Source organism: Promicromonospora sp. NPDC050249, assembly GCF_040656015.1.
Taxonomy (GTDB): Bacteria; Actinomycetota; Actinomycetes; order Actinomycetales; family Cellulomonadaceae; genus Promicromonospora.
Window position 1 is genome coordinate 1 of sequence record NZ_JBFAKY010000008.1, and the last position, 57,312, is coordinate 57,312.

The 57,312-nt window shown below is 71.9% G+C and carries 50 protein-coding genes and 1 tRNA gene (1 of these 51 only partly in view); 20 read left to right on the forward strand and 31 right to left on the reverse strand.

The genetic code is table 11. The annotated features are described in order from the left end of the window. A partial coding sequence (locus AB0I32_RS08170; protein ID WP_357504697.1) for a hypothetical protein occupies positions 1-191 on the forward strand: 191 nt, incomplete at its 5' end. A 23-nt stretch (positions 192-214) separates the two neighbouring features. Here the strand turns inward: AB0I32_RS08170 and AB0I32_RS08175 are convergent. From AB0I32_RS08175 to AB0I32_RS08190, 4 genes are all read right to left on the reverse strand, one after another. After that, a complete protein-coding gene (locus AB0I32_RS08175) occupies positions 215-3,517 on the reverse strand; it encodes an ATP-binding protein (protein WP_357504699.1) in 3,303 nt (1,100 codons plus the stop codon). Continuing rightward, positions 3,514-4,338 carry a DUF3027 domain-containing protein gene (locus AB0I32_RS08180; protein WP_357504701.1) on the reverse strand — a complete coding sequence of 275 codons (825 nt, stop codon included), beginning with the start codon at positions 4,336-4,338 and terminating at the stop codon, positions 3,514-3,516. The genes AB0I32_RS08175 and AB0I32_RS08180 overlap by 4 nt, the downstream gene beginning before the upstream one ends. A 23-nt stretch (positions 4,339-4,361) precedes the next feature. Then, on the reverse strand, positions 4,362-4,736 hold the full coding sequence (locus AB0I32_RS08185; protein WP_357505055.1) for a cold shock domain-containing protein: 375 nt from the start codon (positions 4,734-4,736) through the stop codon (positions 4,362-4,364). A gap of 207 nt (positions 4,737-4,943) precedes the next feature. Further along, a complete protein-coding gene (locus tag AB0I32_RS08190) occupies positions 4,944-5,684 on the reverse strand; it encodes a TetR/AcrR family transcriptional regulator (RefSeq protein ID WP_357504703.1) in 741 nt (246 codons plus the stop codon). A gap of 120 nt (positions 5,685-5,804) precedes the next feature. On the opposite strand from AB0I32_RS08190, the gene AB0I32_RS08195 reads away from it, so the two are divergent. The 5 genes from AB0I32_RS08195 to AB0I32_RS08215 all read left to right on the forward strand — a co-directional run bounded on the left by AB0I32_RS08195 (position 5,805) and on the right by AB0I32_RS08215 (position 14,510). Further along, on the forward strand, positions 5,805-6,731 hold the full coding sequence (locus AB0I32_RS08195; protein ID WP_357504705.1) for an NAD-dependent epimerase/dehydratase family protein: 927 nt from the start codon (positions 5,805-5,807) through the stop codon (positions 6,729-6,731). Positions 6,732-6,792: 61 nt separating this feature from the next. Next, positions 6,793-9,429 (forward strand): helicase-associated domain-containing protein, encoded by a 2,637-nt coding sequence (locus AB0I32_RS08200; RefSeq protein ID WP_357504706.1) that lies wholly within the window; start codon positions 6,793-6,795, stop codon positions 9,427-9,429. Between the two features lie 83 nt (positions 9,430-9,512). Further along, positions 9,513-11,210: a DNA repair helicase XPB gene (locus tag AB0I32_RS08205; protein WP_357504708.1), complete on the forward strand. Its 1,698-nt coding sequence runs from the start codon at positions 9,513-9,515 to the stop codon at positions 11,208-11,210. Positions 11,211-11,364: 154 nt separating this feature from the next. Further along, on the forward strand, positions 11,365-13,587 hold the full coding sequence (locus tag AB0I32_RS08210) for a TPM domain-containing protein (RefSeq protein ID WP_357504710.1): 2,223 nt from the start codon (positions 11,365-11,367) through the stop codon (positions 13,585-13,587). Between the two features lie 113 nt (positions 13,588-13,700). After that, positions 13,701-14,510 (forward strand): carbonic anhydrase family protein, encoded by an 810-nt coding sequence (locus tag AB0I32_RS08215; protein ID WP_357504712.1) that lies wholly within the window; start codon positions 13,701-13,703, stop codon positions 14,508-14,510. Positions 14,511-14,610: 100 nt separating this feature from the next. On the opposite strand, the gene AB0I32_RS08220 is transcribed toward AB0I32_RS08215, so the two are convergent. Continuing rightward, entirely contained in the window at positions 14,611-15,204 is a 594-nt protein-coding gene (locus tag AB0I32_RS08220) for an NYN domain-containing protein (protein ID WP_357452441.1), read from the reverse strand. A gap of 117 nt (positions 15,205-15,321) precedes the next feature. Here AB0I32_RS08220 and AB0I32_RS08225 point away from each other — a divergent pair, with 117 nt between their 5' ends. The 4 genes from AB0I32_RS08225 to AB0I32_RS08240 all read left to right on the forward strand — a co-directional run bounded on the left by AB0I32_RS08225 (position 15,322) and on the right by AB0I32_RS08240 (position 18,774). Then, positions 15,322-16,047 carry a response regulator transcription factor gene (locus tag AB0I32_RS08225; protein WP_357504714.1) on the forward strand — a complete coding sequence of 242 codons (726 nt, stop codon included), beginning with the start codon at positions 15,322-15,324 and terminating at the stop codon, positions 16,045-16,047. Then, the gene (locus tag AB0I32_RS08230; RefSeq protein WP_357504716.1) at positions 16,040-17,503 is read left to right on the forward strand and encodes a HAMP domain-containing sensor histidine kinase; all 1,464 of its coding nucleotides are present in this window, start codon (positions 16,040-16,042) and stop codon (positions 17,501-17,503) included. The genes AB0I32_RS08225 and AB0I32_RS08230 overlap by 8 nt, the downstream gene beginning before the upstream one ends. Positions 17,504-17,622: 119 nt before the next feature. After that, positions 17,623-18,327: a hypothetical protein gene (locus AB0I32_RS08235; protein ID WP_357504718.1), complete on the forward strand. Its 705-nt coding sequence runs from the start codon at positions 17,623-17,625 to the stop codon at positions 18,325-18,327. Positions 18,328-18,483: 156 nt separating this feature from the next. After that, the gene (locus AB0I32_RS08240) at positions 18,484-18,774 is read left to right on the forward strand and encodes a WXG100 family type VII secretion target (protein ID WP_357504720.1); all 291 of its coding nucleotides are present in this window, start codon (positions 18,484-18,486) and stop codon (positions 18,772-18,774) included. A 107-nt stretch (positions 18,775-18,881) separates the two neighbouring features. Here the strand turns inward: AB0I32_RS08240 and groL are convergent, their stop codons facing one another. The 6 genes from groL to AB0I32_RS08270 form a co-directional block, all read right to left on the reverse strand. Next, positions 18,882-20,510: a chaperonin GroEL gene (groL, locus tag AB0I32_RS08245; RefSeq protein WP_357504722.1), complete on the reverse strand. Its 1,629-nt coding sequence runs from the start codon at positions 20,508-20,510 to the stop codon at positions 18,882-18,884. A gap of 196 nt (positions 20,511-20,706) precedes the next feature. After that, the gene (locus tag AB0I32_RS08250; RefSeq protein ID WP_357504724.1) at positions 20,707-22,224 is read right to left on the reverse strand and encodes an NAD(P)/FAD-dependent oxidoreductase; all 1,518 of its coding nucleotides are present in this window, start codon (positions 22,222-22,224) and stop codon (positions 20,707-20,709) included. A 264-nt stretch (positions 22,225-22,488) separates the two neighbouring features. After that, positions 22,489-22,692: a cold-shock protein gene (locus AB0I32_RS08255; protein WP_108493306.1), complete on the reverse strand. Its 204-nt coding sequence runs from the start codon at positions 22,690-22,692 to the stop codon at positions 22,489-22,491. Positions 22,693-22,982: 290 nt separating this feature from the next. Next, entirely contained in the window at positions 22,983-23,621 is a 639-nt protein-coding gene (locus tag AB0I32_RS08260) for a hypothetical protein (RefSeq protein ID WP_357504726.1), read from the reverse strand. A gap of 42 nt (positions 23,622-23,663) precedes the next feature. After that, positions 23,664-23,972 carry a DUF3263 domain-containing protein gene (locus AB0I32_RS08265; RefSeq protein WP_357505057.1) on the reverse strand — a complete coding sequence of 103 codons (309 nt, stop codon included), beginning with the start codon at positions 23,970-23,972 and terminating at the stop codon, positions 23,664-23,666. Positions 23,973-24,090: 118 nt separating this feature from the next. Continuing rightward, positions 24,091-24,807 carry a uracil-DNA glycosylase gene (locus AB0I32_RS08270; RefSeq protein ID WP_357505059.1) on the reverse strand — a complete coding sequence of 239 codons (717 nt, stop codon included), beginning with the start codon at positions 24,805-24,807 and terminating at the stop codon, positions 24,091-24,093. 196 nt (positions 24,808-25,003) lie between these two features. Here AB0I32_RS08270 and AB0I32_RS08275 point away from each other — a divergent pair, with 196 nt between their 5' ends. From AB0I32_RS08275 to AB0I32_RS08285, 3 genes are all read left to right on the forward strand, one after another. Beyond that, the gene (locus AB0I32_RS08275) at positions 25,004-25,762 is read left to right on the forward strand and encodes an SGNH/GDSL hydrolase family protein (protein WP_357505061.1); all 759 of its coding nucleotides are present in this window, start codon (positions 25,004-25,006) and stop codon (positions 25,760-25,762) included. Between the two features lie 132 nt (positions 25,763-25,894). Continuing rightward, a complete protein-coding gene (locus AB0I32_RS08280) occupies positions 25,895-27,427 on the forward strand; it encodes an MFS transporter (protein WP_357504727.1) in 1,533 nt (510 codons plus the stop codon). Positions 27,428-27,455: 28 nt separating this feature from the next. Then, positions 27,456-27,992 (forward strand): TetR/AcrR family transcriptional regulator, encoded by a 537-nt coding sequence (locus AB0I32_RS08285; RefSeq protein WP_357504729.1) that lies wholly within the window; start codon positions 27,456-27,458, stop codon positions 27,990-27,992. 200 nt (positions 27,993-28,192) lie between these two features. Here AB0I32_RS08285 and AB0I32_RS08290 read toward each other — a convergent pair. The 3 genes from AB0I32_RS08290 to AB0I32_RS08300 all read right to left on the reverse strand — a co-directional run bounded on the left by AB0I32_RS08290 (position 28,193) and on the right by AB0I32_RS08300 (position 31,147). Further along, positions 28,193-28,268, reverse strand: a tRNA-Thr gene (locus AB0I32_RS08290). A gap of 121 nt (positions 28,269-28,389) precedes the next feature. Further along, positions 28,390-29,259 (reverse strand): thioredoxin domain-containing protein, encoded by an 870-nt coding sequence (locus tag AB0I32_RS08295; RefSeq protein ID WP_357504731.1) that lies wholly within the window; start codon positions 29,257-29,259, stop codon positions 28,390-28,392. 121 nt (positions 29,260-29,380) lie between these two features. After that, entirely contained in the window at positions 29,381-31,147 is a 1,767-nt protein-coding gene (locus AB0I32_RS08300) for a serine/threonine-protein kinase (protein ID WP_357504733.1), read from the reverse strand. A gap of 155 nt (positions 31,148-31,302) precedes the next feature. Between AB0I32_RS08300 and otsB the strand changes: the two genes are divergently transcribed. From otsB to AB0I32_RS08315, 3 genes are all read left to right on the forward strand, one after another. Beyond that, complete coding sequence (otsB, locus tag AB0I32_RS08305; protein ID WP_357504735.1) at positions 31,303-33,633, forward strand: trehalose-phosphatase; 2,331 nt, start codon at positions 31,303-31,305, stop codon at positions 33,631-33,633. A 163-nt stretch (positions 33,634-33,796) separates the two neighbouring features. Continuing rightward, positions 33,797-34,912, forward strand: a complete 1,116-nt coding sequence (gene ugpC / locus AB0I32_RS08310; RefSeq protein ID WP_357504736.1) for a sn-glycerol-3-phosphate ABC transporter ATP-binding protein UgpC — start codon at positions 33,797-33,799, stop codon at positions 34,910-34,912. A gap of 137 nt (positions 34,913-35,049) precedes the next feature. After that, a complete protein-coding gene (locus AB0I32_RS08315) occupies positions 35,050-36,300 on the forward strand; it encodes a DUF4032 domain-containing protein (protein ID WP_357504738.1) in 1,251 nt (416 codons plus the stop codon). 39 nt (positions 36,301-36,339) lie between these two features. Here the strand turns inward: AB0I32_RS08315 and rlmB are convergent, their stop codons facing one another. From rlmB to AB0I32_RS08335, 4 genes are all read right to left on the reverse strand, one after another. Further along, positions 36,340-37,323, reverse strand: a complete 984-nt coding sequence (gene rlmB / locus AB0I32_RS08320; RefSeq protein WP_357504740.1) for a 23S rRNA (guanosine(2251)-2'-O)-methyltransferase RlmB — start codon at positions 37,321-37,323, stop codon at positions 36,340-36,342. Between the two features lie 95 nt (positions 37,324-37,418). Next, a complete protein-coding gene (cysS, locus tag AB0I32_RS08325; protein ID WP_357504742.1) occupies positions 37,419-38,849 on the reverse strand; it encodes a cysteine--tRNA ligase in 1,431 nt (476 codons plus the stop codon). 67 nt (positions 38,850-38,916) lie between these two features. Beyond that, positions 38,917-40,173, reverse strand: coding sequence for a low temperature requirement protein A (locus tag AB0I32_RS08330; protein ID WP_357504744.1), 1,257 nt, complete (start codon positions 40,171-40,173; stop codon positions 38,917-38,919). A gap of 44 nt (positions 40,174-40,217) precedes the next feature. Then, entirely contained in the window at positions 40,218-41,432 is a 1,215-nt protein-coding gene (locus tag AB0I32_RS08335) for an amino acid deaminase/aldolase (protein ID WP_357504746.1), read from the reverse strand. 77 nt (positions 41,433-41,509) lie between these two features. On the opposite strand from AB0I32_RS08335, the gene AB0I32_RS08340 reads away from it, so the two are divergent. Then, positions 41,510-42,844, forward strand: a complete 1,335-nt coding sequence (locus AB0I32_RS08340; RefSeq protein WP_357504749.1) for a D-arabinono-1,4-lactone oxidase — start codon at positions 41,510-41,512, stop codon at positions 42,842-42,844. A gap of 23 nt (positions 42,845-42,867) precedes the next feature. Here the strand turns inward: AB0I32_RS08340 and AB0I32_RS08345 are convergent, their stop codons facing one another. The 4 genes from AB0I32_RS08345 to AB0I32_RS08360 all read right to left on the reverse strand — a co-directional run bounded on the left by AB0I32_RS08345 (position 42,868) and on the right by AB0I32_RS08360 (position 45,334). Beyond that, positions 42,868-43,494 carry a TetR family transcriptional regulator gene (locus AB0I32_RS08345; protein WP_357504751.1) on the reverse strand — a complete coding sequence of 209 codons (627 nt, stop codon included), beginning with the start codon at positions 43,492-43,494 and terminating at the stop codon, positions 42,868-42,870. Next, entirely contained in the window at positions 43,491-44,039 is a 549-nt protein-coding gene (ispF, locus tag AB0I32_RS08350; protein ID WP_357504753.1) for a 2-C-methyl-D-erythritol 2,4-cyclodiphosphate synthase, read from the reverse strand. Before ispF ends, AB0I32_RS08345 begins: the two co-directional genes overlap by 4 nt. Next, complete coding sequence (gene ispD, locus AB0I32_RS08355) at positions 44,036-44,752, reverse strand: 2-C-methyl-D-erythritol 4-phosphate cytidylyltransferase (protein WP_357504755.1); 717 nt, start codon at positions 44,750-44,752, stop codon at positions 44,036-44,038. The genes ispF and ispD overlap by 4 nt, the downstream gene beginning before the upstream one ends. Positions 44,753-44,851: 99 nt before the next feature. Continuing rightward, positions 44,852-45,334 carry a CarD family transcriptional regulator gene (locus AB0I32_RS08360; RefSeq protein WP_116677014.1) on the reverse strand — a complete coding sequence of 161 codons (483 nt, stop codon included), beginning with the start codon at positions 45,332-45,334 and terminating at the stop codon, positions 44,852-44,854. Between the two features lie 253 nt (positions 45,335-45,587). Between AB0I32_RS08360 and AB0I32_RS08365 the strand changes: the two genes are divergently transcribed. Further along, a complete protein-coding gene (locus AB0I32_RS08365) occupies positions 45,588-46,190 on the forward strand; it encodes a hypothetical protein (protein WP_357504757.1) in 603 nt (200 codons plus the stop codon). Between the two features lie 112 nt (positions 46,191-46,302). On the opposite strand, the gene pstB is transcribed toward AB0I32_RS08365, so the two are convergent. From pstB to AB0I32_RS08400, 7 genes are all read right to left on the reverse strand, one after another. Continuing rightward, complete coding sequence (pstB, locus tag AB0I32_RS08370) at positions 46,303-47,082, reverse strand: phosphate ABC transporter ATP-binding protein PstB (protein WP_357504759.1); 780 nt, start codon at positions 47,080-47,082, stop codon at positions 46,303-46,305. 45 nt (positions 47,083-47,127) lie between these two features. After that, positions 47,128-48,087: a phosphate ABC transporter permease PstA gene (pstA, locus tag AB0I32_RS08375; protein ID WP_357504761.1), complete on the reverse strand. Its 960-nt coding sequence runs from the start codon at positions 48,085-48,087 to the stop codon at positions 47,128-47,130. Further along, a complete protein-coding gene (gene pstC / locus AB0I32_RS08380) occupies positions 48,087-49,049 on the reverse strand; it encodes a phosphate ABC transporter permease subunit PstC (protein ID WP_357505063.1) in 963 nt (320 codons plus the stop codon). Before pstC ends, pstA begins: the two co-directional genes overlap by 1 nt. Before the next feature lie 169 nt (positions 49,050-49,218). After that, complete coding sequence (gene pstS / locus AB0I32_RS08385; protein ID WP_357504763.1) at positions 49,219-50,337, reverse strand: phosphate ABC transporter substrate-binding protein PstS; 1,119 nt, start codon at positions 50,335-50,337, stop codon at positions 49,219-49,221. Between the two features lie 158 nt (positions 50,338-50,495). Continuing rightward, complete coding sequence (gene pstS, locus AB0I32_RS08390) at positions 50,496-51,629, reverse strand: phosphate ABC transporter substrate-binding protein PstS (RefSeq protein WP_357504765.1); 1,134 nt, start codon at positions 51,627-51,629, stop codon at positions 50,496-50,498. A 117-nt stretch (positions 51,630-51,746) separates the two neighbouring features. After that, positions 51,747-52,445, reverse strand: coding sequence for a response regulator transcription factor (locus AB0I32_RS08395; RefSeq protein WP_165827323.1), 699 nt, complete (start codon positions 52,443-52,445; stop codon positions 51,747-51,749). Further along, positions 52,442-53,695, reverse strand: a complete 1,254-nt coding sequence (locus tag AB0I32_RS08400; protein ID WP_357504767.1) for an ATP-binding protein — start codon at positions 53,693-53,695, stop codon at positions 52,442-52,444. The genes AB0I32_RS08395 and AB0I32_RS08400 overlap by 4 nt, the downstream gene beginning before the upstream one ends. Positions 53,696-53,971: 276 nt before the next feature. Here AB0I32_RS08400 and phoU point away from each other — a divergent pair, with 276 nt between their 5' ends. Further along, positions 53,972-54,619, forward strand: coding sequence for a phosphate signaling complex protein PhoU (gene phoU / locus AB0I32_RS08405; RefSeq protein ID WP_357504769.1), 648 nt, complete (start codon positions 53,972-53,974; stop codon positions 54,617-54,619). A 112-nt stretch (positions 54,620-54,731) separates the two neighbouring features. Then, positions 54,732-55,472, forward strand: a complete 741-nt coding sequence (locus AB0I32_RS08410) for a phosphoglyceromutase (RefSeq protein ID WP_357504771.1) — start codon at positions 54,732-54,734, stop codon at positions 55,470-55,472. 35 nt (positions 55,473-55,507) lie between these two features. Here AB0I32_RS08410 and mshA read toward each other — a convergent pair whose 3' ends face one another. Together mshA and AB0I32_RS08420 are read right to left on the reverse strand one after the other, a co-directional pair. Continuing rightward, a complete protein-coding gene (mshA, locus tag AB0I32_RS08415) occupies positions 55,508-56,863 on the reverse strand; it encodes a D-inositol-3-phosphate glycosyltransferase (protein ID WP_357505065.1) in 1,356 nt (451 codons plus the stop codon). Then, a protein-coding gene (locus AB0I32_RS08420; RefSeq protein WP_357504773.1) for a beta-propeller fold lactonase family protein crosses the window boundary here: on the reverse strand, positions 56,863-57,312 show its 3' end. It continues 648 nt past the right edge of the window; 450 of the gene's 1,098 nt are visible here — the last part of the coding sequence; the start codon falls outside the window, past its right edge; its stop codon occupies positions 56,863-56,865. The genes mshA and AB0I32_RS08420 overlap by 1 nt, the downstream gene beginning before the upstream one ends.

A 57,312-nucleotide genomic window follows, 5' to 3' on the forward strand; every position in this document is an offset into this window, starting at 1 on the left:
GGGCCCTGTGGTGTTGTGGCGTGGTCCGGGGTGGTCGCCGCCCGTTTTTTTTGTTTGGGGTGGTTTTTCTTATAAATCGTAAAAAAAATGGACCGATCTCAAAGCAACCGACCGAACTCATACCAAGCGACGTGCAACCGACCGATCTCGCTGGTGACGGGCGCGACCAGCAAGAGCGCCGGCCCTCTTGAACGTCATCCCGCGCAGCCGCCGATCACTCCCAGACGCGCTCCGCGCTCAGTTCCTCCGCGCGTGCCGGGTCGCGCAGCGCGGCCTCCAGGAGAAGCGGGTCCGCGCCCGTGAGCTCGGCCAGTGCCCGGGCCAGGCCCTCGGGCGATGCGGCGTGCGCAACACCGGGCCCGTCCGCGTCAGCCGACGTCCCCGACACCCACCACGCAACACGCTTTCCCTCGACGGTCAGCACGTCGTGGCGCTGCCAGGTCGACGGCGCGTCCGGCGCGAGCGCCCGCACGCGCGGATCGAGCTCGACCGCCTCGCCGGGCTCGTCGGGGGCGACGCCGGTATCGCCCTCGAACGGGAGGTCCAGCAGCTCGGCGAGCGCCTCGGCGACGTCGGCCGGGGCGGGGACGACAGGGCCGAGCTGGGCCCATCGTGCCGAGGCGGCGACCGCGAGATCCTCGACGCGTTCCACGGTGACGCCGGCAGGCCCCAGCGCGGGCAGCCGGGCCGGGGTGATCGGACGGGCGTCGTCGGCGCGGGCGAGCGCGGCCAGGCCGGCCCAGACGGCGCGTGCGACGTCTGCGGATACGGTCCGGCGCTCGTCCACCTGCGACACCGGCAACCGCTCCAGGACAGCCGGCCAGTCGTGTCCGGGCAGGTCAGCCAGGTCGTGGAGCCCGCCGAGCGCGGCCAGGACGTCGTCGTCGAGCCCGGCGGTCGCGGGCGGAGCGGGCGGCAGCAGCGGCGTGTCACCGAGCGCGAACGGCGCACCGACTCGACGTCGCAGGAACCACGCCGTGTACGACACGGCCTGCCGGCCGGGGGCGTCCGGGGAACGCACGGGGGTCAGGAGCGCGCGGCGCAGGCCAGGGTCGGCCGACACCCGGCCGAGCGCTGCGGCGAGCGGGCCAGGTCCGGCGTCCGCCGGCTCGCGCAGCGCGTCGAGGTCCGAGACCGCCTCGACGTCCCCGATCCACGCGCCCGGACCCAGCTCGTCCGCGAGGTGCTCCAGGTACTCGTCCCAGTCGGAGAGCCACCCGGCGGGGTCGTCGGGCCCGTAGTCGGCGTCGTCACCGTCGGCGGTCACGACGTCGGCGACCCGGTACACGACGAGGTCGGCGCGGGCGCCGGCGGCGGCGAGGGCGGCCGGCCCCCAGCGTTCGACGACGTCGTCCCGCACCAGGGCGAGGTCCACGTGCTCGGCCGCCCACGTACCGGGCAGAGCCGCCTCGCGCAGCGGCACGACGTCGCCGTCCGCCACCACCGGCAGCTCGCCCAGCCAGAAGGGCAGGTCGGCCGAGCCGGTCCCGGCCGCCAGCCGGACCAGCTCGAGCACCGCCACGACCACCTCGGCGGGCGTCGGGTCGTCGAGCACGCCCGGCTCCCACACGTCCGGGTCCCGCACGTCCGGGTCCCGCACGTCCGGATCCCGCACGTCCGGCGACACGGCGTCGGACGGCGACGCACCCGCCATCGACGGCGCCGACAGGACGGCCCCGAGATGCTCGGCGTCGCCGTCGTCGAGCACGTCTTCGCCGGCGGCGAGCGCCGTCGACCGGACCGCCGGGTCCGCGAGGAGCCCGTGCGGGGTGGTGGAGACGGCGCCGGCCCGTTCGAGCAGCGGGTGCGCCACGTCCGGATGCACCACGCGGACTCCGAGCGCACGGGCGACCCGGGCGAGGTGCGGTGCGTCGAGCAGCACGGTGCCGCGGGCGCCGCGGGTCACGCGGCCGTCGGCGAGCGGGAGCGGCGCCCCGGCGACCGCCTCCAGCACCGTGGGCTCGCCGGCGTGCGGGGCGATGGCGTCGAGGGCGGCACGGATCACGCCGGGTTCGGGCGGCAGCGCCTCGACCACGTCGGCGAGGTCGACGGAGTCGGCACCCAGCGAGCGGGCGAGCGCCTGGTACCGCACCGGCACGGTGACCAGGGCCGCCGAGGTACCAGCGGCGAGGGCGGAGGCCAGGGCCGGGTCCTCGCCGAGCGGTCCGGCGAGGAAGGCCGCACCCCTCGGCGCGATGCGCAGCGCCATACCGGGCGTGCCGTCGGCGCCCGCTGCCTGGCTGCGCTCGGACGCCTCGGCAAGCACGCTCAGCCGGAGGAGCGGGGTGTCGCGCAGGGCCGCGTCGGCCGACGCGCGGACCGCGGCGTCGACGTCGCCGGCGGGCAGCCCGGTCGGCGCGAGGCCGAGGACCTCGCGCTCGGCGCCGAGCTCGCCCAGGAACGCGGCGTAGGCGCGGCCGGCCTCCGCGGCCACCCGGTCCGACGTCGGGCCGGGGAGCACACCTCGCCGTCCAGGGTCGACGGGGAACGACGCGATGAGCAGGGCCGGGAACGTGAGCCGCACGTCGGTGGGGGTCGGCGCGTGCAACGCCGCGCTCTCCGCCGCGCGTCCGCCGCTGACCGGCAGTGCCCAGAGCACCGACCAGTCAGGACGACGCGCCTCGGACGGCAGGCTGTCGTCGGGCCCGAGCACGCCGGACGCGCTGTGCACGCGCCACCGTGAACCGACGTCGCGCAGCACGCGCCGGCTCGGTGACGGCGTCGCACTGTGCGGTTCAGAACCCGGCTGACCTGCGAAGTCATCCTCGATGACCACCTCGTCGAGTGCCGGGAGTGCGAGCAGGAGGGCGTCGTCGAGCGTGGCGAGCTGAGCCCGGACGGCGGCCACGGCGTCGGCGTCGCGCAGCACGAGCTCGACCACGGTGTCCGGCTCGTCCGGCGTCGTCCCGGGTGCGGGGAACGGGAGTCGCAGCACGGGCAGCGCGTCGCCGCGGGACCGAGCCTCGCCCCTGAGCCCTGCCTCGCGGGCGACGTCGGCGGCGAGATCGGCACCCTGCGCGACCTCGAGGCCCAGCTCCGCGCGCGTACCCGCGAGCGAGAAGCGCACGCCACCGGTGCGCGACCGGACGACCACGTCGTCGGACACCGAGCGGACGGCGGCGAACCCGACGCCGAACCGCCCCACGGCACGCATCGCCTCGCCGGAACCTTCGCTCGAGCCCTCCTCGGCGTCGGCCGAGACCTTCGCGGAGGCCCTGAGAGACGCCAGCGACGCGACGCCGGCGGCGTCGAGCGGCGCACCGGTGTTGGCGGCGACGAGGCGTCGGCCCCCGCCGCCGTCCGGCTCCAGCCGGAACGTCAGCCTGCCGGGGATCCCGGCGCGGGCGGCGGCGTCGGCGGCGTTCTGCGCGAGCTCGACCACCACCCGGTCGCGGTAGTAGCCGCGGGCGTGGTCCTCCTCGGAGTTCGCGTCCTCGCGGAAGCGCGTGGGCGACGCACGCCACGCCTCGGTCACCGCGCGCCGCAGCGCACCGGTGCCGAAGGGGTCGCGGGTCACGCGGAGGGTTCGTCCTCGGCGGGGGTGGTCTCGACAGGCTCGACCTCGTGCTCGTCGATCAGCGGCGCGGACGCGGGCCAGTCGGTCGGGTGCTCCTCGACGTCGGTCTCCGAGTGCGCGCCGCAGCCGTGGTCGAGCGAGACGACCTTGCCGTCGTCGGGCGACCACTCGTTGGCGCACACCCCGAAGAGCTGCCCCATCGAGCCGGACAAAGGGATGAGGAACGCGCAGGTCATGCACTCGGCAGCCGCCGCGACGGCGCCCGGCGTGGTGGGGCCGCGCGTGCCGCGGTACCAGCGCTCGGCGGCCTCGGCCCGGCCCTGCGGGGACAGCACCCGGGTGCGGGCGAGCGCCAGCTCGTCGATCGCCACCTCGTCCACCTCGGGGTCACCCGTCGGGGTGTATCCGGGCTCGAGCCGCGGGTCGTCGGCGCGGAACGGCAGCACGTCACCCGGGCCGACGTCGCCCGGGCGCAGCCGCTCGGACCACGGCAGCCAGGCCGGGGCGAGGATGGCCTCGTCGCCGGGCAGCAGCTCGACCTCGCTGATCGTGGCGGCCCGGCCGCGCGGCACGCGCGTCACGGTCACCGTCCAGTGCCAGCCGCGGTATCCCCGCATGGTCGCGTCGAAGCGGTGGGAGACCACCCGCTCGTCCTCGAAGAAGGTGCCGAGGTGCTCCCCGACGTCCTCCGGTCGCTCGGCGACTTCCTGTGCGGCGGCGCGCGCGAGCTCCGCGGCACCGTTCAGCACGGCGTCTCGGCTCGAGCGTGCGGCGATCCGCCTGGTGAATGTTCGTATGGCGGGCGCGATGGTCGTGACCATGTTCCTCGGGACCTCGTGTGGTTTCAGGCGTCGAAGTCGTCTGCGACCTTGCGCAGCATCTTGGCGAGCAGCTCCGGGTTCTTCGGATAACGCCCCTTGCGCAGATCGTTCGCCACGCGGTCCAGCATCTGCGTGAGATCGCCGACGATCACAGCCATGTCGTCGGCGGGCTTCCGCTTCGCCTTGGCGACCGACGGCGCGGAGTCCAGCACCTTGACCGCGAGCGCCTGGGGACCGCGGCGGCCGTCGGCCACCCCGAAGTCCACCCGTGCGCCCGGCTTGGGGACGACGCCGTCGGGCAGCGCGGAGGCGTGCAGAAATACCTCGCCTCCGTCCTCGTTGGCGATGAAACCGAAGCCTTTGTCGGTGTCGAACCACTTGACCTTGCCGGTGGGCACTGCGACCTTCTTCTGTGCTTGTCGGTACTGCTCAGGGAAACTGCTCAGCAACTGCTCGGACCGGCCCTGGCTGCTGCGAGCTGAGCGCGCCACCTGGACCGGAAGCACCAGGTTACCGGGCGGAACCGTGCCGCGTCGCATGCATTGAGCACTCTTCGCCCGCGCGACCTGCCCGGGCCCGGTCCGGGAGGGTCGTTTGCGGGGGTTTCAGGCCTGGATGCCCAGGTCCGCGGCGAGGCGTAGCGCCACCTCGTCCAGCCATGCCTCGGGGTCCGCGATCGACCCCACCTGGTGCCCGAACAGCTCGAACGAGATCACCCCGAACAGCTCGGTCCATGCCATGACGGCGCGCCGGATGGTCTCAGGCAGCTCGTCGTCCGCCCGTCCGGCACTCTCGATGAGCCCGTGCTGCGCGACGAAGGCGAGCGCCGGCGCGACGGTCCCCGGGTCCGCCGCGGCGCCCGGGGCGGCGGCCGGCACCACCGGCGGGCGCGCCCCGGCCGCGTAGCCGTCCCCCACTATGCGGATGAGCACGCGTACCACCCGCGTCGCGGGGTCGACGGTGTCCCGCGGTGCGGCGTAGCCGGGCACCGGCGTGCCGTAGAGCAGCCCGAACTCCCCTGGGTGCGTGACGCACCAGGTCCGGACCGCGCGGAAGGTGGCGAGCCAGCGCGCGGTGACGTCCGAACGGTCGGCGACGGAGGCGTCCGCGGCCTCGGCGGCGGTGCCGAGCTCGTCGTACGCCTCGATGAGCAGGGCGGTGAGCAGCGCGTCGCGGCTCGGGAAGTACCGGTAGACGGCAGAGGAGACCATCTCCACGTCGCGGGCGACGGCGCGCAGCGACAGCCCGGCGGCGCCGTCGGTGGTCAGCCGCGTGCGGGCCGAGTCGAGGATCTCGCGGGTGATGGTCTCGCGGGCGAGGGCGCGTGCTGTTCGGGCCGGGCTCATGGCCCCAGGGTGCCACCGATGGATCACCGCACACAAACGCGAGCACTGCTCTTGCCAAGGCGCACCCGCTCGTGCCACGCTTGCGACATCGAACGAGAGCACCGCTCTCAGAATGGAGCAATGATCGTGACTGACCGCCACCTCATCGTCGGAGCCGGCCCCATCGGCACCCATGTCGCCGCCCTGCTGGCCGAGCGCGGCTCCCGCGTCGCCGTCGCGAGCCGTTCGGGCCGCAGTACCGGGGTCGACGGCGTCGAGCACCTCGCCCTCGACGCCTCGGACGCCGACGCGCTGTCCCGCGCCGCCGACGGCACCGACTACCTCTACAACTGCGCCAACCCCGGCGACTACACACAGTGGGAGCGGGTCTGGCCCTCGCTCGCCGCCTCGCTCCTGTCAGCCGCCGAGCGTTCCGGCGCCGTCTACGCGATCACGGGCACGCTCTACCCGTACGGCCCGGTCGACGTCCCGCTCTCCGAGGACCTGCCCGACGCCGCGACCGACCACAAGGGCCGTCTCCGCGCCCGGATGTGGGCGGACGCCAAGGCCGCGCACGACGCCGGGCGGCTGCGCGCCGTCGAGATCCGCGGTTCCGACTACATGGGGCGCGGTGTCGGCGGCAACGGCCACATCTCGCGCCAGGTTCCTACCGCGCTGCAGGGCAAGCGCGCCGTGATGATGGGCCGCACCGACCTGCCCCACACCTTCACCGACGTCGCGGACGCGGCGCGCACCCTGGTCGCCGCCGCCGGGGATCCGGGTGCCCACGGCAGGGTCTGGCACGTCCCGAGCAACGCGCCGCGGACCCAGGCGGAGGCCCTCACCGACGTCCTGGCGAGTGTCGGCAGGCCGCCGGTGAAGGTCTCCTCCCTGCGCGGTGTCGCTCTCGGCGCCACCGCGCTGGTCTCCCCCTTCATGCGGGAGATGCGCGAGATCATCTACCAGTGGGAGCGCCCGTACGTCCTGGACGACACTGCCGCCCGTGCGCGCTTCGGCATCACCCCGACGCCGTGGGAGGAGGTCTGCCGCCGCACGGCGCAGCTCTGAGGCGGCCCCGGGCGTGGACCGGCCGAACTTCGACCCCGGAAACCCGCGTAGCATCGTCAGGATGGCCTCCTCGCTCCCCGCAGCGCCGGCGGCGGCCACGCGGCACTTCGCCGACGACCTCCGGCAGCGCTCGGACACCGCGCTCGCCGCGCTCCTGCGCGCCCGTCCTGATCTAGCCGCGCCCTCTCCCTCCACGCTGCGTTCGCTCGCGGCCCGTGCCTCCAGCCGCACCTCTCTCGAGCGCGCTCTCGCCCGCTCCGACGCCCTGATCCTGCAGGTGCTGGAGGCGGTGCTCGCCCTGGAGCCCGTCTTCCGCCTGCCGTCCGGACCCCCGGAGGAGAGCTCCGGCGGGTCGGCTCTCGCCGGGCCGCTCAGCGCCGAGGTCGTCACCTGGGCGCTCGGCGGGTCGGCGGAGGACGGACCCCGTGTCGACGCCGCCGTCCGCCGCGCCGTCGAGCAGGCCCTGCTCTGGGACGCGGGCGGCGAGTACGGCACCACGCTCGACCTGCGCACGGTGCCGGGCCTCGACGAGCTGCTCGGCCCGAACCCCGCGGGGCTGGGGCCGCACCTCGACCCCGTCCCGGCCGGGCTGACCGAGGCGGTGGGCCACGCGCTCGGGTCGGCCACCGCCAGGACCGAGACCGCGGCGGCGCTGGGCGCGCTCCTCACCGCAGCGCCGCCCGGTGCCCGCGCGATCCTCGACGCGCTCGCCTGGGGTCCCCCGGTCGGCGTCGTGCCGCCAGCGGGCACCCGGCCGCGGGACGCCGTGAACTGGCTGGTCACCGAGCATCTGCTGGTCCGGTCGGACGCCAGGCACGTCGTGCTGCCGCGCCTGGTCGGGCTGGCGCTCCGCGACGGGCACACCCATCGCGAGCCGCGCACCCTGCCGCCCGAGCCGCAGGGCCGGGCGGTACCGACCGCCACCGCCGACGCCGAGGCGGCGAGCGCGGCGCTCGAGCTCGTCCGGCGCGTGCGGCTGCTCCGGCAGTCGTGGGACGAGAGCCCGCCGTCGGTCCTGCGCGCAGGAGGCCTGGGCGTGCGCGACCTGCGCAGGGTCGCCGCCCAGCTGGAGACGGACGAGCAGGCGACGGCGTTCGTGGTCGAGGTCGCCGCGCTGGCCGGCCTCGTCCGGGACGACGGCGAGGTGCCGCCGTCGTACGTGCCGACCGTCACCGACTGGGACGACCTGGACGACGCCGCCCGCTGGGCGCGGCTCGCCGAGGCCTGGCTGGCCTCCCGCAGGGCACCGTGGCTCGTGGGCTCCCGCGACGACAAGGGGGCGCTCCGGGCGCCGCTGTCACCGGACCTGCAGCGGCCGTGGGTGCCCAGGCTGCGCAACGGCGTGCTGGGCGTGCTCGCGGCCGAGCCCGCCGGTGGCACCGTCCTCGCGCCCGCACCCGAGGACGTGGTCGAGGTGCTGACCTGGCACACGCCGCGCTCCGTGCCGCCCGCGACCGCGGTCGAGGGTCTGCTGATCGAGGCCGAGTGGCTGGGCGTGACGGGGGCCGGCGCGCTCTCGACGCCGGGCCGGGCGCTGCTCACGCCGGGGGACGAGCCCGCTGAGGCGCTGCGCGCCGTCCTGCCCCACGAGGTGGACGAGATCCTGCTCCAGGGCGACCTGACGGGGATAGTCCCCGGCCGGCCGTCGCGCGGGCTCGCGCGGCTGCTGGAGCGGTCGACGGACATCGAGTCCCGAGGCGCCGCGACCACCGTGCGGTTCAGCCCGGCGTCCGTCACGCGGGCGCTCGACCAGGGCGAGACCGCCGACGGCATGCTCGACGAGCTCGCCCACCGGTCCCCGGTGCCGGTCCCGCAGCCCCTGGAGTACCTCGTCCGGGACACCGCACGGCGGCACGGCGCGGTGCGGGTGGGTACCGCGTCGTCCTACCTGCGGGCCGCCGACGCGACGGTGCTCGCCGGCCTCGAGCACGACCCGACGCTCGTGGGCCTCGGCCTGGTGCGGCTCGCGCCGACCGTGCTCGCGGCGTCCGTCCCCGCGGCGGCCCTGCACGAGGCGCTGCGCAAGCGCGGCCTGGTCTCGGCCCTCGAGGGACCGGACGGGCGCGTGCTCGTCGCCCGCCGGGGCGTGACGGGCCGGGCGATGCCGGCTCCCCGCTCGGCGGCGGCCATCCGGACGGGCGCCTCCGCGTCCGCCGAGGTCGTCGACCGCACCCCCGACCCGGAGGCGCTGGTCGCCGACCTGCGCGCCGTGGAGGACGCGGCGCGCGCAGGCGCCATGGCCCGGGCCGACGCCGCAGAGGTCGCGCGGTCGGTCTCGACGTCCGGCGGCGGCATCCCGCTGCGTGGGTACCGCGTCGTCAGCCCCGTGCCACCTCGGCCGGAGCCGTCGGCGGACCGGCCCAGGCCGGGTGCCCTGGAGCCGCTCGCGGCTGCCGACGCGCCGTCCCTGGACCGCCCGGTGACATCTGCCGCGGCCGTCGACGCGGGCGCCCTGGAGGAGGACCCGGGAACACAGCACCCCGCTGACGGGTTGGCACTGCTGCGCGACGCGCTCCGCGACGGCACCACGGTGATCGTCGAGGTGGCCGGTCACACCGGCCGGCTGGAGCGCCGCGAGCTGAAGCCCCTGAACCTCGACGGCGGGCGGCTCCGTGCTCTCGACCCGGATCGAGAGGCCGAGCTGACGATCGCCGTCCACCGCATCGCGTCGGTCCTGCCGACGTCATCCACGCCGTAGGCAGCAGTCCGCCGCCGGCCGCAGAACCGCTGTAGCTGCAGCAGGCGCAGCAGCAGGACCAGAGCAGAACTGAGGGAGACCCCATGCCCGACGGCCCGTTGATCGTGCAGAGCGACAAGACGCTCCTGCTGGAGGTCGACCACCCGGACGCCGAGAGGGCGCGGCGCTCGATCGCGCCGTTCGCCGAGCTGGAGCGCGCGCCCGAGCACGTGCACACCTACCGCCTGACGGCGCTGGGCCTGTGGAACGCGCGCGCGGCCGGCCACGACGCGGAGCAGGTGGTGAGCACGCTCCTCGAGTTCAGCCGCTACCCGGTGCCGCACGCGCTGCTGGTCGACGTCGCCGAGACGATGGCCCGCTACGGGCGCCTCGTGCTGTCGCAGGACCCGGCGCACGGCCTGGTGCTGCGCACCACCGACCGGGCGGTCCTCGCGGAGGTGCTGAAGTCACGGCGCACCGCCGGCCTGGTCGGCGAACGGCTGGACGAGTCGACCGTCCTGGTGCACCCCTCCGAGCGCGGCCACCTCAAGCAGGTGCTGCTCAAGCTCGGCTGGCCGGCCGAGGACCTCGCGGGCTACGTCGACGGCGAGAAGCACCCGATCGAGCTCAGCCCGGTCACGAAGCCGCGGACCGAGCACGAGAAGGCCAAGCCGTGGGAGATGCGGCCCTACCAGGCGCAGGCGGTCGACGGGTTCTGGCACGGCGGTTCGGGCGTCGTGGTGCTGCCCTGCGGCGCAGGCAAGACGATCGTCGGCGCCGGCGCGATGGCGAAGTCGGGCACGACGACGCTGATCCTGGTGACCAACACCGTGAGCGCGCGCCAGTGGCGCGACGAGCTGGTGCGGCGCACGACGCTGACCGAGGACGAGATCGGCGAGTACTCCGGCGCCCGCAAGGAGATCAAGCCGGTCACCATCGCCACCTACCAGGTGCTGACCACCAAGCGGAAGGGCGTCTACACGCACCTCGAGCTGCTGGACGCCCGCGACTGGGGCCTGGTCCTCTACGACGAGGTCCACCTGCTCCCGGCCCCGGTGTTCCGGATGACGGCGGACCTCCAGGCCCGCCGTCGGCTCGGCCTCACCGCCACCCTCGTGCGCGAGGACGGCCGCGAGGACGAGGTGTTCAGCCTCATCGGGCCCAAGCGGTTCGACGCGCCGTGGAAGGACATCGAGGCACAGGGCTACATCGCGCCCGCCGACTGCGTGGAGGTGCGCCTGACGCTCCCGGAGAGCGAGCGCATGACGTACGCGACGGCCGAGATGGAGGACAAGTACCGGCTCGCCGCGTCGGCATCGGGCAAGAAGAAGGTGGTGGAGCAGATCGTGGCGCGCCACCCGGACGACCAGGTGCTCGTGATCGGGCAGTACATCGACCAGCTCGAGGAGCTGGCCGAGCACCTCGACGCGCCGATCATCACCGGGGCGACCACCAACAAGGAGCGGCAGCGGCTCTTCGGGGCGTTCCGCGAGGGCGAGATCTCGCGCCTCGTCGTGAGCAAGGTCGCCAACTACTCGGTGGACCTGCCGGAGGCCTCGGTGGCGATCCAGGTGTCGGGTTCCTTCGGGTCCCGACAGGAGGAGGCGCAGCGTCTCGGGCGCATCATGCGGCCCAAGGCGGACGGCCGCACGGCGCACTTCTACGCCGTGGTCGCACGGGACACCGTCGACCAGGACTTCGCGGCGCACCGGCAGCGGTTCCTGGCCGAGCAGGGTTACGCCTACCGCATAGTCGACGCCGAGGACCTGGACGAGTCGCCGGCGGACTCCGCGGCTTCCTGACCGTCGAAGGCCTGCTCGGCCCGCTGCTGAGCAGGCCACCGGCGAGGTTGTGAAAATGCGCTTCACGCTGGGCGTTTACCTGGGGATTCGTTGCAGATCTGCAACGTCACGCTCTCCGATTGCGTGGTCTTGAACCCGGGGTGACTATCAGGACGTGATCGAGTCCCCAGCTAGGCACGAGCATCAGCACGAACCCAGTACCCGGCCATCCGGGGGCTGGGCGGTCGTGGCCTTCGCGGGCCTTGTCGGTGTCGTGCTGGCGGCCACCTCCCAGGCCGCCAACGCCACGGTCACCATGCCGGCCGACCCCGTGCCCTCGGTCTCGCCGCGCCTGTCCGCGAAGGTTCAGGCGGAGCTGATGTCGGACGTGCTCCCGGCGTCGCCGCCGATCACGCTCACCGACCAGGTGACGGACGGCGCCGGCGCGCTCAGCGACGCCGAGCGCCAGGACGTCGACTCCGCGCTCGACCGGCTCGCCGGCGAGTCGGACCTGCGCATGTTCGTCGTGTACATCGAGAGCTTCGACGGCACGGAGCCCGTTGACTGGGCCAACGCGAGCGCCAACCAGTCGGGCCTCGGCCCGGACGACCTGCTGCTGGCCGTCGCCACTGTCGACCACGAGTTCGGGCTGTCCGCCGACACCAACGTCCCCCTCACCACGGGGCAGCTGCGCTCCATCGACAGAGCGGTGGCATCAGCGGTCGAGGACGAGCGGTGGGCGCCCGCCGCGACGGACGCCGCCGACGCCGTCCGGCGGGCCGCCACCGCCGCGACCAGCCCGCTCCTCGTCGCCGGCATCGCACTGGCCGCGGTGCTCGTGCTCGCCGCGCTCGGGTACGTCCTGTGGCGCTTCGCCCTCCCCCGGGTCCTGCCCCGGCTCACCGAGCGCTCCGCGACGGCCGGTGGCCCGGCGCCGGACGAGCTCGCCGACCTGCCCGTCCCCGAGCTCGACGACCGCGCCTCAAGCTCCCTCGTCCGCATCGACGACGCGCTCAAGACGTGCGAGCAGGAGCTCGGCTTCGCCCGTGCGGAGCTGGGGGCCGACGCGACGAGGGACTTCGAGCTGATCCTGGCCCGCGCCGCCGCCGACGTCCGGCAGGCCTTCGCGATCCGGCAGGAGCTGGACGTCGCCGCGCAGGCGGAGGACACGCAGGCCGACGGCGCCCCGCCGGCCGAACATCGCGAGGCCGAGGAGCACCGCCCGGTGCTCGGGGACGCCGAGCGGCGCGCGCGCCTGACCCGGGTCATCGCGCTGTGCGAGAGCGCAGCCGACACGCTCGACGCGCGCACCCGCGCGTTCGACGACCTGCGCCGGCTGCAGCAGCGCGCGCCCGAGCTGCTGACCGACGTCGTCGCCAGGGAGCCGGAGGTCACCGACCGGGCGGCTGTGACGCGCGCGACCCTCGAACGGCTCGCCGGAAGGTATCCCGCGGAGGCGCTGGCGATGGTCTCGGGCAACCCCGAGCAGGCCGAGCTGCTGGTGGTCAACGCCAGGGCGGCGGTGTCCGCCGGGCGTTCCGCCCTGGAGGCAGGGCAGAAGGCGGTGGCCGTCGCGCACGCGAGGGGTGCGCAGAACGCGCTGGGCCAGGCGGTCATGCTGCTCGACGCCGTCGACGCCACCGCCGCGCACCTCGACAGGGCAGCAGAACGACTCGACAAGTCGATAGCGTCACTGACGCAGGACGTGGTCGCCGCCCGGTCCGTCGAGGGCGACTTCCGGGTGACCCTCGCGCGCACCGCCGCGCAGGCCTCGCTCAAGCACGTCGAGGTCACGCGGGAAGGCGGTGACCCGCTCGCCGGGCTGCAGCGCATCGCGGCCGCTGAGGCCGCGCTCGACGCGGCTCTCGCCGGCACCCGGGACTTCACGGAGGTCGCGGCCCGGGCGTCCGCGCTGCTGCGGGACACCCTCGGCCGGGTCGACGAGCAGCTCCGGCAGACCGCCGACTTCGTCGCGACGCGCCGCGGCGCCGTCGGCTCGCCCGCGAGGACGCGGCTCGCGGAGGCGACAAGACTGGCCGACGCCGCCCGCTCGCTCCAGCCGGTCGACCCCGCCGCCGCCCTCGGGGAGGCCCAGCGTGCGAGCAAGCTCGTACAGGAGGCCGCGCGGCTCGCCCGCGAGGACGCGGACGCCGTCGTGATCGCGGCCGCCGCCAAGGCGGAGCCCGACGCGGACGGCTCGGACGAGAACGGCCCCATCACCGGCGGCATGATGCTCGGCGGCATCCTGCTCGACCCGAAGGTCGTGCGTTCCCGCAGGCACGCCGCTACCGCACGGATCGGTGGCGGGTTCGGCGGCGGCGGTTTCGGTGGCGGACGTCCGGGAACGCTCCGGAGGCTCGGCACAGTCCGTGCGTGGTGGCCGACGCCTGCGAGATAACGCGTCGCACGTCACACCCCGGGTGGGTGCCTCGGGCAAGGGGATCGGGAGTAATTTGTCCTGCCGGTCTCCTGGACCCGGGCGATCGGCTGATCCCCACGAGAGGTAGCCACATGAAGAAGCTCGCCCTGCCCGCCCTCCTGCTCCTCGCCCCGCTGCTCGCATCCTGTGCGGCAGGCGGCTCCCCCGGTGCGGCCGCGTCGTCCGCTCCGCCGCCGGCCGAGCACCCCGCCGGCGAGGTGCACTGGTCGTACGACGGCGAGGAGGGCCCGGACGAGTGGGGCCACCTGGCCAAGGACTTCGCGGAGTGCGAGGCCGGCGACGCGCAGTCGCCCATCGACCTGCCCGACCACGCCGAGACGAAGCTGACGGCGCACCCGAAGATCTCGTCGTCGCCCACCGTCGGGGAGTCGGTCGACACCGGCCACACGATCCAGCTCGTACCCGACGGCGACGCGTCCGAGGTCGAGTGGAAGGACAACGAGTTCGACCTGGCCCAGGTGCACTTCCACATGCCGTCGGAGCACACCGTCGAGGGCAAGGCGCTGGACGCCGAGTTCCACTTCGTCCACACCACCGAGGACGGTCAGGCGCTCGTCCTCGGCGTCCTCGCCCAGGAGGGCGACGAGAACGACGCCTGGCAGCCGTTCATCGACGGCGCGGCCGAGCCGGGCTCCGACGAGCTGCCGATCGACGTCGCGGCGATGCTGCCGGCCGACCCGACGTTCGAGGAGTACGCGGGCAGCCTGACGACGCCACCGTGCACCGAGGGCGTCGACTGGGTCGTCTACCACGAACCCATCGAGCTGTCGGCGGAGCAGATAGCGGTCCTCAAGCAGGCCTACGACCACAACGCCCGCCCGATCCAGCCGCAGGGCGACCGCGAGGCGTACGAGGGCACGGTCACGATCTCGAACGACTGAGTGCTGGTACGCCGAGGTAGAGCGCTTGTCCGGGTCTCCCTCGTGACATGAGGGAGACCCGGACAAGCGCTCTACCTCGGCATCACCGGTACGCGGCCCGCTACAGGTAGCGGAGCGGGTCGAACTCTTCGATCGGGATGATCCGGACGCGCGGCAGCATCGTCGTGAAGGCGTCGGCGTCGGCCTCCAGGTCGTACATGACCAGGCCGCGCTGCTCCAGCTCCGTGAACCGGGCGTTGACGAACTCCCGGAAGCCCAGCAGGCCCACGCGCCGGTCGTCGTCGTCGAGCAGCGCCTCGATCTGCGGCAGGAAGTCGCCGTCGTGGCTCGCGAGCAGCACGTCGCCGGGACGGTCCATCAACGCGTCGAGCGTGCGCTGGATACCGACGTCGACCACCTTCTCCGAACCCTGCGCCGCAAGCGGGATGGGCTTGTAGCCCATAGCGAGCAGCGCCTGCACGAACGGCATGGGCATCTGGCCGGACGTCGCGTTCAGGAAGAAGAGCGGCACGACCTCCTGCGACCACACCTTCTCCGCGAAGGCGGAGATGCGGTCCCAGCGGGGACGCTCCTCGGGTGCGGGACGGCGGTTCAGCACGTTCATGCCGAGCGTGGCGTCGATGTTCTCACCGTCGACGATGAGATACGTGCGCCGGGGCGTCTGCCCTGGAACCTGCGGGAACGGTGCTGACATGCCCCCCAGCCTAGCCGCGTGGCAGGTGGCGGGCCGGACAGCTGATCCGTTCGGACGCCGGGCGATTTCCCGGGCGAATCTCAGGCACTCCTCAGGAACCGGTCGCACACTGGAAGCATGGCTACTCCTGAGGCGCGTCTCGTCGTGGTCGACGACGAACCGAACATTCGCGAGCTCCTGTCCACCTCCCTGCGCTTCGCGGGCTTCGAGGTGCATGCGGCAGCGGACGGCAACGGCGCACTTCAGCTCGTCCGCGACGTCGAGCCCGACCTCGTGGTGCTCGACGTGATGCTCCCCGACATGGACGGCTTCACCGTGACCCGCCGGATGCGGGCTACCGGCAGGCACACCCCCGTCGTCTTCCTGACCGCGAAGGACGACACGCAGGACAAGGTGCAGGGCCTCACCGTCGGCGGCGACGACTACGTGACCAAGCCCTTCAGCCTCGAAGAGGTGGTCGCCCGGATCCGCGCGGTGCTGCGCCGCACGGGCGTGCCGGCCCCCGAGGAGGAGGCGGTGCTGCACGTCGGAGACCTGGAGATGGACGAGGACTCGCACGAGGTGCGGCGCGCGGGCGTCGAGGTGGACCTGTCCCCCACCGAGTTCAAGCTGCTGCGCTACCTCATGCTCAACTCCGGCCGCGTCCTGTCCAAGGCGCAGATCCTGGACCACGTGTGGCAGTACGACTGGGGCGGCGACGCGAACATCGTCGAGTCGTACATCTCCTACCTGCGGCGCAAGATCGACACCCTGGAGATCGACGGCGAGATGCTGCCGCCCCTGATCCACACGAAGCGCGGAGTGGGGTATCTGCTCCGCGCTCCGCAGCCCGCCCGTGCTTGAGCGCATCAAGGAGCGCCTGTCCGGCATCCCGCTGCGCGCCCGGCTGGTCGCGATCATCTCGCTGCTGCTCGCGGCGGGGCTGGGCATCGCGGCGATCGCGACGACGACTGTCGTGTCGTACTTCCTCGTCGACGAGGTCGACTACGAACTGCACATGGCCGCCCTCAGTGTGACCAGCGACGTTCCACAGGGCCCGACACAGGGCCTACCCAGCGACTACTACGTCCAGGTCACCCACGAGAACGGTGAGGTCCGCAAGTACGGCACGGAGACGGTGACACGCTTCGGCACGCCCGACCTGCCGACCACGACGTTCGACGAGGCCTCGGACGCCACAGTCAAGGCGTACACCGTGCCCGCCGTGACGGACACCGCTGGAAGCGAGAGCTGGCGTGCGATCACCCTCGCCGCGACGGTGCGAGCGACCGGCGAGCCGGTAGTCATCCAGGTGGCGCTACCGCTGGTCGGCATGGACAAGACGATCTCGATCCTGACCCGCACGCTGATCATGTCCGGCCTGGGCATCGTCCTGCTGGGCGGGCTCACCGCATGGGTCCTGGTCGAACGATCGCTCCGGTCGCTCCGGTCCGTCGAGCACACGGCAGCCCAGATCGCGGCGGGCGACCTCTCGCAGCGCGTCCCCGAGGCCCCCGCCGGCACGGAGATGGGCTCCCTCGCTGCGTCGCTCAACGCGATGCTGACGCAGATCGAGCGGGCCTTCGCCGCACAGGAGGCCTCAGAGGTGCGGATGCGCCAGTTCGTCTCGGACGCGTCCCACGAGCTGCGCACGCCGGTCGCGACGATCCGCGGGTACGGCGAGCTGTACCGGATGGGCGCCCTGGACAGCACGGAGAAGGTCGACGACACGATGCTCCGCATCGAGGACGCCGCGCGCCGCATGGGCACGCTGGTGAACGACCTGCTGGTGCTCGCCCGGCTCGACGAGGGCCGCCCGATCGCCCGGGCCGACGTCGACCTGGTCGCTCTCGCGCGCGACTCCGTCCAGGACCTGCACGCCCTGGACCCGACGCGAGAGGTGGCCCTCGTACCGCTCGACGCGGACGCCGCCCCGGACGACCCGGCGGGTCAGGTACCGGACACACTGGTCGTGGAGGGCGACAGCGACCGCCTGCGACAGGTGGTCACCAATCTCATCGGCAACGTCGCGCGGCACACACCGGCGGGTACGCCCGCGGAGGTCGCGCTCGGCGTGCGGAATGACGACGGCGTGGCGGTGCTCGAGGTGCGCGACCACGGCCCCGGCCTCAGCGAGGAGCAGGGCCGCAGGATCTTCGAGCGGTTCTACCGCGCGGACTCGTCCCGCACCCGCGAGTCCGGCGGCTCGGGACTGGGGATGGCGATCGTCGCGGCGATCGTGGGCGCGCACGGCGGGCACGTCGAGGTGGCGCCGACCGACGGCGGCGGCCTCACCGTCCAGGTCACCCTGCCGCTCTGAACCACTGCACAACGTGTCGGAGTCGTGACCAGCATCCAAGACGGTAGTAGTCGCCGCTGACCCATTCGGTAATAGGCTGGCGGTGCAGTGACCGACATCGACCGTTAGGCAGAATTCACATGGGCGTGCTCACGTCTGACGCGCCGCAGTGGTTGCTCACGTCCTTCGTCCGCAGTGCGCTGGGCGCGGGAGCCACGGCGGGGACCGAGGCGATCGAGGAGGTCGGGCAGGCTCTCCTGGGCCGCTGGGCCGACGAGCACCGGGCCTTCCACAACCTGCGCCACCTCGCCGCCGTCCTGCACCGGGTGGACCAGCTGGCCGAGGAGACGCACGAACCCGACCTGGTGCGCCTCGCCGCCTGGTACCACGGTGCGGTGTTCAGCTCCGAGAAGAAGGTGGCCGAGGCCTCGCAGGGTGGCGAGCAGTCGACCGCCTCCGCGCTCCTCGCCCACGACGAGCTGACCGCGCTCGGAGTGCCCGCACGCGCAGCCGACCGGGTGGCCGCGCTGGTCAACGCCATCGTCCGGCACGCGCCGAACCCCTCGGACTTCGACGCCGCGGTGCTGAACGACGCCGACCTCGCGATGCTCGCCGCCGAGCCCCAGCGCTACAAGGAGTACAAGGCGGCGGTGCGCGCGGAGTACGCGCACATCCCGATCGAGGACTACCTCAGGGCGCGGATCCGGGTCATCGAGCGGCTGCTCGCCCGCAAGTCGCTGTTCCTGAGCCCGATGGGCGCCGCGTGGGAGGAGCCCGCGCGGCAGAACCTCGACATGGAGCTGCACCGGCTGCGCAAGGAGCAGTCGAAGCTCGACGCCGTCTGACCCGGACCCTCCCCACGGCCGGGCAGCGCTCCGAGCACGACCACACCTCCGGCTGGGGCGCGCCTGTGCACAGCCGGCCCCGGACACCCTCCGCCGTCGGGCCGCCCGTACCTACCGTCGGGTGGACGACGCCGGACCGGCCGGCGCGCGGGAGGGATGACCATGCGGTTCGAGGTCGACAGCGACCAGGTGGAGCAGGCGGGCGCGGCAGTGGCGGGCTCTGTGGCGACAGTGCGGACGGAGGTGGGGGCGCTGATGCGCAATCTCGACGCCCTGCAGGCGACCTGGCACGGTCCGGCGGCCGCCGCGTTCGGCGGCACCGTCGCGCAGTGGCGCGGGGCGCAGGCGCAGGTGGAGGGCGCCCTGGACGCGATCCAGGCGGCCCTGACGGCCGCTGCCCGCACCTATGCGGAGGCGGAGGCGGCAGCCACGCGCATGTTCTCCTGACGAGTTCTCACAAATGGCCGACGCCGGCCGGTCACCCTCCGTGAGAGGGTGACCGGCCGGCGTCGGACAGGTTGCCTGGGCCGAGGCCCGGGCTGGTCAGGCAGGACTCAGAAGTCCATGCCGCCCATGCCACCGGTCGGGTCGCCGCCCTGGGCGCCCGCGGGCTCCGGCTTGTCGGCGACGACTGCCTCGGTGGTGAGGAACAGCGCGGCGATCGAGGCCGCGTTCTGCAGAGCAGAACGGGTCACCTTGACCGGGTCGTTCACGCCCGCGGCGAGCAGGTCCTCGTACACACCGGTCGCGGCGTTCAGGCCCTGACCGGCGGGGAGGTTGCGCACCTTCTCCGCGACGACGCCACCCTCGAGGCCGGCATTGATCGCGATCTGCTTGAGCGGCGCGTCGATGGCGGCACGCACGATCGAGGCACCGATCGCCTCGTCGCCCTCGAGCTCCAGCTTGGCGAACGCGACGGCACCGGCCTGGATGAGGGCCACGCCACCACCGGCGACGATGCCCTCCTCGACGGCAGCCTTCGCGTTGCGAACGGCGTCCTCGATGCGGTGCTTGCGCTCCTTGAGCTCGACCTCGGTGGCCGCGCCGGCCTTGATGACGGCGACGCCACCGGCCAGCTTGGCGAGGCGCTCCTGCAGCTTCTCGCGGTCGTAGTCCGAGTCGGACTTGTCGATCTCGCTGCGGATCTGGTTCACGCGACCGGCGATGAGGTCGGCCTCGCCGGCACCCTCGACGATCGTGGTCTCGTCCTTGGTGACGACGACCTTGCGCGCCTGGCCGAGCTCCTCGAGCGTCGCGTTCTCCAGCTTGAGGCCCACCGTCTCGGTGATGACCTGGCCGCCGGTGAGGATCGCGATGTCCTGCAGCATGGCCTTGCGGCGGTCGCCGAAGCCCGGCGCCTTGACGGCGACGGACTTGAAGGTGCCACGGATCTTGTTCAGCACCAGGGTCGCCAGGGCCTCGCCCTCGACGTCCTCGGCGATGATGAGGAGCGACTTGCCCGACTTCATGACCTGGTCGAGCAGCGGCAGCATGTCCTTGACGTTCGAGATCTTCGACTCGACGATCAGGACGTACGGGTCCTCGAGCACGGCCTCCTGGCGCTCGGGGTCCGTCTCGAAGTAGCGCGCGAGGAAGCCCTTGTCGAAGCGCATACCCTCGGTGAGCTCGAGCTCGAGGCCGAACGTGTTCGACTCCTCGACGGTGATGACGCCTTCCTTGCCCACCTTGTCGAGGGCCTCGGCGATGAGCTCGCCGATCGCCGGGTCACCGGCCGAGATCGCGGCCGTGGCGGCGATCTCTTCCTTGGTCTCGATGTCCTTGGCGGCGTTCAGCAGCTGCTCGGTGACGGCCTCGACGGCCTTCTCGATGCCACGCTTGATGGCGATCGGGTTGGCACCGGCGGCAACGACACGCAGGCCCTCCTTCACGAGCGCTTGGGCGAGCACGGTGGCGGTGGTGGTGCCGTCACCCGCGACGTCGTCGGTCTTCTTGGCGACCTCCTTGACGAGCTCGGCGCCGATCCGCTCGAACGGGTCCTCGAGCTCGATCTCCTTGGCGATGGAGACACCGTCGTTCGTGATCGTGGGGGCGCCCCACTTCTTGTCAAGAACAACGTTGCGGCCCTTCGGGCCGAGCGTGACCTTCACCGTGTCGGCGAGCTGGTTGAGCCCGCGCTCCATGCTTCGACGAGCAACCTCGTCGAACGCGATGATCTTGGCCATGGGGATGAATCCTCCGCTGGTGGCTTGTCCAGGCCGGCCGGTGCCCGCGACGGACGGCCTGCCGTCCCGACGATCATGTCTCGTCGTGACCGGAGGCCTCACCATTCGACCATTGCTGTCACTCTCGAACGGAGAGTGCTAAGACATTATTGGCACTCGGACCATGAGAGTGCAAGGCGCGTCCGGGTCGGCTGGGTCACGGACGGAGGTCCGGCAGCGAGCGGACGTCGAACTCCCGCAGCAGCGCCCGGCGGGCGGCGTGCCAGCCACCCATCCCGTGCACGCCCGGCCCGGGCGGGGTCGAGGCGGAGCACAGGTAGAGCCCCTCGGCGACCTGGTAGGGATCAGGTGCGAGCGTGGGGCGCGCGACCATCTGCCACATCGTGGCCGCCCCCGCGGAGATGTCGCCACCCGGATAGTTCTCGTTGTGGCGCTCCATCTGCGCGGCGGGTATGCACCGCGAACCGACGACGACGTCGCGGAAGCCGGGCGCGAACCGCTCGATCTGCCTGGTCACCGCCTCTGTGACGTCCTGCGTGGACCCCGCGGGCACGTGCGCGTACGTCCACAGCGGCCGCACCGGACCGCTGAGCCTGCTCGGGTCGGCGACGCTCGGGTCGCTGACCAGGACCACCGGGTGGTCGGCATGCAGCCCGTGCGAGACGCTGTCCTCCGCGGCCACCAGCTCGGCCCGAGTGCCGCCGACGTGCACGGTGGAGGCGCGCCCGACGTCGGGTACCTGCCAGGGGACCGGACCGTCGAGGACGAAGTCGACCTTGGCCGCCGCGTTCCCGTACTGGAACCGTCGCAGGGCTGCGCGGCGCCTCAGCCGGACCCGGTCGCCGGCGATCCGGAGCAGGGTGCTGGGCGTGGTGTCGAAGAAGACGGCCCGCGCGGGCGGCAGGTCGGACCAGCTCTCGACCCGGCGGCCGGTCTCGACGGTTCCTCCGTGCGCCTCCAGGTCGCGGACCATCGCGTTCACTATCGCCTGGGAGCCACCGACGGGGATCGCCCAGCCGCCGTCGGCGTGCGCGAGCGCCGCGAGGAGCAGGGCCGTCCCCGCGCCCCCGAGCGACGGGAGCGGTGTGATGTTGTGCGCCGCGACGCCGGTGAGCAGCGCCTTGGCCTCGTCCGTGAGGAACCTGCGGTCCCAGCGGGGCCCGCCCTGCTCGAGGAGCGCGGAGCCGAAGTGCAGACCGGGCCCGACCATCGAGGCGAGGGCCCGCACGGGCAGCGTGTGCCCGCCGGAACCGGGCACGCCCTCCGCCATGCCGTGCACCGTCCGCTTGTCGCCCAGAGCGAGCGCCGTGACCTGCCGCCAGTGGGCGGTGAGCGGGCCCAGCAGGTCGCCCCAGGCGTCGCCGTCGGGCCCGAGCCGGTCGGCAGTCCGAGCCAGGTCGCGGAAGGCGATGCCCGCGCGTCCGCCGTCGAGCGGATGGGCGTAGGCGACGTCGGGTGCGACGAGCTCGACACCGCGTGCGGAGAGATCGAAGGACCGGAAGAAGGGCGACGCCCAGGCCATGGGGTGCACGGCGGAGCAGAGGTCGAACAGCATGCCGTCCGCGAGCTCGGGGATCGCGACGGTGCGGGCGCCACCACCGATCGTCGGCTGGGCCTCGAGGACCCGGACCCCTAACCCCGCGCGGGCGAGCGTCACCGCGGCCGCCAGGCCGTTGGGTCCTGAACCCACCACCACCGCGTCGAGCAGGGTCACTCCCCCATCGAATCACGGTATCGGGCCGGACGGCCCATGGCGGGGCCAGTCCTACCGGTCGAGGCTCGCCTGGCGGGGGACCAGGTGCCAGGACGAGCAGCCGCGGTACGGGCGGCTGCTCGGCGGCGTCGGGCATCATCGTCCGGCTGCGCGGAAACGACGGTCGTCATCGACCGTCCAGATCGGACGCCGGGGTCTGGGTCCCGGCTGTCCTGGGGGGCGGCGGGCGACGGGCGGGCCCTTCCCGCCCGTCGTCCCATCGAATCAGAGTGGACGAACCTGCTCTGCCTGCGGGCCCTTCTGTCCCTGCCCCACCTCGAATTCCACTTCCTGCCCCTCGTCGAGGGACCGGTAGCCATCGGACTGGATCGCGCTGTAGTGAACAAAAAGGTCCTGGCCGCCGGCAGTCGGGGTAATAAAGCCATACCCCTTCTCGGCGTTGAACCACTTGACGGTGCCCTGGGCCATGCGTAGTTCTCCTTGTACCTCTGCACGGGACACTCGGTCGACCCGTGGTGGTTCGAGCCTAGTGGTCCGGCTCACACCAGGGAACCCTCTATGTCCCGTATGAGGTATTAAGCGGATGGCGAACGGGCAGGTCAGAGACCTGAGGCACGGTCCGGGCAGGCGAATATCAATCTAGTGGTACGAGCCGGACGGAAAATCGCCCACACTCCGACCCTGCCCGGGAGCCGACCAGTGGTTGACCGAATGCCGACGACAACGCTGCCATCGGCACGCTCAGCCAGCTGGCGTCATCAGCCCGTCGGTGCCGTGAACAGGAAGACCCAGACAGCCTGAGGGGAGCTCGTCACGGCGGCGTTCATGACGACGCTGGCCTCCGGGATGCCCAGGATCGCGGCGGCCGCCTTGGCCTCCTTGTCCCGCCCCTCGCCGTACCAGACGACGTTCGTCCCGGCCGAAGTTACCGCAGAGAGGTCGGTCTCCGGCGGCGTCGCGGTGTATTCCGACCCACCGAGGCCGCCGGAGACGAGGCTCGCATTGGCCGTGGCCGCGAGGCCCTGGACGGTCCCGAGGTTGTACACCATGTACTTCGCAGCGGGGTCGGCCGCCGCGACCAGATCTGCCACGCTCTGCTCAGGCGTCTCTGCCGACGGCGACGGGCTCGGCGAAGCGCTCGGCGCCGAGGCAGAGGCCGAGCCGGATGCCGACACCGAAGGCGACGCGCCACCCTGCGCCTCTGCAGGGTCGTCGCCACCTCCGGACAGCAGCGTGATGCCGCCCCACGCCACGGCGGCGCACACTACGGCGACCAGCAGGAACGGCCAGGCCGAGCTCCAACCGCTGCGCGGCGCGCGGTGCACACCCACCGGTGCGCCCCCGGGGACAGCGACGTCGAACTCGTCGGGCGGGTAGGGGTAGCCACTCTTCGTCACGGCAGAGAGAGTAGCGGGTCGTTGTGACGGATCGGTGCCCGGTCAGTGGTTCTCATCGGCCAACCGTCGTGCAGAGCGCCCCCGCTGGCGGGTCGCTCGGACCCTGCGCAGGCGCTTGACCAGCATCGGGTCGTGCTCAAGGGCGGCGGGAGTGTCGATCAGCGCGTTCAAAACCTGGTAGTAGCGCGTGGCCGTCAGATCGAAGAGTTCCCGTGCCGCCTCCTCTTTGGCGCCCGCATACTTCCACCAGCGGCGCTCGAACGCGAGAATCTCCCGGTCGCGGTCCGAGAGCCTGCTCTCGGCGCCGTTGACCCGCTCGATATCGGGGCTGTCGACCCCGGGAGCCAGCACCTCGCTCACCGGCTCACCGCGTACCCGAAGGACGTGACTGTTCTTCACCCTTCCCCTTTCACAGTGTCAACACGCCGACCCGCCCCTCGACGCCGAAACAGGACCTTCGCGGCCGCGCCTACGGGAGGCGCCAGTCGACCGGCTGCGCGCCCTGCTGCTCGAGCAGCGCGTTGGCCCGCGAGAACGGCTTCGACCCGAAGAACCCGTTGCGTGCCGACAGCGGCGAGGGGTGCGCGCTCTCGACGATCGGCACGTCCCCGAGCCACGGCTTCAGGTTGCGCGCCTTCGCGCCCCACAGGATCGCCACGAGCGGACCGCCCCGCGCCACGAGCGCACGGATCGCCGCCTCCGTGATCTCCTCCCAGCCCTTGCCGGCGTGGGAGTCGGAGGCGCCGGGCCTGCAGGTGAGGGTCCTGTTCAGCAGCATGACCCCCTGATCGGCCCACGGCCGCAGGTCGCCGTTCGACGGGAGCGGGGTGCCGAGGTCGTCCTGCATCTCCTTGTAGATGTTGGCCAGCGACCGCGGCACGGGCCGCACCTCTGGCTGGACGGAGAACGACAGCCCCATGGCGTGCCCGGGCGTCGGATACGGGTCCTGGCCCACGATGAGCACGCGCACGTCCGCGAGCGGCCGCTTGAACGCCGCGAGGACGTTCTCTCCCGCGGGCACGTAGGTGCGCCCCTGGGCGACCTCGGCGCGCAGGAAGTCACCCATCGCGTGGATGCGCGGTTCGACGTCTGCCAGTGCCTCCGCCCAGTCCGGTGCAACTACCTGCGACAACGGGGGCGGGCCCGAGGCGGCAGCGGTGTCGACAGGGGGCGTCGGGTTCACGATGGTCTCCACGCTCAGGAGGTTACCGGCACCCTCCGACACTGCCAGTTTGTGCTGCCCGTCACACCCCCGAGCCGGCGAGTTCCCCGCTCCAAGCGGGAGAATGGGCGCTGTGAGCGCCACGACGACCCCAGACCCGGAAGGCCAGACCCCCGACCTCCCCACCGCCGCACCCGTCCGCTGGGCGCGGTACATCGCCATGGGCGACTCCTTCTCGGAGGGCCTGTGGGACCCGTACCCCGACGCCCCGGACGTCCAGCGCGGCTGGGCCGACGACCTCGCCGCCATCCTCTCGGCACGCCGGATCGCCGCCGGTGAGGCGCCGCTCGAGTACGCGAACCTCGCGATCCGTGGCCGCAAGCTGCGCCCGGTCATCGCCGAACAGCTCGACGTCACCGTCGACGCCAAGCCCGACCTCGTCTCGCTCGTCGCGGGCGGCAACGACATCCTGCGCGCCTCCGCGGACATCGACGCGCTCTCGGCAGCGCTGGAGGATGCCGTCGTCGCGCTCCGGGAGACCGGGGCCGACGTCCTGATGGGCACCGGGTTCAAGGCCGGCGCCGCCCTGAGCTGGACCAACGGCCGCACGGCGATCTTCAACGCGAACGTCTGGTCCATCGCCCGCCGGACCGGCGCGCACGTCCTGGACCTGTGGGGCATGCGGGCGCTGGGCGACCTGCGCCTCTGGTCCGACGACCGCATCCACCTCACCCCTGAGGGGCACCAGCGGGTGGCGAACGCGGCACTGGTCGCGCTCGGCCTCGAGCCGGACGACGCCGCCTACGACGCCCCGCTCGACGCCGCCCCGCCTGCGGCCTTCCGCGAGACGGCGCGCGCCAACGCGGCGTGGATGCGCCAGCACGTGGGTCCATGGGTCAGGCGCCGACTGACGGGCACCTCCAGCGGCGACGGCCGCACCGCGAAATGGCCGACGCCGCAGCAGTGGCCGCGGGCGTAACCACGCGTCCGCCCGTAGGATCGGCGGGTGAATCTCTGAGGCTCTCCGGTGTTCGCACCGGGGAGCCTCCGCCGTTCCGGATTCCGCCTGTTCACCGAGTAACTTAACCTTCTAGATGGTACAGTTACTGCCATGACGATGAGCCCTCCGGTCGACGCTCCTGTGTCGCTGCTCGGCCCCCGACGGCGCTGGACGCTCCTGGTGACGGTGGGCGCAGGCCTGCTCCTGATCACCCTGGACAACTCGATCCTGTACACGGCGCTGCCGACCCTCACCCGGGAGCTCGACGCGAGCTGGACCGAGAGCCTCTGGATCATCAACGCGTACCCGCTGGTGATGACCGGGCTCCTGCTGGGTACGGGAACCCTCGGGGACCGGTTCGGCCACCGGCTCATGTTCCTGGCCGGTCTCGCCGTGTTCGGGCTCGCCTCCTTCCTGGCGGCCACGGCACCCACGCCGGAGGTCCTGATCGCCGCGCGCGGACTGCTGGCCGTCGGCGCGGCGGCGATGATGCCCGCCACGCTCGCCCTGATCCGGGTGGCCTTCGTCAACGAGCGCGAGCGCAACATCGCGATCAGCGTGTGGGGCAGCCTCTCGGTGGTGGGCGGCGCGCTCGGACCGATCGTCGGCGGCGCGCTGCTCGAGCACTTCGCCTGGGGCTCGATCTTCCTGATCAACGTGCCGGTCGTCCTTGCCGCTCTCGTCCTCGGGGTCGCCGTCGCCCCGCAGGACGACCCGCACCCGGGCACGAAGTGGGACTTCATCTCCTCCCTGCAGGCCCTCGTCACGCTGATCGGCCTCGTGGTGCTGATCAAGGAGGTGGTCAAGATCGACCGCTCGGATACGGTGCTGCTCAGCGCGGCGCTGGCGACGGTCGTCGGATGGTGGCTGTTCGTCCGCAGGCAGCGGCGGCTGCCGTTCCCGCTGCTGGACCTGTCGATCTTCCGCAACGCCGCGTTCGCCTCCGGCGTGCTGGCCGCGGCGTTCGCCATGTTCGCCATGGGCGGCCTGCAGCTGGCCACCACCCAGCGGTTCCAGCTCGTGGCGGGCTTCTCGCCGCTTGAGTCTGGACTGCTGGTGGCCGCCGTCGCGATCGGCTCCCTGCCCTCGTCGATCCTCGGGGGCGCCTTCCTGCACGTCGTCGGCCTCCGGCTTCTGATCGGCGGCGGCCTCGGCGTGGGCGCCGTCGGTGTGGCGTGGACCCTGGTCGCCGTCCCGCACGGGACGGGGTGGCTGCTCGGTGGTCTGTTCGTCACGGGCGTCGGCCTGGGCGCGGCGATGTCCGTGGCCTCGACGGCGATCATCGGGAACGTACCCGCCCGGCGGGCTGGCATGGCCTCCTCGGTGGAAGAGGTCTCCTACGAGTTCGGCAGCCTCGCCGCGGTCGCTCTGCTCGGCTCGCTGCTGACCACCATCTACACCCTGACCGTCCGCCTGCCGGTCGGCGCCCCGGTCGAGGCCCGCCGGTCCCTGACCGACGCCCTTGCCGCACCCGGCAGCGGGCCCGAGGTCCTCGACGCCGCATTCCGCGCGTTCGGCAACAGCTACTCGACGGTCATGGTGGTCTGCGCGGGGGTCCTCACGGTCGGCGCGATCGTCACGACCACGCTGCTTCGCGCCTACGGGCCGGGATCGGCGTCCTCCGCCTACGGCTCCGGCCACTGACCCCCCGACCGAGCACCCCGGAGAACCCGTGCGACCGAGCAACCGCGACCGCATCCTCGACGCCGCCGTCCGCGTCATCCAGCGTGAGGGCGTCACCGCCGTCACCTTCGACTCCGTGGCGGCCGAGGCCGAGCTGACGCGCGGCGGGATCATGTACCACTTCCCGTCCCGCGAGGACCTGCTCGTCGCCATCCACCAGCACCTCGCCGACCGCTGGGAGGCCTCCCTCCTGGCCGAGGCCGGCCGGCCCCTCGACGAGCTCTCCGCCGACGAGCGCCTGTCCGCCTACATCCGCGTGAACGCCCGGTCGGCGACCCGCGCCGAGCTGCAGCTCATGCTGGAGTCGGCCACGCACCCCGCGTGGGCAGCGCCGTGGAACGGCGTCCTGGAGCGCTGGGCGCCGGTTCCCACCGACGTCGGGACCGACGCCGCGTCCATGGCCCGGCTTGTCACCAGACTCGCCGCCGACGGGCTGTGGATGTTCGAGGCGCTCGCCTACCGCGATCTGCCCGAGGCGCAGCGCCGCGCGGTGGCGGAGCACCTGGTGCGAGCGGTCGCCCACTGATCGGCGCACGACCGCCGTCTCGCGAGTTCGGTCGCTTGCTTCCCATCCGAAGTGAGATCGGTCCCTTGCTACGAGATCGGTCGGTTGAATGACCGATCTCGTAGTAACGGACCGAAGTCGCTGAGTTCGGTCACTTGCAGGCGTCCCGTTCACGGCAAACGAGCGGCCCAGGTCAGTGACAGCTACTGACCTGGGCCGCGTGGAGCCGCCTGTCGGGTTCGAACCGACGACCTTCCGCTTACAAGGCGGGAGCTCTACCAGCTGAGCTAAGGCGGCGGGCGGGGACCAGCCTAACGGGTCCGGCCACCAGAATCCGAGTCGAGGACAGCTGCCGGCCGGAAACAGGCGGCGGGGTCCCGGGCCGCAGCCCGGGACCCCGCCGTCCACAACCTGTGAATTACTCGGACGGCTCCGCGGACGGCTCCTCAGAAGGCTCCGCAGAAGGCTCCTCGGAGGCAGGCGCCTCACCGGTGATGGCCTGGGTCAGGCCGCCGGGGGCCTGCCAGCCCTCGAACCGCTCGCCGTCGATCACCACGGTCGGCGTACCGAATCCGCCCTCGGCGTTCAGGAGCGACTCGGTGCTGCCCGCGACCTCCGACGAAGCAGAGACCCACTCCTTGTAGGTGTCGTGCGCCTCACCGCTGGCGATCCCGGCAGCAGCATCGGCCGGTACACCGGCCTGCTCCGCGACCTGGGCGATCTGCTCGTCGGACAGTCCGGGGGTGTTCTCCGCCGGCTGGCTGGCGAACATCGCGTCGTGGAACGCGGCGAACTGCTCGGGAGCCTGGTCGGCGACCCACGCCGCGGCGGACGCCGCGCGCGTCGAGTACTCGGTGCCCTGCGACGCGCGGTCCAGGATCGAGACCGGGTGCACCACCAGAGTGAGGTCACCGGCCTCACGCATCTCGGCGATGCTCGCGGCGTTCATCGTCTCGAACTGCTTGCAGATCGGGCACATGTAGTCCACGTACACGTCGAGCGTCTTGGCGCCCTCGTTCTCGGTACCCGCAACGCCATCTGCACCGACCGGGATGCCGGTCTGCTCGACGACGCCGGCCGGGAAGCTGTCGACCTTCTCCATGGGCGTCTTCTGGCTCTCCTGGAAGATCAGCACCACGGCCAGGACCAGGATCACGACTCCGACTCCGAGCGCGCTCAGCACGATCAGGCGGCTGCGCTTCTCACGTGCCTGCTGCTTCTTCTGAAGGGCAAGTGCCTCGGCGCGGGCTGCGTCGCGGCGCTGTGCCTTGGTCTGATTCGTCGACATCAGGGTCCTTCGAGATGCGGGCCAATGGGGCGAGGCGCCACAGGCGCCCAGTTCAAGACTACAAGTGCTCGCTGGGAGACTGCTGGACGTTTCGTTACGATCCCGGCACCGAAACCGTGGATCACCACACGACGGCGGGGCGGTCCGCCAAGGGCCACCACAGCACGTCCACCGAGCCGTCGAACAACGGCTGCGCGGCGAGCACGGCGAGCGCCAGCACGACCAGGACGAGGATGACCTTGGGTCCCCAGCTGGGTGCGATCCGCCGCAGCATCGGGCCGGCCCCGACGCGGGTCCCGTACGACGCCGGTCCGAACCACGCGACGACCACGGTCACCAGCATCGCGATGCCGAGCACGAGGCTGTCGACGATGGGCTCGTTCATCCCGCCCACCGAGCGCGCCTCGACGGTCTGGATGGGGGCGAGGATCACGTTGCCGGGCGCGAACACGATGAGCCCGAGCAGCACGACGATGACGCCGGCACAGAGGGCGACCGCAGTGGCGGGCAGCACGCCGAACACCGCTCGCACGAGATGCCAGGGCGACAGGAGGGTCGCCACCAGCGCGTCGCCCCGGCCCGGGCCACGTCGCGCGCGGCGGTTGCGGAACTCGTCGACGGCGATCCCCGCCAGGCGGGACATGATCATCAGCGCGACGAGCACGACGACGGCGATCCCTGGCCGGGTGGTCGCGAGCGCCACCAGCGCGAGCCCGATGACGGCGAACAGTCCTCGGTAGCCGGTGACGTGCGTGGGATTCGCCTGTTCCGGGGCGTGTGCCGGTCCGACGGACGGCGGAACAGGGCGCGGGGCGCCGACCGCCCGTCCCGTGACCGACCGCCCCCTGGCGGCTCCCGCGACGGCGGCAGCACCCGCCGCCGCACCGATCCCTGCGCCTCCGGCCGCCTCGGACACCGGGTGCGACAGGAGGCCCTGCGGCATGACCCGCGTCGAGCCGAGGTCGGCGGGCGTCGAGGCGGTGCGAGGGTCACCGGGGCCGAGCACCACCGTCGGGCCGCCTGAACCGTCGGAGCCCGTCGTCGCGGCGATGAACGCCTCCGACTCGGCCTTGAGCGCCCTGGCCACCTCGTCGGGCCCCCAGCGTTCGACGGGCACCGCCCGGAGTGCCGCACCCAGTGCCCGTGCCGTGCGCGGGGGCAGCCCGTCGAGGTCCGCCTGGCCCTGCCGCGAGCGCCTCAGCACGAGCTCGATGGGCCGCACGCCGAACGGTGCGCGGCCGGTGCCGGAGAACGCGAGCACGGCGGCCCAGGACCACCAGTCGGTGTCGGGGCCGGGCTCCGCGCCGTCGAGCAGCTCAGGGGCGAGGTAACCGGGGGTGCCCATGACGAACCCGGTCCGGGTGGCCCGGACGTCGCCCGGTCCCTGGGCGAGCCCGAAGTCGATGAGGACCGGTCCGCTGCGCGCGATGAGGACGTTGGACGGGGTGAGGTCGCGGTGCACGACGCCGGTACCGTGCACGGCCTCGAGCGCGTCCGCGAGCTGGTCGGCGAGCTCGAAGAGGTCGCGGGAGTCCAGCGGGCCGCGCTCGTCGATCTCCTCCTCGAGGGTGGGCCCCTCGACGAGCTCTGTGACGATGAAGGCCTCAGGCCCCTCGAGCTCGGCGTCCAGCACGCGGGCCACGGCGGGGTGCCGCAGGCCCTGGAGTGCGGCGGCCTCCCGCCGCAGGCGTTCGCGGGCGGCGGGGTCATCGAGGTGGCGGTGCAGCATCTTGAGCGCGACGGGGTGCCCGCCGTCGTCCTCGGCGCGGTAGACGGCGCCCATGGCACCCGACCCGATCTCGCGCACGACCGTGTAACCACCGAGCTTCGAGCCGGCCGCAGGGCCGGCGCCGTTCGGGATCGAGATCGAGGTCTCCGCCTCCTTCATGAGGCACACCGTAGTCGGCGCGGGCAGCGGATGCCCGGCATTCCCGCACAGGCGGGCAGCGAGTGAACAGCCTCCTCGTTACCCTGAGCAGGCAAGAGGCGCCGCTACTCTTGGCACTGGACAGCGAGACTCTTCTACAACCAAGGAGCAGTACATTGCCGGGTAAAGACGGGTACGATCTGGTCGTCGTCGCGAACCGACTTCCAGTTGACTTCTCGGTCGGCCCAGATGGCGATCTCACCTGGCAGAGGTCTCCTGGTGGCCTCGTCACCGCGCTGGAACCGGTGATGCAGGACGCCGACGGCGCCTGGGTCGGCTGGTCGGGCGCTCCCGACCTCGCCCACGAGCCGTTCGAGGCGGACGGCATGCTGCTGGTCCCCGTGACACTGACCGCGGTCGAGATCGAGCGCTACTACGAGGGCTTCTCCAACGGCACCCTCTGGCCGCTGTACCACGACGTCATCGAGCGCCCCGACTACCACCGCCAGTGGTGGGACGCGTACCGCCGGGTCAACCAGCGCTTCGCCGACGCCGCTGCCGAGCAGGCCGCGGAGGGCGGCGTCGTCTGGGTGCACGACTACCAGCTCCAGCTCGTCCCCCGCATGCTGCGCGACCTGCGCCCCGACCTCCGCATCGGGTTCTTCGACCACATCCCGTTCCCGCCGGTCGAGCTGTTCGCGCAGCTCCCCTGGCGCCGGCAGATCATCGACGGCCTGCTGGGTGCCGACCTCGTCGGGTTCCAGCGCACCGGTGACGCCGCGAACTTCGTACGCTCCGCCCGCCGCCTCACCGGCTACACCACGCGCGGCCCGGTCATCACGATCCCGGACGCCGACGGGCGCCCGGGCCGGCACGTGCGCGCGTCGTCGTTCCCCATCTCGATCGACTCCCGCCGGTTCGACTCCCTGGCCCGCACCCCCGAGGTGCAGGCCCGGGCCAAGGAGATCAAGGCCGACCTCGGCAACCCCGAGACGCTGATGCTCGGCGTCGACCGGCTCGACTACACCAAGGGCATCCGGCACCGCATCAAGGCGTACGGCGAGCTGCTCGACGACGGCCGCCTCGACGTCGAGCACGCCACGCTCGTGCAGGTGGCCAGCCCCAGCCGCGAGAACGTGGGCGCATACCAGGAGCTCCGCGAGCACGTCGAGATCCTGGTGGGGCGGATCAACGGTGAGTACGGCGAGCTGGGCCACTCCGCGATCCACTACCTGCACCACTCCTACCCGCCGGAGGAGATGGCGGCGCTCTACCTGGCCGCCGATGTGCTGCTGGTGACGTCGCTGCGCGACGGCATGAACCTGGTCGCCAAGGAGTACATCGCTGCACGGTCCGACGAGCGCGGTGCACTGGTGCTGAGCGAGTTCACCGGTGCGGCCGACGAGCTCTCCCCCGGCCCCCTGCTCGTCAACCCGCACGACATCGACGGCATGAAGGACATCATCGTGGCCGCCGCGACCATGGACCCCAAGGAGCAGCGGCGGCGCATGCGCCGCCTGCGCCGCAAGGTCCTGTCCGACGACGTCGCGAAGTGGTCGGAGACCTTCCTCGGCGTACTCACCGCCGTACCGCCCCGCCCGCTCACCGTGGACCCGCGCTCCGCGGAGCCGCGCCACCACAACCTCCGCGACGCGCTGACGGCGTTCACCACCGTGCCCGACGGCGCACCCGCGCGGGGCCGGCTCGCCCGCATGGGCAACGGGAACGGACGGCGCAGGAAGCCGACCACCGGCTGGCTGCTCGCGTGCGACTTCGACGGGACGCTCGCGCCGCTGGTCGACGACCCCAAGGCGTCCACCATGACGCGCGCCGCACGCGCCGCCATCGAGCAGCTGCACGCGCTCGCGCAGGACGCTCCGGTGCGCCTGGCCTTCATCTCCGGCCGGGACCTGTCCGACCTCGCGGAGCGGACGGTCGCCCCCGACGGCACGTTCCTGGTCGGCAGCCACGGCGCGGAGGCCGGCCGGGCCACCGCCACCGGCGTCGAGCAGGTGCCGTTCCACCTGTCGACCGTCCAGTCCGGGCAGCTCGACGCGCTGGTCGCCGGGTTCGAGTCGGCGGTATCGGGCCGGGAGGGGGCGTGGGTGCAGGTCAAGCCCGCCGCCGCCGTCGTGCACACGCGCCTGGCGAGCGTGGACGACGCCGCCGCCATCACCGTGGCCGCCGACGAGGTGGCCGCCAACCTTGGCCTGCCTCCGATGCACGGCAAGGACGTGGTGGAGGTGTCGGTGGTGCCGACCAGCAAGGGCGAGGCCCTGCGCCGGCTGCGGGGCACCGTGGCGGCCGAGCTCGGGGTCGAGAAGGTGCGCGTCCTGTACGCGGGCGACGACACCACCGACGAGCACGCCTTCGGTGCGCTCGAGTCCGGCGACCTGTCGATCAAGGTGGGTACCGGCGACACGCTCGCCTCGCACCGCGTCCCGGACCCGGACGCCCTGGCCGCCGTCCTCGCCGATCTCTCGCGCACGCTGCGCGCCGATGGGTGAGCCGGAGATCTGACTCGATCGTGACCCGGTCGATACCGCGGCCTTGACGAACCGGGGTACGATCGCGCTGCAAGTGTCACCGCCGACACGTGAGTGGAAGCAACGGCACCCGACCACAACGGATCGTCCGGCACGTACCTGCCGGTGGAGGGATGTACTAGTCATGGCTACGGTCACTTTCGATCACGCGACTCGCGTCTACCCGGGCACTGAGCGCCCGGCTGTGGACCAGCTGAACCTGGAGATCGAGGACGGCGAGTTCCTCGTCCTCGTCGGCCCGTCCGGCTGCGGTAAGTCCACCTCGCTGCGGATGCTCGCAGGCCTCGAGGACGTCAACGGCGGGCACATCTTCATCGGTGACCGCGACGTCACCGACGTGCAGCCCAAGGACCGCGACATCGCGATGGTCTTCCAGAACTACGCGCTGTACCCCCACATGTCGGTGGCGGACAACATGGGCTTCGCCCTGAAGATCGCGGGCACCCCGAAGGCGGAGATCCGCCAGCGCGTCGAGGAAGCAGCGAAGATCCTCGACCTCACCGAGTACCTGGACCGCAAGCCGAAGGCCCTCTCGGGTGGCCAGCGTCAGCGTGTCGCCATGGGCCGCGCCATCGTGCGTCAGCCCCAGGTGTTCCTCATGGACGAGCCGCTGTCGAACCTCGACGCCAAGCTCCGTGTCCAGACCCGTACGCAGATCGCGTCGCTGCAGCGCCGCCTGGGCGTCACCACGGTCTACGTGACCCACGACCAGACCGAGGCGCTCACCATGGGTGACCGCATCGCCGTCCTGAACCACGGTGTCCTCCAGCAGGTCGGTACGCCGCGCGAGATGTACGACCGCCCGAACAACGTGTTCGTCGCCGGCTTCATCGGCTCGCCCGCCATGAACATCGGCACGTTCGACGTCAAGGACGGCGTCGTCAAGGTCGGCTCCGCCGACGTCCCGCTCGAGCGTTCCATCGCGAGCGAGCTCACCGAGGCCGACGGCGGCAAGGTCACCCTGGGCTTCCGGCCCGAGGCGCTCGACGTCGTCCCGGTCGGCACCCCCGGCTCGTTCGACGTCGAGGTCAACCTCGTCGAGGAGCTCGGCTCGGACGCGTTCGTCTACGGCACCCTCAAGGGCGACACGGAGCTGAACCTCACCGCCGGTGAGACCAACCAGCTCATCGTGCGCATCGACCCGCGCAGCGTCCCGGACAAGGGCGACGTCATCGCCGTCGCGATCGAGGCCGGCCACTCGCACATCTTCTCCGCGAACACGGGTGAGCGTCTCGGCTGATCCTCAGCCACCGTCGCCGAGGTAGAACCGTGGCGAAGTAGAACCACAGCGAGGTAGGACGCCAGCGCGATCTGGCGTTCTACCTCGCCACGGTTCTGCTTCGCCGTAGTTCTACCTCGGCGTTTCCGTCAGCAAGAATGGTGCCCATGCCCCAGCAGAACCTCCAGATCACCGCGGTCGCACCCGACCCCGCTCTGCTGGATCTCCCGTGGGACGTGCCCCTGGTCGACTGGCCGGAGGACGTCCTCGCCGCGCTGCCCCAGGGCATCTCGCGGCACATCGTCCGCTTCGTCAACCACAACGGCCGGGTGCTCGCGATCAAGGAGATCGGCGAGACCGTCGCCTACCGTGAGTACGAGCTGCTGCGCCAGCTGCACCGCATCGAGGTGCCGTCGGTGGTCCCGGTCGGCGTGATCACGGGCCGCAGGGCACCCGACGGCGAACGGCTCGAGGCGGTGCTCGTCACCGAGCACCTGCAGTTCTCCCTGCCCTACCGCGCGCTGTTCAGCCAGGACCTGCGCCCCGACACCGCAACGCGCCTCATCGACGCCCTCGCGGTGCTCCTGGTGCGTCTCCACCTCGTGGGCTTCTACTGGGGCGACGTCTCGCTGTCGAACACCTTGTTCCGGCGCGACGCCGAGACCTTCGCCGCCTACCTCGTCGACGCCGAGACCGGCGACATCCATCGCACGCTGACCAACGGCCAGCGCAACTACGACGTCGACCTGGCACGCACCAACATCATCGGCGAGCTCATGGACCTCTCGGCGGGCGAGCTGCTCGACGAGGACGTCGACGAGGTGGCCATCGGCGACGCCCTCGTCGAGCGCTACCAGGAGCTGTGGAACGCCCTCACCGGCTCCGAAGCCTTCGACTCCGGCGACCGCTGGCGCGTCGCCGCGCGCATCGAGCGGCTCAACGACCTCGGCTTCGACGTGGGCGAGCTCGAGATCACCACCGACATCGACGGCACCAAGGTCCGCATCCAGCCCAAGGTGGTCGACGCAGGGCACCACTCCCGCCGTCTGCTCCGCCTCACCGGGCTGGACGTGCAGGAGAACCAGGCCCGCCGCATGCTCAACGACCTCGACAGCTACCGTGCGGCGACGGACCGCCAGAACGACCAGGAGCAGATCGTGGCGCACGCCTGGGTCCGCCAGGTGTTCCGCCCCACGATCGACGCCATCCCGCGCGAGCTGCGCCGCAAGCTGGAGCCTGCGCAGCTCTTCCACGAGATCCTCGACCACCGCTGGTTCATCTCGCAGCAGGCGCAGCGGGACATCCCGCTGCCAGAGGCCGCTGAGTCGTACGTGGAGAACGTGCTCAGGCACCGCCCGGACGAGGACGCCCTGCTCGGCCTCCCGCCGGGCGAGGCCGAGCAGGAGTGACCGAGCCGGAGCACAGGCCGAGCCGGAGTACCAGCAGTACTAGCCGGCCGGCGTCGAACGCTGCTTCGCGACCTCGTACAGCGTGATCCCCGCCGCGACCGCCGCGTTCAGCGACTCGGTGGTCGTGGCGATCGGGATGGACACGATCGCGTCGCACGCCTCGCGCACCAGGCGGGACAGGCCCTTGCCCTCCGAGCCGACGACCAGCACCAGCGGGTCGGTGGCGTAGGCGAGCTCGCCCACCTGCATGTCGCCCCCGGCGTCGAGCCCGACCACGAAGCAGCCGGACTTCTTCAGCTCGGCGAGCTCGCGGGCCAGGTTCGTCGCACGTGCGACGGGCACCCGGGCAGCGGCGCCCGCCGAGACCTTCCAGGCCGACGCCGTCACGCCCGCGGCACGCCGCTCGGGCACCAGCACGCCGTGCGCGCCGAACGCGCCGGCGGACCGGAGCACGGCGCCGAGATTGCGCGGGTCCGTGATGTTGTCCAGCGCCACGATCAGCGGCGGCTCGCCGGCCTCCGCCGCGGCGTCGAGCAGGTCCTCGGCGTCCTTGTAGTCGTACGGCGGCACCTTCATGGCAACGCCCTGGTGCACCGCGCCCTCGGTGATCTTGTCGAGGTCGAGCCGCGAGGCCTCGAACATCGGGAGGCTGCGCGCGTGCGCGATCTCCAGGATCTCCTGGGTACGGTCGTCCGCGTCCAGGTGGGTGGCCAGGTAGATGCCCTCGACGGGCATCTCGGCGCGCAGCGCCTCCAGCACCGCGTTGCGGCCGGTGACGACCTCTGTCGCCCCGGCGGCCTTGCGGCCGGCGCCGCGGCCGCCCGGCCGCCGTCCGGCCGCCGCAGCGCGCCGCTCCGCCGCCAGCTTGCGCTCGTGCGCCGGGTGGTAGGTACGGTCCTCCGCCTTGGGCGTCGGCCCCTTGCCCTGCAGCGCCTTGCGGCTGTGTCCGCCGGTGCCGACCTGGGCGCCCTTCTTGGAGCCTGCCTTGCGTACCGCACCGGCGCGCTTCGAGTTTCCTGCCATGGTGTGTCTCGTCTCTCAGCCGGTGGTCGAGCTTGTCGCGACCACCGCGGGTTCGGTCGAGGCGGTCGCGACAAGCTCGACCACCAGGGAAAAGATCAGGACAGCGTCCATCGGGCGCCGTCGGCGGAGTCCTGTACCTCGATGCCGGCGGCCGCGAGGCGGTCCCGGATCGCGTCGGAAGTGGCCCAGTCCTTGGCCGCGCGCGCCTCGGCGCGGGCCTTGAGCTCCGCCGTGACGAGCCCGTCGAGCGCCGTGGCGTACCGGTCGTCGGTGGACGTCGCCGCCCACTGCGGGTCCGCCGGGTCGAGCCCCAGTACATCGAGCATCGCACGCAATGTCACCAGCTCGGTACGCACCGCGGCTTCGGCCCCCGACGCGAGCGCCGTGTTGCCGGCCCGCAGATGCTCGTGCACGACGGCGAGCGCCTGCGGCACGTTCAGGTCGTCGTCCATCGCGGCGGCGAACGCCTCGGGGACCTCTGCCTTGGCGACCTCCTCCGCCGGGACGTCACCCACCCGCTCCGAGGCGCGCGCCACGAAGCCCGACAGACGCTCCCACGTGGTGCGCGCCTCGTCGAGCGTGTCGGGCGCCCACTCGAGCATCGACCGGTACTGCACGGCGGCCAGCGCGTAGCGCACGACGGGCGCAGGTGCCTCGTTGAGCAGCTCGCTGACGAGGAGGCCGTTGCCCAGGGACTTGGACATCTTCACGCCGGACTGGGTGACCCACGCGACGTGCATCCAGCGGTTCGCGAAGCCGTAGCCCGCCGCCCGGGACTGCGCCTGCTCGTTCTCGTGGTGCGGGAACCGCAGGTCGAGGCCGCCGCCGTGGATGTCGAACGTGTCGCCCAGGTAGCGGCGGGCCATCGCCGAGCACTCCAGGTGCCAGCCGGGGCGCCCGCGCCCGTACGGGGTGTCCCACGACGCCGACTCGGGCTCGCCCGGCTTGGGAGCCTTCCACAGCGCGAAGTCGTGCGGGTTCTTCTTGGCGTCGCTCGCCGTACCCGTCGTGGGCTCGCCGCCCTCCTCGGGGCTGAGGTCCTCGACCTTCTGCCGCGTGAGCTCCCCGTAGGCGGGCCAGGAGTGGACGTCGAACCAGACGTTGCCCTCACCGGTGCTGTAGGCGTGGCCCTTCCCGACCAGGCGTTCCATGAGCGCGACCATCTCCGGCACGCTGCCGGTGGCGCGCGGCTCGTAGGTGGGCGGGAGGACGCCGAGCGCGTCGTACGCCTGCGTGAACACCCGCTCGTACAGCGCGGCGTGCGCCCACCACTCGCGGCCGGCGGCGGCCGACTTGGCCAGCACCTTGTCGTCGATGTCGGTGACGTTCCGGATCAGGGTGACCGTCAGGCCCCGCCGCGTGAGCCAGCGCCGGAGCACGTCGAACGCGACCGCCGGGCGCAGATGGCCGACATGTGGGGGTGCCTGCACCGTGGCGCCACACAGGTAGATGCCGACCTCGCCCGGGGTGATGGGGTTGAAGTCGCGCACCTCGCGCGTGGCGGTGTCAAACAGGCGAATGGTCACCTGTCAAGGGTACCGGCGCCGGGGTACCCATTTCCTGCGCGGGCGGCGATCGCCGTCCGCGCAGGGGTCAGCTCGGCTCCTCGGCGAGCAGACGGGCGACGTGCCGGTGCCCGCGTGCCTCGTAGCCGACGATCGTCACGACCGGCGCGAGCATGACCAAGAGCAGCGACCAGGCCATGTGGAAACCGGCCGCGGCGGTGGCCACGGACGCGGCGAGCACCACGACGGTCCCTACGACCAGGAGCAGGTGCAGCCCGTCGAACGACCGGGTCAGCACCCAGAACAGCGTGTAGTCGGCCAGCACGGCGACGAGCACCGGCACGGCGACGGCCAGCACGGTCCCGACGGCGCCGATATGGGCGTCGCCCTCCAGGTAGTACGCCGCCACGTGCAGCCCGGCGCCGACGCCCGCGAGGCCCGTGAAGACCAGGATGTTCCCGTAGCCCCAGATGTACGACCGCTCCCGGTGCCGGTGCAGCATCTCGGCGTCCGGCGTGAGGTAGTAGGTCCACCAGAGCCCGAACGTGATGCCCATGCCCGCGAACGCGACGAGTGCGGCGTCGAGCGTCCAGCCGGACTCCCCCGTGACGGCGGACAGGGTCGCGACCGTGCCGATCACGCCCTCGCCGAGCGTGATGATGGCCAGCAGCCCGTACCGCTCGGCCATGTGGTGGGCGTGCCACGGGGTGCTCCGCGCGCCCGGGCGGTCGGCACGGAACCGCTCCGACAGGTAGGGACCCGCCATCTCCGCGACGCCCAGCAGCGCACCGCACGCGAAGAAGACCGCCACGCTCACGGGCGCGACGGCGAGGACGATCCACCCGATCTGCGTGATGACGAGCGTCGCCGCGTACCCCATGCAGGTCGCCCGGTACTCGGGCGCCTGCCTGGCCGCGCGCAGCCACTGCACGAGCATCGCCAGGCGCATCACGATGTAACCGGCGACCATCACCTCGTTGTGCACCCGGTCGCCGGCCACTATGGAATGGAACATGTCCGGCAGGCCGAGCGCCAGCACCACGACGCCGATCATCTGCACCATCGTGGTGACGCGGTAGAACCAGTCGTCGGTGTCGAAGGCGGAGGCGAACCAGGAGAAGTTGATCCACGCCCAGCAGATGGCGAACATCGAGAACGCGAACCCGATCACGCCGGCGGCGGCGTGCCCGTCCGCGACGAGGTGGGCGCCCTGCTCCGCGGCCACGCCGAACCCGACGACGAACGCCAGGTCGAACAGCAGCTCCAGCGGGGTAGCGGTGCGCGCAGGCTCGTGCGGGTCGCGGCCCGTCATGAGGCGGCGGTGGTGGTGGTGTGTCACGGGCATGGCCCTGTTCTACCCGATTTCTCCCCGGCGGGCCGCCCCACGCCCTACCCGAAGTTCTTGTGCTCGCCCCGGTAGGTCGGCACCGTCTCGACGATCTTGTCGCCCCGGACGAGGTGCACCTGGTCGAACCGCTCCATCATCTCGCCCGCCTTCGCGTGCCGGAGCCAGACGCGGTCGCCGATGCGCAGCACGCCGTCCGACGTGAGCCCACGGGTCGCCCGCAGCGGCGTCTGCACCTCGCCGACACCCTCCGGACCGTTCAGCGCGTAGCCGGGCGTGAACAGTCGGGGCACCCGCGCCGCTCCCGCCTTGCCGGACGCCACGTACCCGCCCGCGAACGCGGTCACCCAGCCGGGCGCGGGTTCGCGGACGACGTCGAGCCCGAAGAACGACGCCGGACGCGGCCGGAACGAGCGGTAGCCGTCGAACAGGCCCGGCGTGTACAGGCCGGAGCCCGCGGTGACCTCGGTGACGCCGGGCGCGCTGCCGCTCACCTCGATCGACCCGGTCCCGCCCGCGTTGACCAGCTCGACCTCCTGCCCGACGGCGTCGCGCACCGCCGCGAGGATCCGCACCCGGCGGTCGTTCACCTCGCGCATCGACAGGTGCTTGACCAGCCGGACGGCGGGGCTCGTGTCGGGCAGGCCGGCCACCTGGGCCTCGTAGAACATGAGGCCACGCACGGAGAGCCCTCTCGCCTGGGCCACCGTCGCGAGGGCGGCGACGTCGCCCGGCTCGCGCAGCGGCGACCGCCGCGTGCCGAGGTGGGCGGTCAGCGCCCCGGCGCCGACCCGCAGCGAGCAGTCGACGTCCAGGCACACCTGGATGGGGCGGGCACTCGCCGAGCCGCTCGCACCGGCGGCCTGGTCGGCGTCCGCGATCAGGCCGAGGTGGGCGACGTCGTCGACCATCAGGGTGATCTCCGCGCGGGCCGTTGCGTCTGCCGCGAGGGCGGCCAGCGACTCCCTTTCCACCGTCGGATAGCCGACCAGCACGTCGCGCACACCCTCACTGACCAGCCACAACGCCTCGCGCACCGAGTACGCCATGACACCGGCGAACCCGTGCCCGGCGGCGCGCGCCATCAGCGAGCGCACGCGCACGGACTTCGACGCGACGCGGACCGGCACGCCGTCGGCACGCTTGAGGAGGTCGAGCGCGTTGGCGTCGAACGCGTCCAGGTCGACGACGGCAAGGGGGGCGGGCAGTCCGGACGTGGCGGCGGACAGCCGCGCGACGGTGTCTGCTGCGGAGCTCATGTCCGAACGCTACTCCCCGGCCTCACCCCGCAACAGAGGTCTAGTTAACGGGCACGGGGCCGTGCGATAGTGCATCCGTGATCTGGACGAACTGGGCACGCAACGTCAGCGTGACGCCCGTGCGGCAGGAGCAGCCCGCCTCGGAGGAGGAGCTGTCCGACGCCGTGCGCCGCGCGGTCAAGGACGGCCACACCGTCCGCGTGGTCGGCGGCGGGCACTCCTTCACCCCCGCCGCGGCCACCGAGGGCGTTCAGCTCAGCCTGGATCGCCTCAACGCCCTGCACCGGGTGGAGCGTGACCCGGACACCGGGCACGCCCTCGTGACGGTGGGTGCAGGCATGCGCCTGCACCAGCTCAACCAGGTCCTCGCCGAGCGTGGCCTCGCGATGCAGAACCTCGGCGACATCGACAGGCAGTCGATAGCCGGCGCGATCTCCACGGGTACGCACGGCACCGGCGCCAGGTTCGGCGGCCTCGCCACGCGCGTCCGCGCCCTGACGGTGGTGGGGCCCGACGGCGAGGTCACGCGCGCCTCGCCCACCGAGCGGCACGACCTGTTCGAGGCCTCCCGGCTCGGCCTCGGCGCCACCGGCGTCCTGAGCACCGTGACGATCGAGGCGGTCCCCGCCTTCGACCTGCACGCCGTCGAAGAGCCCTGGCCGCTGGACCGCGTCCTGGAGGGTGTGCACGACCTGGTCGCCGACCACGACCACTTCGAATTCTACTGGTTCCCCAGCACCCGCCGGGCGCTCACCCTGCGCAACACGCGCGTCGACGCCGGGACGAGCGCCGGCTCGGGCCTCGTCCACCGCGCGCGCAAGGCCGCGGGGGCCGCCCGCTCCTTCCTCGACGAGGAGGTGCTGTCCAACGGGCTCTTCGAGGCGGTGAACCGGGTGGCGACGGCAGTGCCCGCTGCGACGCCCACCCTGAACGCGGTCGCGGCCCGCGCCCTGACCGCCCGCCGGTACACGGCGCCGTCGCACGAGGTGTTCTGCACCAACCGCCGCGTGCGGTTCCGCGAGATGGAGTACGCGGTGCCGCGCGACGCCGTCGTCGGCGTGCTGGGGGACATCGACGCCTGGCAGCGGTCCACCGGCGAGAACGTCCCGTTCCCGGTGGAGGTGCGTTTCGCGCCCGCCGACGACGTGTGGCTCTCCACCGCGCACGGCCGCGAGACCGCGTACGTGGCCGTCCACCAGTACTGGCGCCTGCCGTACACGCGCTACTTCGACGCCGCGGAGCAGATCCTCACCGCAGCTGGCGGGCGGCCTCACTGGGGCAAGCTGCACACCCGCGACGCCGAGTACCTCGAGGGCCAGTACCGGCGGCTCCCGGACTTCCGCCGGGTGCGCGACGCCGCCGATCCCGAGGGCGTGTTCGCGAACCCGTACACCCGGCGGGTCTTCGGCTGAGCCTGAGCCGCCATGGCTCCTGGTCACAGCTCCTGTGCGAGCTCCAGCTCGTCCGCGGGCTCCATGTCTCCCCAGACGGCGGCCGCGAGGTCCGCGAACCCCGCACGCGCTGCCTCGTCGTCCTGGTCCACCATCCACGCGAGCTCGATGCCGTCGATGCGGAGCGCCGTCATCCGCGCCAGCGCACCCATATCGGTGCGGAACCTGACGTGCGCGACGTCCGCGAGCCGCTGCAGGTACTCGCGCGTCATCGCGATGCTCTGCTTGAGGTGGGCCTGCGCCACCTCGCGCAGCACCGGGGTACGCGCGCCCGAGACCGCGAACTCGAAGGTCAGCAGCCGCATCTCCTGGTGCTGCTTGAGGCCGCCCAGCATCGCGTCGACGGTGGCCTCGAGCAGGGCCGTCCGGTCCGGCCCCGCGTCGAGCGCCGCCAGCACCTGCTCCGACGCGCGCATCGCGATGGCACGGCCCATGGCGCGCAGCATCGCGTCCTTGTCGTCGAAGCAGTAGTGCACGGTGCCCAGCGAGATCCCGGCCTCCTGCGCCACGCGGCGCACGGTCACCGACTCGACGCCCTCGCGCATCGCCACGCTCAGGCCCGCCTCGACGATCTCGGCGCGCCGCTCGTCGAGCGGCTTCCGCTTGTTCATGCCGCGCTCCCGGTCTCGGGCACGACGAGCGCCGTCGCGATCGCCGCGACACCCTCACCACGGCCGGTCAGGCCGAGCGCATCGGTGGTGGTCGCGGTGAGGGACACGGGCGCGCCGGCGGCGCCGGACAGCGCCGCCTGTGCCTCGTCGCGCCGGGTGCCGACCCGCGGATGGTTTCCGATCACCTGAACTGCCACGTTACCGATCATGTACCCAGCAGCCCGAACGCGCCTCGCGGCTTCGGCGAGCAGGGTGGTCCCGGACGCGCCCGCCCACTCGGGACGGCCGGTCCCGAAGTGCGACCCGAGGTCTCCCAGGGCCGCAGCGGAGAACAGCGCGTCCGCTGCCGCGTGCGCCGCGACGTCGGCGTCGGAGTGGCCCGCCAGGCCGCGCTCCCCCGGCCAGTGCAGGCCCCCGAGCCACATCTCGCGGTCCGAGCCGTCCGGCGCGAACGCGTGGACGTCGACCCCGATGCCCGTGCGCGGCAGGGGGTACGGGGCCGGAGCCGGTCGTGCGGGCTCCGGTGTGCTGGACGGGTCGGTCATGCGGTGGTCTCCTGCAGCACGAGGGACGCGAGCCACAAGTCGCGTTCGGTGGTGATCTTGAAGGCTGCCGCGTCGCCGGGGACGATGTGGACCGGCTCGCCGAGAACCTCGACGAGGCCCGCGTCATCAGTGGCAGCGAGGTGTTCCGCGGCGGCTCGCTCGGCACCGGTGTGGTGCGCGCGCACGAGCAGGTCGCGGGCGAACCCCTGGGGCGTCTGGACGGCCCGCAGCATCGAGCGGTCGGGCGTGCCCGTGACCAGCTCGGCGTCGCCGTCGGGACGCACCTGCTTCACCGTGTCGGTGACCGGCAGACCGGGGACGACGGCGCCGTGACCGCCGCGTACGGCGCTCACGACCCGCTGGACGAGCTCTGGCGGGACCAGCGGCCGCGCGGCGTCGTGCACCAGCACGACGTCGTCCTCAGGACGTGCGAGAGCAAGGCCCGCGGCGACGGACGCCTGCCGGGTGGGCCCGCCGTCGGTCACCCGGACGGGGATCCCCACGTGCGGGTCGCCTGCCATGAGGTCGGCCATGACGCCGACCAGACCGTCAGGCGCGGTCACCACTATCGAGTCCACGACGCCCGACGCCGCGAGGCGTCGCGCGGCGTGCAGCACGAGTGGAAAGCCGTCGAGCTCCACCAGAGCCTTCGGCAGGTCGCGCCCTAGACGGGATCCCGAACCAGCGGCCGTCAGGATTGCAAGGGTCGTCATCTGGTCGGGGTCCCCACAGGATCATGATTGAAGCGAAGGATCCCGTGGGGCGCGAGCACCGGGTCCTGACAGGTACGTCGGACGGATCCTGTGGGTAAGTCAGGAAGCGAGAACCTCGTCGAGGATCGCTTCCGCCTTCTCCTCTTCGGTGTGCTCGGCCAGAGCCAGCTCCGACACGAGGATCTGGCGAGCCTTGGCGAGCATTCGCTTCTCACCTGCGGAAAGACCGCGGTCGGCGTCGCGGCGGGACAGGTCGCGAACGACCTCGGCCACCTTGATGACATCGCCGGACGCAAGCTTCTCGAGGTTCGCCTTGTACCGGCGCGACCAGTTGGTGGGCTCTTCGGTGTACGGCGCACGCAGCACCTCGAACACGCGGTCGAGGCCCTCCTGGCCGACGACGTCGCGCACACCGACCAGGTCGACGTTCTCCGCCGGGACCTCGATGGTGAGGTCGCCCTGAGCGACCTTGAGCTTGAGGTACATCTTCTCTTCGCCGCGAATCTTGCGGACCTTGATCTCTTCGATCAGCGCCGCGCCATGGTGCGGGTAGACAACCGTCTCGCCTACTGTGAACGTCATCTGCAGATGTCCCCTTTCCCTGAAACCAGGTTACCACGGCGTGATCAGGAGAACTTGCGCCCTTGGGGTTGTCCTGACGTCATTCAGATAAGCGTTTCCGCAGGTCAGAGCGCTGAGGCGGGTGAATGTTCGGACGGTTACCACCCGGTCCGGCACTATCGGATCGTTCCGCAGACGTGACCGTCGCCACGCCCTGACCGGGCATTTCGCCTCTGGTCGCGATGCGCGGGCATACCCCGAGGAGCACTAGGATATGGCGGGGATCCGCCCCCGCCCGAACCAGACGAACATCAGGGAGTTCACCGTGTCCCGTCGCGCCACCGCCGCTCGAGGCGCCCGCACCATCGCCCTCGCCGCGGTCTCCGCAACGGGAGCCCTGCTCCTCGCGGCCTGCGCCCCGACCACCACGGACCTGAACTACGACCCGTCCGACGGCGTCGGCATCTCCGTGCTCGGCGAGGAGAACAGGGACCTGCGCGGCATCAACCTCATGGTCGTGTCGGCCGCCGAGGGCGAGGCAGGGAACGTCCTCGGCGCACTCGCCAACGAGACGGCGGACGACGCGTCGTTCACGCTAGAGGCTCCTGGCGCCGCTCCCGTCACCGTGGACGTCCCGGCCGGGGGCACCGTCTACCTGGGCACGGAGACCGGCGAGGCGGTCCAGCTCGACACCGTGGGCGCGGCGCCCGGCGAGTACGTCGACGCGACGCTCACCGTCGGCGGCGACTCCAAGGAGTTCCAGCTCCCGGTGTTCGACGGCACGCTGCCGGAGTACGCCGACTACCTGCCGGTGGCTGCCCTGCCGTCGCCGTCGGGTTCGCCGTCCGCCTCGCCGTCGCCGTCCGCCACGAGCTGACCCGCTCGGCCAGGTTGAGTCCGGCCACACAGAACGACCCCAACACGATGCACGCGACACGCCGAAGGCGCCGTGCAGTGTGTTGGGGTCGTTCTGTCGGCCCGGTCCTAGGTCACCCGAAGCGGCCCGAGACGTAGTCCTCCGTTGCCTTCACGGCGGGCGACGAGAAGATCGTCGCGGTGTCGTTCATCTCGATGAGCTTGCCCGGCTTGCCGGTGCCCGCGATGTTGAAGAACGCCGTCCGGTCGCTCACACGCGCGGCCTGCTGCATGTTGTGCGTGACGATGACGATCGTGTAGTCCTTCTTGAGCTCCTGGATGAGGTCCTCGATCGCCAGGGTGGAGATCGGGTCCAGGGCCGAGCACGGCTCGTCCATCAGCACGACCTGCGGCTTCACCGCGATGGCCCGGGCGATGCAGAGACGCTGCTGCTGCCCGCCGGACAGGCCGGAACCCGGCCGCTCCAGGCGGTCCTTGACCTCGTTCCAGAGGTTGGCGCCGCGCAGGGACGCCTCGACCATGTCATCGGCGTCGGACTTGGAGATCCGCTTGTTGTTGAGCTTCACGCCCGCCAGCACGTTGTCCCTGATGGACATCGTGGGGAACGGGTTCGGGCGCTGGAACACCATGCCCACCGTGCGGCGCACGGCCACCGGGTCGACGTCGTCGCCGTACAGGTTGACGCCCTCGAGCTCGACGGAGCCCTCCACGCGGGCGCCCGGCGCGACCTCGTGCATGCGGTTCAGGGTCCGCAGGAACGTCGTCTTACCGCAGCCCGACGGGCCGATGAAGGCCGTGACGGACTTGGGTTCGATCGTCATGGAGACACCCTCGACGGCGAGGAAGTCGCCGTAGTAGATGTTCAGGTCCTTCACGTCGATGCGCTGTGCCATCGGATCATTCCTTCGTGTGAGCTGCGGCTGAGGCGGGTCTGCGCGTCAGCGCAGCTTCGGGGAGAACCATCGGGTCACGAGGCGCCCGACAAGGTTGAGGAGCATGACGATGATGATCAGGAGGAGGGCGGCGGCCCAGGCCCGCTCGAAGTTGATGTTCACCAGGCAGTCGAGCGCACCCTCCTGACACGGCACAGGGCCCTGCCGGTACTGGCTGAAGATGTACACGGGCAGAGTCATCATGCGGCCGTCGAACAGGTTGAAGTTGATCGAGTCGGCGACGCCGGCGGTGATGAGGATCGGGGCCGTCTCGCCGATCACCCGAGCGATGGAGAGCAGCACGCCGGTGGTCAGGCCAGCCACGGACGTACGGAGCACCACCTTGACGACGGTCAGCCACTTCGGCACACCCAGAGCATAGGACGCTTCGCGCAGCTCGTTCGGGACCAGCTTGAGCATCTCCTCGCACGAGCGCACGACCACGGGGATCATCAGCACGCTCAGGGCGACCGCCGCGATGATGCCCAGCTTCGCTCCCGGACCGAGGAAGATCGTGAACAGCGCGAAGGCGAACAGGCCGGCGACGATCGAGGGGATACCGGTCATGACGTCCACGAAGAACGTCGTGGCCCGGGCAAGCGTCCCGCGCCCGTACTCGACGAGGTAGATCGCGACCAGCAGGCCGATCGGCACCGAGATCACCGTGGCGGCAAGGGTGATCATCATCGTGCCGACGGCGGCGTGGTAGGCGCCACCCATGTCCATGCCGCCGTACACGCCACGCATCGACGTGAAGAGGAAGTCGGCGTCGAACCGTACGAGGCCCGCCACCAGCACCGTCCACAGCAGCGACACCAGCGGGATGAGCGCCAGCGCGAAGGCGCCCCAGATCAGCACGGTCATGATCGTGTCGGTGCGCTTGCGACCGGTGTCCGCTGAGGTCAGCAGGGCACGCGTGCGCTCGACGGCGTCGGTGGTGCCCGCGGTCGGAGACATAGCGCTCATCAGTTCGCTCCCGAGAATTCCTTGCGGCGCGCGACGATCGCGCGGGCGGCCATGTTGACGACCATGGTGATGACGAACAGCGCCAGACCGGTCGCGATGAGCACGTTCACCCCGAGCCCGCTGGCCTCGGCGAACCGCGACGCGATGAACGCCGCGATGGTCTGCTGCTGGCCAGCGTCGAAGATCTGGAACGAGTAGAGGATCCCGGGTGACAGGATCATGAGCACGGCCATGGTCTCGCCGAGCGCGCGCCCCAGGCCGAGCATCGCGGCGGAGACGACACCGGAGCGGCCGAACGGCAGGACCGCCGTGCGGACCATCTCCCACCGGGTGGCGCCCAGCGCGAGCGCCGCCTCCTCGTGCAGCTTCGGCGTCTGCAGGAAGACCTCACGCGAGACCGCGGTGATGATCGGCAGGATCATCACGGCGAGCACCACCGACGCGGTCGCGAGAGAGCGGCCGGTGTTGGTCACGTTCACGGTCCAGAACGGCAGGAAGTCCAGCACACCGCCGAGCCACACCCAGAAGTCGCTGATGACGGGGGCGAGCGTCCGCCCGCCCCACAGGCCGAACACCACGGAGGGGATCGCGGCGAGCAGGTCGATCACGTAGCCGATCACCGAGGCGAAGCGGCGCGGGGCGTAGTGCGAGATGAACAGGGCGATCCCGATGGCGACCGGCGTCGCGAGCAGCAGCGCCATGACGGCCGCGAGCAGCGTGCCGAAGACGAGCGGTCCGACCAGGTCCCAGAGCGAGTCCATTCCCGCGGGCAGGCCGCCCTGGCGGGCGAGCTCCTCCGGGGAGGCGGTCAGGGCCGGCAGGCCGCGCGCGAGGAGGAACGCCGCGACGGCGGCCAGCACCAGCAGCAGGAAGGCGCCGGCCCCGGTGGTGATCCACCGGAACACCCGGCTGAAGCCACGTTCGGTATCGCCGTGGTTACGCCGTCGGCCAGGCGGCGTCACCCGGCCGGGCTGGGCGGCCGGCGGGCTGTCGGTCGTGGTCACAAGAGCTCCTCGATGCTTGTCGCTCGGTGTGGGGGGAGGTGTGGCTGACATGGCTGTGCCGGTGGCCGGACCGGCGACGCCGTCGGCGCCTGTCGGCCCGGCCACCGGCCGGTGATCATGGTGCTGGTCAGCCGACCGTGATCGAGTCGATCGCGGCTGCGACCTTCTCAGCGGTAGCCGCCGAGATGGGCGCGCTGCCCGCGGCGGTGGCCGCGGCCTGCTGGCCTTCCTCCGACGCCTGGTAGCCCAGGAACGCCTTGACGAAGTTGCCGGTGGCCTCGTCCGAGTAGTTGGTGCAGGCGATGGCGTACGACACGAGCACCAGCGGGTACGTGGCGGGGTCGGTCAGAGTGCGGTCGATCTCGATCGCGAAGTCGTGCTCGGCGCGGCCCTCGACCTCCGGGGAGGCGTCCACGACGGCGGCGGCGCCCTCAGGCGAGTGCTCCACCCAGTCCTCGCCGACCTTGATGGCCGCGGTGCCCAGCGTGCCGACCTTGGAGGCGTCGGCGTACGTGACCGCGCCCTCGGTGTCGGTCACGACGCCGACCACACCGGACGTGCCGTCGGCGGAGTCGCCGCCCTCGAGCGGCCAGACGCCGTCGGGCTCGTCGGTCCAGACGTCGGGAGCCGTGGCGGACAGGTACTCGGTGAAGTTCTCGGTGGTGCCCGAGTCGTCGAGGCGGTGCACCGGCGAGATGTCCGTGTCCGGGAGGTCGGCGTCAGGGTTGTCGGCGGCGATCGCGTCGTCGTTCCACTTCTTGATCTCGCCGTTGAAGATGTTGGCGATGACCTCGGGGGAGAGGTTCAGCGTCTCGATGCCCGGAAGGTTGAAGGCCACGGCGATCGGGCTCACGTAGACCGGCAGGTCGATCGCGCCGTCGGGGCCGCAGACCTCGGTCGACTGCTCGAGCTCTTCGTCGTCCATGGCCGAGTCGGAGCCGGCCCAGACCACGCCACCGGCGAGGAGCTGCTCGCGGCCGACACCGGAACCGGCGGCGTCGTAGTTGATCGTGACGTCCGGGTACGTGCCCTGGAAGCCGGCGACCCAGGCCTCCATCGCGGACTCCTGGGAGGTCGCGCCGGCGCCGGCGAACTCGCCCGACAGGTCGGCCGCGTCGTCGGACGGCGCGGTGCCGTCACCGGTCGTCGGGTCGGATCCGCAAGCTGCGAGGCTCAGCGCGAGCGCGCCCACCATGACAGCGGAGCCAACGCGGGGGAATCGGCTGATCTTCACGTGTCGTTCCATCCTGTTCAAGTCGTACGCGCGGCAGGTGCCGCGGCGTCAGTCGGGACGCTAGGGAGCGGGAGTGACCTGGTCCCCAGGTATGGGTAAACAGAAGGTGAACAAGCCATCACGGAGGGGGTGATCTGCAACACGCCCACCATGGCACGGCCTGGCATTCTTCACCCGTCGGTCCGCTGCTGGGTCAGATAGATGGCGTCCGCCGCCTCGGCGATCCACGCCTGGAGGTCGCTCGAGATGACCGCGCTGCCCGCGGCCTCGGCAGCCCGATCCTGCCCCTCGGAGGACGCCACGTACGCGACGAACTCCTTGACGAAGGTCCCCTTGGCCCGGTCCTCGTACCGCGAGCAGACGACGAGGTACGAGACGAGCACCATCGGGTAGGCGAAGGGCTTGTCGATCTTCCGGTCGAGCACGAACGCGAGGTCGTGCTCGTAGCGGTTCTCGATCCGCGGCGAGACGTCGACGACGGCCGCAGCGGCGTCCGCGCTGTAGGGCACGTACTCCTCGCCCACCTTGATGGCGACGCGCCCGAGGCCGGTCGTCGCCGAGGCGTCCGCGTAGGTGACGCTGCCCGGCGTGGACCGGACGGTCTCGGTGACGCCGCTCGTCCCCTCCGCCGCGAATCCTCCGGTCAGCGGCCACAGGCCGTCCGGCTCGTGCGGCCACGCCTGCGGCGCGGTCTCGTGGAGGTAGTCGGCGAAGTTCTCGGTGGTGCCCGAGTCGTCGGACCGGTGGACCGGCGTGATCCCCAGTGCGGGCAGCTTCGCCTCGGGGTTGGCCTCGGCGATGGCGGGGTCGTCCCAGCGCGTGATCTGGCCCGTGAAGATCCGTGCGATCACGTCGGACGACAGGTTCAGCCGGTCGATGCCCTCGAGGTTGAAGGCCACGGCGATGGGGCTGATGTAGACCGGCAGGTCGATGGCGTTCCCGCCGTCGCAGGCAGGGCCGGAGGCCGCCATCTCCTCGTCGCTGAGCGCGACGTCGGAGGCACCGAACGACGTGTCGCCCGTGAGGAAGGCCTCGCGGCCGTCACCGGAGCCTGCCGGGTCGTAGCTGATCGCCGCGCCGGGGTGCTGCTCCTGGAAGCCGGAGATCCACGCCTTCATCGCCGACTCCTGGGACGAGGCGCCCACACCGTGGAACTCCCCGACGACCACCGGCCCGGCCTCGGCGCTCGGCTCGCCCTCCGCCCCGAGACCCGGCAGTCCGACGGCCGCGCAGCCCGCCAGCGGCACGAGAAGTGCGCCTGCGGTGGCAGCAGCGAAGAGACGGGTGTAGGGGGAGATGCTCACGGACCGCGAAACTACTCACGGACGCGGTCTCGCGAGCAAACGTCAGGTGAACGGAAGGTGACCAGACCTTCGGTCACCTGGTGACGTGCGACACCGTCGGCCGCACGCCCGTGCGGCTCACGCCTCGTCGTCGGCCAGCTTGTAGCCCAGGCCGCGCACCGTGAGGAGGTGCTTGGGCGTACCCGGGTCGGGCTCGATCTTGGAACGGATGCGCTTCACGTGGACGTCGAGCGTCTTGGTGTCGCCCACGTAGTCGGCGCCCCAGACCCGGTCGATGAGCTGGCCACGGGTCAGCACCCGGCCCGCGTTCCGCATCAGGAGCTCCAGCAGGTCGAACTCCTTGAGCGGCAGGGCCACCAGCTCCCCGGACACCGTGACGGTGTGCCGCTCCACGTCCATCCGGACCGGCCCGACCTCGAGGACGCCGTCCTCGTCGTGGTCCGCCGAGTCGTTGGGCTGCCGGCGGCGGAGCACGGCCCGCACCCGGGCCAGGAGCTCGCGGTAGGAGTACGGCTTGGTCACGTAGTCGTCGGCGCCGAGCTCCAGGCCGACCACCTTGTCGATCTCCGAGTCCTTGGCCGTCAGCATGATCACCGGCACGTCACCGCGCGCCCGCAGCTCCCGGCACACCTCGGTGCCGGACAGCCCGGGCAGCATCAGGTCGAGCAGGACCAGGTCCGCACCCTCCGCGTCGTACGCGGCGAGCGCCGAGTTGCCATCAGCGGCTTCGATCACCTCGAAACCTTCGCGGGTCAGCTGGTACGTCAGCGGATCCCGGTACGACTCCTCGTCCTCGACCACCAGGATGCGCGTCACGCGCCTACCTCCTCGTTCTTGGCGGCCACGTCGTCCGTGGCCTTGTGCTGACCCTGCCGGCTGTGCTGGTCCTGCTGTTCCGCAGCATCACGCGGGGCGCCCCGGTTCCCGGCGTCGGGCCGGTCCGCGGACGGGATGCGCAGGGTGAAGGTGGAGCCCCGACCGGGCTCCGACCACATCGTGACGTCGCCCCCGTGGTCGGCGGCGACATGCTTGACGATACTCAATCCGAGCCCTGTGCCACCGGTGTCGCGCGAGCGCGCTGGATCCACGCGGTAGAAACGCTCGAAGACCCGGTCCTGCGCGTCCTCGGCGATGCCGACGCCCTGGTCCACCACCGCGATCTCGACCAGGCCGGCCCGCTCGTTGACCCCCACGCCCACGCGGCTGGCGGGTCCGGAGTAGGCCACGGCGTTGTCCACCAGGTTGCGGACCGCGGTGACCAGGAGGTTGTGGTCGCCGTAGACCTCGGTGTCCAGGTCGCCGCCCATGGTGATGGCGATGTTCTTGGAGTGCGCGGTGGTGCGGGCGCGGTCGACCGCCTCCTCCACCACCTCACGGATCGGGACGGGGGTCAGCTTCGGCATCGCGCCGGCGCCCTGCAGGCGCGACAGCTCGATGATCTCCTGCACCAGGGCGGAGAGCCGGACCGCCTCGCGCTGCATCCGTTCGGTGAACCGGCGGACGGCGACCGGGTCGTCCGCCGCGTCCGCCACGGTCTCGGCCAGCAGCGCCAGCGCGCCCACCGGCGTCTTGAGCTCGTGGGACACGTTGACGACGAAGTCGCGGCGGATCGCCTCGACGCGGCGCGCCTCCGTGCGGTCCTCGGCGAGCACCAGCACCCGTTCGAGGCCCAGCGGGGCCACGCGCACCTGCAGGAGCACCGTGCCCTGGCCCACCGGGCCGCGGGGCAGCTCCAGCTCCTGCTCGCGGATCACGCCGTCGCGCCGCACCAGGGCCACGAGATCGGTGATCGCCGGGTGCACGAGGGCGTCGTTGCGCACCACGCCCAGCGCGTAGGCAGGCGGCGATGCGCGGATGACCTCGTCCTCGCCGTCGAGCACGACGGCGGCGGAGCGCAGCACGGAGAGCACACGGACGAGACCCGCGTCGAGCTCGTCGGGTTCGGCCTGGGCAAGGGCATGCTGCTGCCGCTCGGAGACGCGGAATGCCACGGTGGCAACCACGCCGACGATCACGCCGAAGATCCCGGCGGCCAGCACCGGTACCCCGGAGATGATTCCGTCCACGCCTCCAGGGTAGGTCGACGTTTCAACCGCAGGACGACGCCGGTGGGCGCTCGGACGATCGTGTCGCCTACTGTTCATGTCAGGGAGGAAGAGCGTTAACCTCCCGGTACATCGCGGCGCCGAACCTTGGCGGGTGCGGGCGGTAGCTGTGCCGTGCGCCGTTCGGGACTTGTCCGGACGGTCGGCCCGGCCGCGCGTCGGCCCCTGCCCGCCCTCCTCGGCGGTGCGACAGCGGACGCGTAATCGCCCGTGCGCCCCGAGTGCGAGAGGAAACCGATGCGACAGATCTTCGAAGCTGAGCTCCAGCAGGTCGGAGACGACCTGACCGAGATGAGCAGGCTCGTGGAGTCCGCCATCACCCGTGCCGGCACGGCGCTGTTGGAGGCCGACCTCCAGCTGGCTCAGGAGGTGATCGCCTCCGACAAGACCATCGACGCCATCGAGGACTCCCTCGACGAGCGGTGCATCCACCTGCTCGCGCAGCAGGCGCCCGTGGCCACCGACCTGCGGATCGTGGTGAGCGCCCTGCGGATGAGCGCCTCCCTTGAGCGGATGGGTGACCTCGCCCGGCACGTGGCCCAGGTGGCGCGCGGGCGCTACCCGGCGCAGGCGATCATTCCGGAGGCGCGGGACACCTTCGTGAAGATGCACGAGGCCGCCGTCCGCGTGGCCCAGCGCACCACCAAGCTGCTCGCGACCCGCGACCTCACGGTGGCCGAGGCGCTCGAGCGGGACGACGACATCATCGACGCGCTGCACCAGGAGACGTTCAACCTGCTCCTGGCGCCCGAGTGGCAGGGCACGGTCCAGGAGTCCGTCGACGTGACCCTGGTCGGCCGCTACTACGAGCGGTTCGGGGACCACGGTGTGTCGGTCGCCCGCCGCGTGACGTTCCTCGTCACCGGCGACTTCCCGGAGGCCTAGGGCTCGCGCCCGCTGCGCCGTCGGACAGGTCGTTGCCGCTTCCGAGCCTTGGACGCTTCCAAGGTTTGGAGGCGGCAACAACTGTCTCCGCGCCGATGGCAGGATGGGAGCCATGACCTACACCCTCGTGCTGCTCCGCCACGGCGAGAGCGAGTGGAACGCCAAGAACCTGTTCACCGGCTGGGTGGACGTCGCCCTCTCCGAGAAGGGCGTGGAGGAGGCCAAGCGCGGTGGCGCGCTCCTCAAGGAGGCCGGCGTGAACCCGGACATCCTGCACACCTCCCTGCTGCGCCGCGCCATCATGACGGCGAACCTGGCGCTCGACGCCGCCGACCGGCACTGGATCCCGGTCAAGCGCAGCTGGCGCCTCAACGAGCGTCACTACGGCGCACTACAGGGCAAGGACAAGAAGCAGACGCTCGCCGAGTTCGGCGAGGAGCAGTTCATGCTGTGGCGCCGCTCCTACGACGTGCCGCCGCCGGAGATCGAGCTTGGCTCCGAGTTCAGCCAGGACACGGACCCGCGCTACGCCGACGCCCCCGTCATCCGCACGGAGGCCCTCAACCTCGTGCTCGAGCGCGCCCTGCCGTACTGGGAGAGCGAGATCGTGCCCGACCTGAAGGCCGGCAAGACGGTGCTGGTCGCCGCGCACGGCAACTCGCTGCGGGCGCTGGTGAAGCACCTCGACGGCGTCTCGGACGACGCGATCGCCGGGCTGAACATCCCGACGGGTATCCCGCTGGTGTACGAGCTGGACGAGGAGACCCTCGCCCCGGTGAAGCCGGGCGGCACCTACCTGGACCCGGAGGCCGCGAAGGACGCGATCGCCGCGGTGGCCAACCAGGGCCGCTGACCCTCCGCACGCCGAGGTAGAACCGTGGCAGGGTTCTACCTCGGCAGGGTCGGTTGTCTTGTCGCGTGGTGCTTGCGCGCCTGCTCGTAGACGTCGAGGATCTCGTCGGCGGCGCGGTCCCAGCCGAACCTGGTCGAGGAGGCGCGAGCGCCGACGGCCAGGCGGGCACGGAGCACGTCGTCGTCCAGGAGACTCTTGAGGACCAGCGCCCAGCTCTCGGGCTCGTGGTCGGGTACGAGAACCCCCGAGACGCCGTCCTCGACCACCGTGCGCAGCCCGCCCACCGCGGCCGCGACCACCGGGGTCCCCGTCGCCTGCGCCTCTGCCGCGACGAGGCCGAACGACTCGCTGTGCGACGGCACGGCCACCAGGTCCGCGGCCCGGAAGTAGTCGGCGAGCACCTGCTGCGGCACCGGGGGCCGCACGAGCACGTGGGCGGCCACGCCTTCCTGGTAGGCGAGCGCCTCGAGCTCGCGGACGGCCGTCGGCCTGCCCGACGCGCCGCCCAGCACCACGAGCAGGGGCGGCTGCCCGTGCCCCTCCTCCCATACCCGCTCCCCCAGTGCCCGGACCAGCACGTCGGGGCCTTTGAGCAGCTGCACACGCCCCGCGAACAGCACGATCTTCCGGTCCACCGGTAGCGCGAGGCGTTCCCGTAGCCCGGCCCGTTGCGCCGCCCGACGGCGGTCCCGCTCCGCCGGGTCTCCCGCGGCGACGTCGGACGGCGGGGAGAACACGTCGAGGTCCACGCCGGGCTGCACCACGCGCACCCGCTCGGGGTCGGCGCGGTAGTCGCGCACCAGGTCGGCCGCCTCCTGCTCGGTGTTCGCGACGAGGACGTCGGACTCGGCGACCACCTGCTCCTCGCCGATGATCCGGCCGTGCGGTTCGGGGGCGTCCCCCGGTGCGAGGGAGGCGTTCTTCACGCGCGCCATGGTGTGCATGGTGTGCACCAGCGGGACGTCCCAGCGCTCCGCCGCGAGCCAGCCGACCTGGCCCGAGAGCCAGTAGTGCGTGTGCAGCACGTCGTACCAGCCCTCCGGCCGGTGCGCCTCGGCCCGCAGCACGCCCGCCGCGAACGCGCACAGCTGGCCGGGCAGGTCGTTCTTGTCCAGCCCCTCGTACGGCCCGGCCGAGACGTGGATGACGCGGATCCCCGGTTCGGCGTCGGTCACCTTGGGCTGGGCCGACGTCGTCGCACGCGTGTAGATCTCCACCTGCGCCCCGCGCCGGGCGAGCGCCCGGGACAGCTCCAGCACGTACACGTTCATGCCGCCCGCGTCGCCCGTCCCGGGCTGCTCCAGCGGCGACGTGTGCACGGAGACCATCGCGACCCGCAGCGGGCGGTTCGCGCCGGTCTCGCCGAGGCCGGGAGGCAGGCTGTCCCGCATCATGCCTCCAGGACGCACGCAGGAACGGGCAGCTCCAGTCGGTCGGTGATCTCGCCCTTGCCCGACGCGCGGTCGAGCCGGACGGCGATCAGCTCGTCGGTGAGCTGCGCGGCCACCACCACGATGCGGCCGTCGGCAAGGACCGCGTGGTGGCGCGGCCAGGCGCCCGCACCGAGGTCGATGTCGGCGACGTTCTCGACGACCAGGTGCCCGACGGCGCCCGGCACGGTCTCGTCGAAGCCCTCCGTCGTCGCGGCCGCGTCGTGGATCCGGAGCACCGACAGGACGTCCGGGCCGCGCACGCCCACGTGCACCAGATCGCCGGCGACGGTGATGTGCGAGGGGTAGCCCGCGGCGCCGTCGGGCGTGGTGCGCGCGGTGATGGCCACCGAGCCGACGTGCTCGAGGCGCCCGGGGCCTGCAGGCACAAGGACGTGCAGCCGGCAGTC

What these genes read in the sequence shown, in the direction of transcription:
- AB0I32_RS08180 (WP_357504701.1), bottom strand. Translation starts at nt 4,338, where the DNA reads ATGGTCACGACCATCGCGCCCGCCATACGAACATTCACCAGGCGGATC.
- AB0I32_RS08190 (WP_357504703.1), bottom strand. Translation starts at nt 5,684, where the DNA reads ATGAGCCCGGCCCGAACAGCACGCGCCCTCGCCCGCGAGACCATCACC.
- AB0I32_RS08195 (WP_357504705.1), top strand. Translation starts at nt 5,805, where the DNA reads ATGATCGTGACTGACCGCCACCTCATCGTCGGAGCCGGCCCCATCGGC.
- AB0I32_RS08200 (WP_357504706.1), top strand. Translation starts at nt 6,793, where the DNA reads ATGGCCTCCTCGCTCCCCGCAGCGCCGGCGGCGGCCACGCGGCACTTC.
- AB0I32_RS08205 (WP_357504708.1), top strand. Translation starts at nt 9,513, where the DNA reads ATGCCCGACGGCCCGTTGATCGTGCAGAGCGACAAGACGCTCCTGCTG.
- AB0I32_RS08215 (WP_357504712.1), top strand. Translation starts at nt 13,701, where the DNA reads ATGAAGAAGCTCGCCCTGCCCGCCCTCCTGCTCCTCGCCCCGCTGCTC.
- AB0I32_RS08220 (WP_357452441.1), bottom strand. Translation starts at nt 15,204, where the DNA reads ATGTCAGCACCGTTCCCGCAGGTTCCAGGGCAGACGCCCCGGCGCACG.
- AB0I32_RS08225 (WP_357504714.1), top strand. Translation starts at nt 15,322, where the DNA reads ATGGCTACTCCTGAGGCGCGTCTCGTCGTGGTCGACGACGAACCGAAC.
- AB0I32_RS08235 (WP_357504718.1), top strand. Translation starts at nt 17,623, where the DNA reads ATGGGCGTGCTCACGTCTGACGCGCCGCAGTGGTTGCTCACGTCCTTC.
- AB0I32_RS08240 (WP_357504720.1), top strand. Translation starts at nt 18,484, where the DNA reads ATGACCATGCGGTTCGAGGTCGACAGCGACCAGGTGGAGCAGGCGGGC.
- groL (WP_357504722.1), bottom strand. Translation starts at nt 20,510, where the DNA reads ATGGCCAAGATCATCGCGTTCGACGAGGTTGCTCGTCGAAGCATGGAG.
- AB0I32_RS08255 (WP_108493306.1), bottom strand. Translation starts at nt 22,692, where the DNA reads ATGGCCCAGGGCACCGTCAAGTGGTTCAACGCCGAGAAGGGGTATGGC.
- AB0I32_RS08275 (WP_357505061.1), top strand. Translation starts at nt 25,004, where the DNA reads ATGGGCGACTCCTTCTCGGAGGGCCTGTGGGACCCGTACCCCGACGCC.
- AB0I32_RS08280 (WP_357504727.1), top strand. Translation starts at nt 25,895, where the DNA reads ATGACGATGAGCCCTCCGGTCGACGCTCCTGTGTCGCTGCTCGGCCCC.
- AB0I32_RS08295 (WP_357504731.1), bottom strand. Translation starts at nt 29,259, where the DNA reads ATGTCGACGAATCAGACCAAGGCACAGCGCCGCGACGCAGCCCGCGCC.
- AB0I32_RS08300 (WP_357504733.1), bottom strand. Translation starts at nt 31,147, where the DNA reads ATGAAGGAGGCGGAGACCTCGATCTCGATCCCGAACGGCGCCGGCCCT.
- ugpC (WP_357504736.1), top strand. Translation starts at nt 33,797, where the DNA reads ATGGCTACGGTCACTTTCGATCACGCGACTCGCGTCTACCCGGGCACT.
- AB0I32_RS08315 (WP_357504738.1), top strand. Translation starts at nt 35,050, where the DNA reads ATGGTGCCCATGCCCCAGCAGAACCTCCAGATCACCGCGGTCGCACCC.
- rlmB (WP_357504740.1), bottom strand. Translation starts at nt 37,323, where the DNA reads ATGGCAGGAAACTCGAAGCGCGCCGGTGCGGTACGCAAGGCAGGCTCC.
- AB0I32_RS08330 (WP_357504744.1), bottom strand. Translation starts at nt 40,173, where the DNA reads ATGCCCGTGACACACCACCACCACCGCCGCCTCATGACGGGCCGCGAC.
- AB0I32_RS08335 (WP_357504746.1), bottom strand. Translation starts at nt 41,432, where the DNA reads ATGAGCTCCGCAGCAGACACCGTCGCGCGGCTGTCCGCCGCCACGTCC.
- AB0I32_RS08345 (WP_357504751.1), bottom strand. Translation starts at nt 43,494, where the DNA reads ATGAACAAGCGGAAGCCGCTCGACGAGCGGCGCGCCGAGATCGTCGAG.
- ispF (WP_357504753.1), bottom strand. Translation starts at nt 44,039, where the DNA reads ATGACCGACCCGTCCAGCACACCGGAGCCCGCACGACCGGCTCCGGCC.
- ispD (WP_357504755.1), bottom strand. Translation starts at nt 44,752, where the DNA reads ATGACGACCCTTGCAATCCTGACGGCCGCTGGTTCGGGATCCCGTCTA.
- AB0I32_RS08360 (WP_116677014.1), bottom strand. Translation starts at nt 45,334, where the DNA reads ATGACGTTCACAGTAGGCGAGACGGTTGTCTACCCGCACCATGGCGCG.
- AB0I32_RS08365 (WP_357504757.1), top strand. Translation starts at nt 45,588, where the DNA reads ATGGCGGGGATCCGCCCCCGCCCGAACCAGACGAACATCAGGGAGTTC.
- pstB (WP_357504759.1), bottom strand. Translation starts at nt 47,082, where the DNA reads ATGGCACAGCGCATCGACGTGAAGGACCTGAACATCTACTACGGCGAC.
- pstA (WP_357504761.1), bottom strand. Translation starts at nt 48,087, where the DNA reads ATGAGCGCTATGTCTCCGACCGCGGGCACCACCGACGCCGTCGAGCGC.
- pstS (WP_357504763.1), bottom strand. Translation starts at nt 50,337, where the DNA reads ATGGAACGACACGTGAAGATCAGCCGATTCCCCCGCGTTGGCTCCGCT.
- phoU (WP_357504769.1), top strand. Translation starts at nt 53,972, where the DNA reads ATGCGACAGATCTTCGAAGCTGAGCTCCAGCAGGTCGGAGACGACCTG.
- AB0I32_RS08410 (WP_357504771.1), top strand. Translation starts at nt 54,732, where the DNA reads ATGACCTACACCCTCGTGCTGCTCCGCCACGGCGAGAGCGAGTGGAAC.
- mshA (WP_357505065.1), bottom strand. Translation starts at nt 56,863, where the DNA reads ATGCGGGACAGCCTGCCTCCCGGCCTCGGCGAGACCGGCGCGAACCGC.